Consider the following 40,391-nt stretch of genomic DNA (forward strand, 5'->3'; position numbering starts at 1 on the left):
CTGGCGCCGCAAGGTGTGAGAGTTCAAGTCTCTCCTTCCGCACCATATAAAAAGAGCAGGCCTTTAATTAAGCCTGCTCTTTTTTTATATCTATACTTTCCCATTATCTCGCTTTAATTCCTCCCTATGACGCGTTAACTCTTTGTATAATTCTTTTTTGTGCGACTGATCATACCCTTGGTGATATGTCTCGCATTTCATTCTTGATCTTTATTTCAAAAGTCATATTATCTTTCGAAACGAAAGTTTGGTGGTTACATGTCGAAACGTAATACTCAACAACGTCGCCATGCGATTGTTGCCATGCTGAGCGAACAAGGAAAAGTGAGTGTAGACGAGCTTTCATCTTTGTTTGAAACATCAGAGGTCACGATACGCAAAGACCTTGCTGAGCTTGAGAAAAATGGAATTTTGCTTCGTCGATATGGTGGTGCAGTCCCTATTCCTCATGAAATGGTTTCGGAAAATGCTGTAAAAGTTTCAGATCAAAAGTTAGCGATAGCAAAAATGGCGGCAAGTCGAATTCGCGACCATAATCGTATAGTGGTGGACAGTGGTTCGACAACCGCAGCGCTGATCCCTTTGTTAAATCAAAAACGTGGGCTCGTAGTGATGACTAATTCACTGAACGTTGCCCAAGCCATCAAAGAGCTGGAAAACGAGCCGACACTGTTAATGACAGGTGGCACGTGGGACCCGCACTCTGAAGCGTTTCAAGGGCAAGTCGCAGAGCAGGCATTGCGCGCTTATGATTTTGACCAGTTGTTTATTGGTGCTGATGGGATAGACGTCAATCGCGGTACAACGACTTTCAATGAAATAGTTGGTTTGAGCCGCGTCATGTCAGAGGTGTCTCGAGAGGTGGTGGTGTTGATTGAGTCCGATAAAATAGGGCGAAAGATACCAAACCTAGAACTCCCTTGGGATGTCATTACGACTGTTATCACTGACAACAATATAGATACCACCACCAAACAAGCCATTGAAAAGACGGGCACAGAGGTGATCTGCGCCCCTAATTAGACGGGGAAAGTTATGTGTGGAATTGTGGGCGCGGTAGCGCAAAGGGATGTGGCGGAAATACTGGTTGAAGGTTTACGCCGTTTGGAATATCGCGGCTATGACTCGGCCGGCTTGGCTGTCGTTGATGCAGAGCATCAACTTAATCGTCTGCGCCGTTTGGGTAAAGTTCAAATATTGGCTGATGCGCTTGATGCGCAGCCTGTTTTGGGTGGTACTGGTATTGCCCATACACGCTGGGCGACACATGGTGAGCCAAGTGAAGAAAACGCCCACCCGCACATGTCAGGTGAAAATATTGCTGTTGTTCACAATGGCATTATCGAAAACCATGAACCTCTTCGAGAGATCTTAACTCAACGTGGTTACGTGTTTACCTCACAAACAGATACCGAAGTGATCGCTCACCTTGTTCATTGGGAATTGGAGCAAGGCGGTTCGCTATTGGATGCGTTTCAACGCACGGTCGCGCAATTGCATGGTGCCTATGGCACTGTCGTGATGGATAGACGTGATCCAGAGCGCCTTATCGCTGCGCGCTCTGGTAGCCCATTGGTGATTGGGCTGGGTATCGGTGAAAACTTTTTGGCCTCTGATCAGTTGGCACTTTTGAATGTCACTCGTCGTTTTCTATTTTTAGAAGAAGGCGATATCGCTGAAATCACTCGTCGTGCTGTTGATATTTTTGATGTTGAAGGCAATGCGGTTGAACGTACCATTCACGAATCAACCGCAGAGCATGATGCTGCCGATAAAGGGAAGTATCGACACTACATGCAAAAAGAAACCTTTGAGCAGCCCTCGGCTATTATCAACACCTTAGAAGGGCGCATTGATGCAAATTCGGTGCTGGTGGAAAGCTTGGGTCATGGCGCGAAAGAGATCTTACAAAAAGCTGAGCATATCCAAATCATTGCATGTGGTACGTCTTACAATGCTGGAATGGTGGCGCGCTATTGGTTTGAATCCATTGCAGGTGTTAGCTGTGATGTTGAGATTGCCTCAGAGTTTCGCTATCGCAACTTCGTCACGCGTCCAAATAGCGTATTAATCACCCTTTCTCAATCCGGGGAGACAGCAGACACCTTGGCTGCGCTTCGATTGGCGAAAGAACGTGGGTTCATGGCCGCGATGACAGTGTGTAATGTGGCGGGTTCTTCATTGGTGCGAGAATCTGACATTGCCATCATGACTCGCGCGGGAACAGAAATTGGTGTCGCTTCGACAAAAGCCTTTACTACGCAGCTCACAGCGCTACTGATGATGGTAACCGCGCTCGGCAAGGAGAAAGGCACGGTTAGCGCAGAAAAAGAAGCAGAGATTGTTAAATCGCTACACCGACTTCCGGCTCAAATCGAACAGGCACTGACCTTTGACAAACAAATTGAAGCGCTTGCGGAAGATTTTGCTGATAAACACCACGCACTGTTTTTAGGCCGTGGCGAGTTTTATCCTATTGCGATGGAAGCCTCTTTGAAGTTAAAAGAGATTTCCTATATTCATGCGGAGGCCTATGCAGCCGGTGAACTCAAGCACGGACCTTTGGCACTGATTGATGCAGATATGCCCGTTATTGTGATAGCACCAAACAATGAACTGTTAGAAAAGCTCAAATCTAACATTGAAGAGGTGCGAGCCCGTGGCGGTCAATTGTATGTGTTTGCTGATGAATCTGCGGGATTTCAGGAAAGTGATGGCATGACAATCATTCCTATGCCGCATGTTGATGAGGTATGTGCGCCTATTTTCTATACGGTTCCTATGCAGTTGCTGTCGTATCACGTTGCATTGATCAAAGGTACGGACGTTGATCAGCCTCGTAACCTGGCAAAAGCGGTGACCGTTGAGTAAGCGCTGAAGAAATACTAAACAACAAAAACCTCAAAAGGAGCGCAAGCTCCTTCTTTGTCTCCAATATAAGACAAGAAATACATTCGTTGCTATTTGCAACTTGGAAATCGGTCACGATATTTGCATTTTGCAAATCATTTCGCATCTATAACAAGACACCTCGCCTAGAAAGATAAGCACATATATGCACTCCAAACTCAACTAATTGATTTTTATTCTAATTATCAATGTCTGAATAGTTGGCGCGTATTGTGCATATTGTCGATAAAGCAGCAAAAAAACAACCAGAGCTGTAAGTCGTAGGGAGTGAATGATGATCGATTCGAAATCACAAGTAGCAAAACGCATTAAAGAAGCCCGTGAGTGGAAAGGGATTACCCAGGTGAAAATGGCGAAATTGCTTGATGTAGCACGCCAAACCTATTTAGACATTGAGACGGGTAAAACCGAACCGCGTGTTCGCATGTTGTCTGAGATAGCCGAAATCACTGAACGTCCTTTAGTATGGTTCGTTTATGGTGATGCGGATGTTGAATTGCACGACGTGCAGTATAAGCAGGACGTTAATCGCCTTCTGGAGCACTTCTCAAAACTGCCCCACGAAGCAAGAACCGCCATTCTCAATCAGAGCGTTAACATGGCTTCATTCTTGGTTAATTACTCCAAATCTGCGCAAAGAGGTTAAGCACTTACTTACTTGGTAGGCTTTGCCAAGCCTTGCCTGCCAAAATAGGTATTGCACGAAAGCCTTGTCATCTGGCTTAGGCAACGGCGGCCCAGTTTCACAATTCAACGATGCTTTACATGTGAACGCGACTGCGCTGTGCATAATGCAGGATCTAGCAGTAGAGAGTGTGACAGATACAGGTGTAAATCACCTGATGCTGTGACAAAGAGTTGTGGGGCAAGATTGCGATGTTGATTGTCAAATCTCACGTTGCACTGCGCATCAGAGAAGCGCGAGAGTATCGAGAGATCACGCAAGTGGAAATGGCGCAGCATCTTGATGTGGCGCGGCAGACTTATTTAGATATTGAGTCAGGCAAGACTGAACCTAAGGTCTCTTCACTTGCTACGATTGCTGACGTAACAGGCCGTCCGTTAAATTGGTTTCTATACGGCGAAAGTACGCGAAGTGATATCGCGTTTACGCATAGAGATGATCTGAATAATTTACTTTTGTTATTCAATCAGCTCCCTCTTTCGGCGCGTAACCTCGTGATGGATCAGGCTTTGTTACTGGCAGAGTACATGGTGATCATGAAGTCATCGGATAACGATGAATAAAGAAATAAGAAACTAAAAGCCCAGCGAATGCTGGGCTTTTTCTTGTTTGTGAACCTCATTGTTCCTTTGGCTTAATTAGCTATCCTTAGACAAGAAGAAACGGTAAGAGGGGCTTTCTGTCTCGTCCTTCCAGGCATAACCCAATTCTTTGAGATGCGCAGTAAATGAAAGCAAGTCTTTATCTTCTAGCTCGAATCCACATAATACGCGTCCATAGTCAGCACCATGGTTGCGATAATTAAAAATGCTGATATTCCAATGCGTACCCAGCGTATTCAAAAAACGTAGCAGGGCGCCCGGATATTCTGGGAACTCAAAGCTATACAAGCGTTCATTCATCACCTTGGTTGGGCGTCCGCCAATCATATAGCGAATATGCACTTTCGCCATTTCATCGTCAGACAAATCCTGCACGGGATAGCCACCTTTTTGTAGGTCGGAGATGATGCTATCGAGTTCTTCCTGACCATTCGTTAAGCGCACACCGACAAAGATATTTGCCAATGCATCGTCGCTATAGCGGTAATTAAATTCAGTCACTGCACGACCCCCCAAGATTTTACAAAAATCGAGGAAAGCGCCTGTGCGTTCAGGAATCGTCACCGCCAGCAAGCCTTCACGCTTCTCACCTAGCTCGGCACGTTCGGACACATAACGTAATGTGTGGAAATTCAAGTTGGCGCCAGACAAGATAGACGCCATGTTTTTTCCTTTCAGCTGATGCTGCTCGGTATAGCGCTTAAGCCCAGCCAAAGACAATGCCCCTGAAGGCTCAGAGATGGCACGGGTATCTTCGAAAATGTCTTTCATTGCTGCGCAGATTTCATCGCTAGACACCGTGATGACATCATCGAGATGTTGCTGACAGACTCGGAACGTTTCATCACCAATGCGTTTCACTGCGACGCCATCGGCAAACGTGCCAACATTGTCGAGTGTCACTGGCTCACCCGCATCCATCGCGGCTTTCAGGCAGGCAGAGTCTTCTGCTTCTACGCCGATGACTTTGATATGTGGCATGAGCTGCTTAACGATCACCGCCACACCTGCTGCGATACCGCCCCCGCCGACAGGCAAGAAAATATAATCAAGATGCCCGTTTTGCTGAAGTAACTCCAAACCGATGGTACCTTGCCCTGCAATGATGGCGGGGTGGTCAAACGGCGCAACAAAGGTGTAGCCGTGCTCATTGGCAAGCTCTATGGCTTTTATTTTGGCTTCATCAAAGTTATTTCCGTGCAGCACAACGTTACCGCCAAAACTACGAACGCCAGCGACTTTGATGTCGGGGGTGGTGCGTGGCATGACGATGGTGGCGTTGATCCCTAGTTTGTGGCCTGACATGGCTACGCCTTGTGCATGATTACCGGCAGAGGCAGCAATCACCCCAGCTTTTTTCTGTGCATCAGACAGCTGCGCCATCATGTTGTAGGCACCGCGCAATTTAAACGAATGTACCGGTTGACGGTCTTCGCGCTTTAACTGGATGTGATTATCCAGACGCTTTGAAATGCGTGGCATGTTCTGAAGTGGGCTAACGATAGCCACTTCATAAATGGGCGCACGCAAAATATCGCGAAGATACTCAGCATTACTCAGTGGAACGGGTACATGGGATTGGCGGGCCTGCGTCATGATTAATCCTCCAGCTTGCTTTTGTCTCGTACAGCGCCTTTGTCGGCGCTGGTTGCCAAGCTGGCATACGCTTTTAGGGCAAGGGACACGACGCGCTCACGTGACACGGGCTTCCACCCGCGAGCATCTGCGTCAGTGCGGCGCGTGGCAAGTTCCGCATCATCGACTTCGAGAACGATGGAACGGTTAGGGATGTCGATAGCAACGATATCGCCTTGCTGGACCAAACCAATAACACCACCGCTTGCGGCTTCTGGGGATACGTGACCGATAGACAGACCACTGGTGCCACCAGAGAAGCGACCGTCAGTGACCAATGCACACGCTTTTCCTAGCCCCATCGATTTAAGGTAAGTGGTTGGATACAGCATTTCCTGCATACCTGGGCCGCCTTTCGGGCCTTCGTAGCGGATCACTACCACTTCGCCTGCTTTCACTGCGCCAGATAATATGCCGTTCACTGCATCTTCTTGTGCTTCAAACACATGTGCTGGGCCACGGAAAACAAGGTTTTCTTCATCAACACCCGCGGTTTTAACAATACAGCCATCCTGTGCAAGATTGCCGCTCAGTACTGCTAAACCACCTTCTTGGCTGAATGCATTTTCACGGGTACGAATACAACCATTTTCACGGTCATCGTCAAGCGTGTCCCAGCGACAGCTTTGTGAGAAGGCTTTGGTGGTGCGAATACCAGCCGGACCGGCACGGAAGAACGCTTTTACGTCTTCATCTTCGGTAACCATGATGTCGTACTGTGCAATGGTGTCAGCCATGGTTTGACCAAGTACGGTTGGCACATCAGTGTGGAGCAAATTCGCCCGCGCCAATTCGCCAAGGATAGCGATTACACCACCTGCACGGTGAACATCTTCCATGTGGTATTTCGGCGTTGAAGGCGCCACTTTGCAAAGATGTGGAACAAGGCGAGACATGCGATCGATGTCGTCCAAGTCAAAATCTATTTCACCCTCTTGAGCGGCTGCTATCAGGTGAAGCACTGTGTTACTTGAGCCGCCCATGGCGATATCAAGCGCCGTTGCGTTTTCAAATGCTGCTCGGCTAGCAATCGTGCGTGGCAAGGCTGATTCGTCATCTTGTTCGTAGTAACGCTTGGTTAGTTCAACAATGCGTTGGCCAGCCTTAAGGAACAATTGCTCACGGTCAGCGTGTGTTGCCAACATTGAACCATTGCCTGGCTGACTAAGACCTAACGCTTCAGTCAAACAGTTCATGGAGTTAGCAGTGAACATGCCTGAGCAAGAACCACAAGTTGGGCAGGCTGATCGTTCGATCTGCTCGCTTTGCTCATCAGACACTTTCGGATCAGCGCCTTGGATCATCGCATCAACCAGATCCAGCTTTAAGATCTGATCTGATAGCTTGGTTTTACCCGCTTCCATTGGGCCGCCTGAAACAAAGATCACAGGGATATTGATGCGCATCGCTGCCATCAGCATTCCTGGGGTGATTTTGTCACAGTTAGAGATACAGACCATGGCATCCGCGCAGTGCGCATTCACCATGTATTCGACTGAATCGGCAATCAACTCACGTGATGGTAAGCTGTACAGCATGCCGCCGTGGCCCATCGCGATACCATCATCAACGGCGATAGTATTGAATTCTTTAGCGATGCCGCCTGCTTCTTCAATCTCGCGTGCAACCAGTTGGCCCATGTCTTTTAAGTGAACGTGACCCGGTACGAATTGGGTGAATGAGTTCACCACAGCAATGATAGGTTTACCGAAATCTTCATCTTTTACGCCAGTTGCACGCCAAAGGGCGCGTGCTCCGGCCATGTTACGGCCGTGGGTAGTGGTGGCTGAACGATACTTAGGCATTTCCTTGTCCTCTTAAACTACTTATTTGGTTTGTGGGGTGACGGGATCGAGCCACCCCCACTTATCTTCTGTTTGGCCATTAAACAGACCAAAGAATGCGGATTGTACTTGTTCAGTGATTGGGCCGCGTGCACCTTCACCGACAGTGATCTGATCAACGCTGCGTACTGGTACAATTTCTGCGGCGGTGCCTGTCATGAATACTTCATCGGCAAGATAGAGAGCTTCACGGGCAATGTTCTCTTCGCGGACGTCATAGCCCATTTCTCGGGCCAAAATCATGATCGAATCACGAGTAATGCCTGGCAATATAGCGCTGGTGGCGGGCGGTGTTGAAATCACACCATTTCTGATCACAAACAGGTTTTCACCTGCACCTTCAGACAGGTAACCATCGACACTTAATGCAATGCCCTCTGCGTAACCATGACGGCGAGCTTCGCCGCCGACCAATAGGCTAGAGAGGTAGTTACCACCAGCTTTAGCCGCGGTTGGAATGGTGTTTGGCGCAGCACGGTTCCAACTTGAAATCATGGCATCGACACCGTTAGCCAGCGCTTCTTCACCAAGGTACGAACCCCAGCTAAACGCGGCAATGATGATATCCATTTCAGTTTCTGGCGGCGGACACACACCTAAACCCACGTTGCCGATAAAACCTAACGGGCGGATATACGCGGAGTTGAGTTTGTTGGCACGAAGCGTTTCGCGACACGCTTCCATCAGCTCATCAACACTATATGGGATAGGAAAGCGGTATATTTTTGCGCTGTCTTTAAGACGCTGCATGTGCTCGCGGTGGCGGAATACGATGGGACCATTCGGCGTATCGTAGCAACGAATGCCTTCAAATACGGAGGTGCCATAATGCATGGCGTGGGTCAGAACGTGAACCTTGGCATCTTGCCAAGGAATGAGCTCACCGTTTGACCAAATATAATCCGCTGTGTTTGCCATTATTTTAATCCTTTTAGATAACGCATTACTGTTGTTATTGTGGGAGCAGACGTACGTGCGAGACATCCCATAACTTGTCTAATTGGCTTTGAAGATTGGCGATAGGGCGATCGCTCGTGACTTGCAAGGTAATTTCAACCACATTGCAGTCGTCGGTATGATGCATGTCCAAACTGGTGAGGCGAAAACCTCGGTGACGCACAATGCGCAATAAGCGTTCAAGCAATTCGGGCTTGTCATCTGCGCCGATAAGCAGGGTGTGAGATTGACTCATGTTCTCTCCAACATATCCTGGTTGGCGGCGCCAGGCGGAACCAGCGGCCATACGTTCTCTTCCTCTGAGATAGCAACATGTAACAGATAGGCTGTGTCACTTGCTAGCATCGTCTGCAGTGCAGGGATGACTTCGTCTTTTCTGGTAATGGTTTTGCCTGGGATGTTAAAGGCGCTTGCGAGCCTGACAAAATCCGGGTTGTCAGACAGATTGGTCTCACTAAAGCGTTTGTCGAAAAACAGCTCTTGCCACTGACGAACCATCCCCAAACGCTGGTTATCCAGCAGGACCATTTTGACGGGTATATTACGCCGTTTTAGCGTGCCAAGCTCCTGAACGTTCATCATAAACGAACCATCTCCCGAAACTAACACAACCTCATCGTCTGGACGTGCCATTTTGGCGCCCATCGCCGCAGGTAAACCAAACCCCATCGTGCCTAGCCCAGCTGAGGTGAGTAAGTTCTCCGGACGTCGTGGCTGAACGTGCTGCGCTACCCACATTTGGTGTTGGCCAACATCCGTGGCAACCACGGTTGAGTCCGGCATCATGTCAGACAGTTGATTGAGCAGCAGTGGTGCATAAATCGCCTCACCTGGATGATCATAACGCCAACCGAAGTCGGTCATCATCGTGCTAATTGTCGTTTGCCATTCTGATATGTCTGCGGGTTCGCCAAGCTGCGGTAACACCGTGTTGAGTTCACCGCGAAGGGCGACGTTAGCACGGCGCAGTTTATTAAACTCTGCCGCATCGATATCAATATGCACCACGGTTGCATTTGGCGCGAAGGTATCGAGCTTGCCTGTCACTCGGTCGTCAAAACGCGCACCGATAACAATCAGTAAATCTGATTGCTGAACCGCAAGGTTGGCAGCTTTGGTGCCATGCATACCGAGCATACCTAAGTAGTACGGGTAATCTCGATGAACCGATCCCAGCCCCTTCAAGGTGCAAGTGGCTGGGATTTGGCTGTGATTAAGAAATTGGCGCAAGGTGTCCGTAGCATGCGCCAGTTGTACGCCACCGCCGACATACACGATAGGCTGTTTGCTGGCTGCTATCAGCGCATTGGCTTCTTGCAAAGACACGGCAGAGACGTCGGGTGCGAATGGCTTCTTGATTTGTGCCGTCGACATATTGTCAATTTGGCCGAGTTGCACATCTTTAGCGATATCCACCAGCACGGGACCTGGACGACCTTCTTTAGCAACAACAAAGGCTTCCGCCAACGTTTTCGCAAGATCATTGGGGTCGGTAACCAGAAAACTGTGTTTGGTGCAAGCAAGTGACAAACCGAGAACATCAACTTCTTGGAAGGCGTCGGTACCGATAAGAGGGCTAGCAACCTGACCTGTGATAGCAACAATCGGCACGGAGTCCATCATGGCATCGGCAAGGCCAGTGATCAGGTTCGTGGCGCCAGGGCCGGATGTCGCAAGACACACCCCCACACCTCCAGTTGAACGGGCATAACCGATCGCAGCCATGGCGGCACCTTGTTCATGACGACAAAGCACGTGATCAAGACCGCCGTCATAAAGGGCATCGTAGACGGGCATGATTGCTCCACCCGGATAGCCGAAGAGGGTGGTGACACCTTGCTGACGCAAAGCGCTTACGACTAACTGTGCACCTGTCATAGCAATCCCCTCTGACGCTGAGTTTGGGAGATGCAGGCTTGCGCTGCTTTTTGATATGGTTTCATGCCGCTATTTCCTTACGCGTTATTACAACCAGACTTCCAATGTTAAAAAAGCCCCCGAACCTTTCGATGCGGGGGCTGGTTGCGATGTTTGTGTGTTATTTTCTCGCCGTCGCAGCCCCTCGCGGTAGTACCACCACGATAATTGAAATAATAATGACTAGGGCGCGATTGAGTTGATTCATTTTGTGTTTTTTACCGTCATTTGTGTCGGTGATGTATGACTATGTCAACGTTTGTTTGCATACATGTTGTCTGCTCCTAGTGGTATCACAGACGTCCGTCGCATGACAAGTAAAAACTGACCAGTTTTTTCATTTCTCGCATCGTAATGCAGTAATACTATCTCTTTATGCACATAACCAATTGATAGTTAAATAGATAAATATTGAGCATTATGAATCTTGCCATTATTCAAAGCCGAGCCTGTGTGGGTGTCGGCGCACCACAAGTCACTGTTGAAGTGCATATTAGTAACGGTTTACCAGCCTTTAACCTCGTTGGTTTGGCTGAAACCACGGTGAAAGAAGCCCGCGACCGTGTTCGTAGCGCCATTGTTAATTCAGGTTTTGAATTTCCCGCGAGGCGTATCACGGTGAACCTTGCGCCAGCAGATTTACCCAAAGACGGTGGGCGATTCGACTTACCCATCGCGCTAGGGGTTTTGGCAGCTTCTGGGCAGATACCTATGACAACGCTCTCTAAGCACGAATTTGTGGGTGAATTGGCGCTTTCAGGGCAACTGCGTGCGGTAAAAGGCACTTTACCTGCCGCGGTTGTTTGTCGGGAAATGGGAAGAAGCTTAGTTGTACCGGATGATAACGGTGGGCAGGTTGCTTTGGTGGGGCGTGATATCCATTTATCTGCGCCCGATCTAAACACCGTGTGTCGTCATCTTAGCGGGCAAGGCCGCTTGATGCTCAAAGAGCCTGATGATATGGAAGTTGTGCCCCAGGATAATCATCGCTGTTTGCAGGACATTATTGGTCAGCAACAAGGAAAGCGCGCACTGGAGATCTCAGCGGCAGGTTCCCACAACCTTCTTACCTATAGGTACTAATAGACCTATAAATAAAAAATTAGCCTCTACTATGTTGGTAGTCATTGGGAAAATAGAGGTTGAGACTAGCCTAAGCGCTATTAACTAGCTGGAAGAGTTAATATGCCCATAGCTTTAAGTCTTTGATTTATCGAAAGTGATGTCAGGTTTTTTGGCTACATTGTCAATTATGAGTCAATAATGTATTGATTTTCGAGCATAGTTAACTTAAAGTTAAATCAGACCAATTAGGGTCACGCGTCGTCAGGTACGGCGGGACTTAAGCCACTTTATGTGGCTTTTTGTCTTTCTGGGGGGAAGCAATAGTACTTAACTCCCATGGACGATATGTCTTCGACAACACAATCTACGACCTTCTTGTTCTGCATTAACAGCTTATATGGGGGATATTCTGGATTGTACCCTGCCTTAATTAAGGGATAGAGAACGAGATCGGCTATCTGCATGAGCCTACTATCTTTAGTTTGAAATTTTACTTTTTTGCTTACAATGGCACTTATCTCATCACCTCCTATTGGTGAGTATGTCGAACTCCTACCTACATCAAACTCCATTCCTTGAGTTAGCAAGTTATCGTGATAGTTCTGAATCTTCCTATCTTCTTTTGGCCCTGTTTTTTCAACATAAACAATTAGCTTTCGCCCTCCAACGGAACGAACAAATTTAACTGCTCTCTCAATTAATATTTGATAGGCACTTCGACATAGACCCCATTTATCTTGATATACACCATCATAGCGAAGACGATAAGCCTGTCGATCAACTACACAGGCATGTGCAATGATTGGTAATTCACAAATGAATGAGTTTAGAGCATCAATAAATGCTGCTTCCCTGTTTTGGTCTTTAAGCACATCAAAGTGCTTTTTCTTGCATCTGATTTTTGTTGAATGTAAATGATGCTTAAAAGTTCCTTCAGGACATTCAAACCCTTGGCTAACCATCAGTGCTTTGTGGAGTTCTTTTACACGCTCCACCTCCTTCTCCTGAATCAAGAAACCACCCAACGCAAATGCATCAAGGCCATCTCTTCTTTGCGGTTCAATCCTATCTGGACAGGGAGACCCACTATCATCAATGAATAAAAAATAAGTCTCAGGTGCGGCTTTCATGGTTAGTCCTTGTTCTTTTTGTCTCAAATATATTACTAAACACTTCAGCTCTCGTAAACACACTACAAGTCACTTTGTGGGTATTTCTGTGTGTATGTGTAGTATAACTGATAGTTATGCACAGAAATTTCCATTTTCCCTGTGTTTGTTGTGATATGGTCGACTTTTTTTAGACTTCTGTGGATAAGATTATTTTTCCACTTCTGTTAATAGCGAATCTAGATCGATGTACTTGTGCTGGTTAGGTATACCCAAACGAGCACACCCAAAAACCACCAATGCCGTACCCGTAAGACTTGCTTTATAATTATGACCACATTATTATTTGCAGCATCTTAGACCTTTACGGGTACACATAATGGCTCACATTGCCTACCTACGTGTTTCTACAGCGGAACAGAACACAGACCGCCAGCTAGCAGATACGGGACTGTCTTTTGATAAGACGTTCATTGATAAATGCAGTGGTGGAACTGTTACAAGACCAGCCCTAGAAGACCTCAAAACATACATTAGAGAAGGCGATTGTGTTCATGTTCATAGCATTGACCGTTTAGCTCGTAATCTTGTTGATCTGAAAGAGTTGGTTAGCGGCTGGAACAATCAAGGTGTGAACGTCAGGTTTCACAAAGAGAGCCTTTCGTTTAATGCTGGTGGGTCAGACCCAATGTCTGAGCTAATGCTGAATATGCTTGGAGCAGTTGCTCAGTTTGAGTTGTCCATGATTCAAGAGAGACGACAGGAAGGCATTGTGAAAGCTAAAGCCGCTGGTAAATACAAAGGACGACCAACAAATCAGAACAACCACCAGCAAATCAAACAACTTAGAGCAGACGGAGTGTCATTAAGGAAGATTGCCTCTGAAGTGGGAGTGTCCCTCTCAACGGTGCAGCGTGCTCTTGCTGCTGAATAGGTAATGAATGAAACAGTACATTGAAGACAGCTATTTTAGCTATTTAGACCCTAGAGCGTTAACCCTTGACCCAGCAATGCAAGCTAGGGACACAACGCTCATTAGGGATAAGAGACTGAGAGCAGCCCAAGAGATTAAGCAAGCAGCTCAGGATGAAGCAATCCTAGAAGGCCTTCGTAATGGCGTAGGAATAAAACAGCCAATTACTGTATTTGAGGTAGATGATAAAAAGTATGTTGTTGATGGTTTCCATCGAACAGGTGCTTGCCTCGCTTACTTCAAAGAAGAACCTGAATCTGACCTAATGATTCGCTCTCGCATTATCCGCAATAGGACGTATCAAGAGGCTTTTGAAGCCGCACAACAAATGAATCAAGACCATGGTGTAGGTGTTACACCTGAAGAACAGGGACAATCAAAGTTTCGCGCCTTGGTAGTGGCTAACAGGTTTGAGTTATCTGTTTCTGAAATTGTAAAAGAGCTAGGCTGTAGTCGTGGTCAAGCAAACCATGTATCACGAGCACTTAAAGCTTGTAACAAGGCTATCAAAGGGAAAGTAGTAGCTGACTTCTCAAAGCTGACAGATTTCATAGAGCATCTTCAATTCGGTCTTGAATCAAACTACTACCTCCCTAGAAGCATTTGGGATACCCATGGTTTTCCTAAAGTGAGAAGGCTGTCAGATGCTGTTACTGGCAAGGATTTCACACCAAGGGATATGGATAACGAGGAATGGCAAAAACACCAAATTAACAGCGTTGAGGAGCGAATTAACAGGCTACTTAAAGATTACGATGAGGATTTCTTTAGGGAGGGCTTGAGAAAGGCTGTTATTGGTAGCGGTCTTGGTATTTCTGTTTCTAAGCGAAGTAAGTGGCTAGAGCAAGCTGGTTCAGTTGAGGCTGATGAAGTCCCTGAAGACTGGGATCGCACTAAGGTAGATATAATTGAAGATGATGAATTCTAAGCTGTAACGTTTGTGAACCTGTGGGTGTCCTACAAGAACCTCATGGGTTCACTGTTTGCTCAGGGTGTACACATGTGTACAGTGGGAGAACTCAAAGGTGTACACAACAGTGTAGCGATAAGAGGCTGAGAGTCCTTCTCTGTGAGACCTATTAGTCATTGATGTTGTCAGGATGATTATTAGACGCTAGTCACTAAAAAGTAGCGAGAAAATAAAATACGTTTTGTGTATAAGTCACCAGACGATGCAATCGAGATGTTTATCTAGAGGCCTACCTACTCCCCCCCATTCAAGGGGGTAACAACACCGCTGTTTCCTGTTTTAATGGTCTCTTGGAGGGGGGCAATACTAATATCAACGTCAATACCAGCATGCTCTACAGCTAGTCTTAAGCGATTGAGATACCTGACTTCAGTCCTAGTATCGAGTATTAGAACAATGCCAGCTCTTTTCCCTGTCTGTGCGCTGTAATAAACAGACTGCCCTAGTGCTTCAGCCCATTTCCTTCCGAAATCAAACTCTATTGCGTGTGTCTCAGTCAAACAGTCAATACGAGTTCGGTCAGGTAATACGTATTCGACTTTCCCCATACAGTAGCGATTTACATAATCAGCTTCTTTCCAGTCTGCATGCGAAATCGAAGGTATAGCTAACAATAAAAAACACACTACTTCAGGTCGAGTAATAAGCATGGCATCAGTTTGAAAGGATGATAGTCACAAATGGATACCACAATAGATTATTAAAAAATAAGGCTACCAAACTTTTTAGAGAGGCAGCCCTCGAAACTAGCCCCAGCGAGTATCAAAAGTCACTTTGAATCTGACACCAGAATCACTCTCCCATGTATCATCTGATGGTGTGTATCTCAGGTGAATGTTATCGCCGTTTTTGACTTTGATATCTATCCGCTCTTTGCATCGGTGCAACACGACGGTTTCAATGTGTCTCTTGAGGTACTGATGCAATCTCAAACGCTCAGAATCTTCATTGATTTTAGCTGTCACTTCCTCTAAATCTACGTAATCATCTTCAATCACTTTGAGGCTTTGGAGGTCGATTAGCTCCTGCTTGATAGCTTCTACACGCTGCTCGGCTTTCCTAATGGCTGTACTGATGTAAGTGCTAGACCCATTCTCTTCTAAGTCACTAATAAGGTTTGATACTTTCTTTTCGAGTCCTACTAGCTCACCCTCTAACTGCATTTCCTTTGCGTTGTCGTTTGGCTTGTTTGCAAAGGTGGTTAGTAGTTTTTGCAATGCGATAAGTACAACCCATTGAACCGAGTAGTAGCGGTGACCTACATATTTACACCCTGCGCCATGTCTGGCAGTGCCACATACAAGATAATAACCGCCTTTATCTGATGTCCCTTTGTTTACGAATTGGACTGTAGACCCACACTCACAACTAACAAAGCCAGAGAATATATTCTTGGTCTTACCGTTACGGATTGCCCCTGTGCCGCCTTTTCGTCTCGCTTGTGTTGCTGCTTGTGCTCTATGCCAGAGGTCTTTATCAATGATTTGTGGATAGTAGTCCTTCAATATATTGCCTGTAGGAACTCGCTCACCGAGCTTGTTCGTAATGTGAGGAATATACTCACCTAGAACAGAAGTACCGTTTAGTAGCTTTGTGACGTACGAGATATGCCATTGTTTAGCTCTACTGCCTATTGGCTTGATTCCCTCAGTGTTTAAACGTCTGATTAAAGCAACTCGACCATAGCCATCTGCCGATAACATAAACATGTATTTCACGATGGCTGCTTTCATAACGTTCACGGTGATTGCGGTCTTGTCTTCGTTATATTCAAGCCATGCTGGTAAATGAGCACCTAAAGGCTTCTCGTGGGCTATCGCTTGTTTAGCATGCCATGCGTCAGCGAGACGCTTGCTCTTTGATGCTGATTCCTCATGCGCTCTACTCATGATGACAAGTGAGATAATCAGCTTAGTCATATCCAGTTGACCTTTCTTGTAGACCTGATTATCCATGAGAGTAACAACGTTAATGCCTAGGTCTACGAGTTCCATTAGTAGGCGCATTGATTTCTCAACGGGTTGACGACTCATGCGGTCGAAACTTTCTAGCAGTAGCCAACTGCCCTCCGATATTGCTCCCTCTTTGACCGCATCAATGAAATGGGACAATGCACCCTGTTCACTGTTTCTACCTTTAAAGCCGCTAACGCCTAGGTCTTGGAATGACAGTGGTTGAAGCGCTAGACCATGTTCTTCTGCGTATCTATTAGCGGTCTCTGATTGCCGCTGTAGGCTGCGCCCTTCAATCTGCCCCTTGGTACTGAAACGAATGTAACTGTATGCTTTTTCCATCTACATCTAATGCCTAAAGTACTATGGGTCTATTGTATCCTTAATTGCTTTTTCTCGGACCGCCAGGGACAGGAAAAACCATGCTGGCATCGCGAATGGCCGATTTATTGCCACCCATGAGCGATACAGAAGCATTGGAAACAGCCGCCATCACCTCACTGACTGAGCGTCCATTACACGAAGGCAATTGGCGTCAACGTCCGTTTCGCGCTCCTCACCACTCTAGCTCCATGGCAGCGCTGGTTGGCGGCGGTACAGTACCTAAGCCGGGTGAGATATCCTTAGCGCACAACGGTATTCTATTTCTTGATGAGATGCCCGAGTTTGAGCGCAAAGTCTTAGATTCATTAAGAGAGCCGTTGGAATCTGGCGAAGTAATGATTTCACGCGCGAACAGTAAAACCCGCTTTCCTTCCCGCTTTCAGTTGATAGGAGCGTTAAACCCAAGCCCTACAGGGCATTACGAAGGCCAACTAGCGCGGTCGAATCCACAAGCCACATTGCGGTATCTTAATCGCTTGTCGGGTCCTTTTCTGGATCGCTTTGATCTATCCATCGAAATCCCAGCCCTTCCTCGTGGCACTCTGACGGAAGGCGGCGATCGCGGCGAGCCCACCAGCGTGGTGAAAGCGCGAATCGAAAAAGCGCGAGGGGTGATGCTCTCTCGGGCAGGAAAAGCAAACTGTTTGCTATCAAGCCGCGAGATTGAAACCTATTGCCCGCTATCAAAAGCGGATGCGGATTTTCTTGAAACCGCACTGCATCGACTAGGTTTGTCTATTCGTGCTTACCATCGCATTATCAAAGTGGCGCGCACCATTGCTGATCTGTCTGGTGAGCCGCATATTCAGCGTGGGCATCTCGCCGAGGCGCTGGGCTACCGCTCTATGGATCGTTTACTCAAGCAGTTGACCTCTTTGGCGAGTTAGCCCACCAGAAGTTGATGGGCCTCTGGGTAACTGAATGGTGTTTTTTATGGCTGCGGCGTATGATTACGCCTCAATAAAAAATTCAGTCTACCGTATTGGAATCATCACTTTGCTTTTGCTCCTCAACATGCTTTTTTTCAGCGTCAATACCGCAGTGAGTTCTTTGCTTCTTTGCGTATTAGCGTTAATCAAAATGGCTTTGCCCGTTCCTGTGCTGCAACATGTGCTCACTCGTTTTAGCAATAACATTATGTGGGTATGGGCAACCCTAAATCATAAAATGTTGAACCTGACATCCGGGGTGGAGTGGGACATTCAAGGTGGTGAATCACTGAGTAAAGATGATTGGTATTTGCTGATTTGTAACCACTTAAGTTGGACTGACATCATCGTTGTTTTTTCGGTATTTCGTAACCGTATCCCCATGGCGAAGTTCTTTCTTAAGCAGCAATTGTTGTATGTCCCTTTTCTTGGCATGGCCTGCTGGGCGGTAGATATGCCGTTCATGAAACGATATTCACGTCAGTATTTGCTCAAAAACCCACAAAAACGTGGCAGCGATTTGGCCTCAACACGTAAATCCTGTGAGCGCTTTCGCCAAACGCCGACCACCGTGGTGAACTTCGTTGAAGGTACCCGTTTCACCGAACGGAAGCAGCGCCTCAGCCAATCTCCTTTCAAACACCTTCTGTCGCCAAAGACTGGCGGGATTGCCTATACCCTTAGTGCAATGGGCGATCAATTTGATGCCATTATCAATGTAACGGTGGCCTATCCAGAAAACCGTGAATTGCCGTTCAAAGATTTACTGTCCGGAAAGATGAAGAGAGTCGTCGTGCGTATAGATAGTTTGCCTGTTGATGCCAAGATTAGGGGTGACTACTTTAACGACAAAGCCTTCAAGCACGAATTCCAACAATGGCTGCATCAGCGCTGGCTGGAAAAAGATGACGTGTTAGATGGGATTTACAATGATGAACATCATGCGCAAATTGATACGCGTGAACACCAAGAATCAAATGCGGCTTAAGCTGGGTTGTTCAACACGACATCCAAAACGAAAAAAGGGCCAATCGGCCCTTTTTTGATGTTGTCTGTTTTACTGCGTGAGTAGGAAGTTGACCAACTCAAAGTAATCCTCGGTCGATTTCACGGTTTTTGGCGTCACGTGATATTTACCGTTCACGATAACCGCGGGCACGCCACGCAAGCCTGATGCTTGGAACCCTTTATCAAAACGGTTTGCCATCGCGTTCGCTGCAAAGCTGTTGAAGGTACCATCATATTGCTCGGCATCGACGCCTTCATCGATGAACATTTGGCGCAATTCTTCGTCATTACGTGGTGGTTTTTGCAAAAGGTGTATACGGTTAAAAATCACCGGCATCATTTTGTCTTCCACACCGAGCATGATCGCTGTTGCTTGCGCTTTGCTTAGCGATTTGCCCATATTGCCACCCATAAATGAAACATGGTTTTTGTTGAAGGCAACATTCTCAGGGATCTGCTTTTTCAGTTCTTCCATCAAACCTTGGCTTTTGAAGCAATGCGGGCAGTAGAAAGAAAAGAATTCGGTCACGGTTGGTGACTCAGTCTTTGGTAAATTCAGTACCTGATAATCTTCACCCGCATTAAAGCGTGCTGCGTGTGCCGAAAAGGCCAACATTGTGACTGCCGCAAAGGCTAATAGTTTCTTCAACATAACGTTCTTTCTCCCTGAGTATAATTATTAGTCGTCCTACCAATGAGGCGTCAGTGACAGCACTGGCTCCTCAAGCGCTGCCAATTGTTCTTTAAAGGCGAGGACCTGATTTTCCCAGTATTTTGCCTCACCAAACCAAGGAAATGCACGAGGAAAAGCAGGATCTTGCCAACGTTTTGCCAGCCAAGCCATGTAATGCACCATTCTAAGACCGCGTAAAGGTTCAATAAGTTGCAATTGTTGGTGCGGAAAATCATGAAATTCTGAATAGGCCTCAGCAATGGTATCAAGCTGTGCAATGCGATCATTGCGGTCGCCGTTAAGTAGCATCCAGATATCTTGAACCGCCGGGCCGTTTCGCGCATCGTCGAGATCAACGAACATTGGACCATCTCGCCACAAAATATTACTCGGGTGACAGTCGCCGTGAAGACGAATGGATGGCCAGTTATTTTCCCACTGAGACTCCAATACGCCGATCAGTCTGTCTAGATCAGAAAAAAAGCTGTTTTCTAGGTGCATGGGAATGAAGCTGCTGTTTTCCAATTCGCGGCGCGGCTGGAAAACGTACTCTTCAAGGCCCAGAGTCGGGCGGTGCACGAATGGGTTGCTGGTGCCAACTTGGTGAATGCGGCCAAGGAAGCGACCGACCATTTCTAGTTGATCCCAGTTATCGACTTCAAAAGAACGTCCACCAACACTGGGGAACACCGCAAATCGATAGCCTTCATAGTTAAACAAGGTCGTGCCACCCAGGTTCATTGGCACAGCAACGGGAATGTCCGCATTTTGTAGATCGAGTGCAAATTGGTGTTCTTCGAGGATCTGTTCATCGCTCCAACGTTGTGGGCGATAAATCTTGGTCACTAAGCGGCGACGGTGTTCATCTTGAAATTGATAGACGCGGTTTTCATAGCTGTTGAGTGCCAGCAAACCGGATTCGGGGCGAATACCGACCGATTCTAGCGCATTAAGCAGCATATCTGGGGTCAGTTGTTGGTAGTTAAATTGCGCGTCGCTCATAGGATCACTTGGGTTAGGTGATGATATGTGATGGTATCAGAGAATCTGTGGCGGATGACGATTGTGGTAAAAAATGTGTGGCAGCAAAAAAGGGCGCTATTTAGCGCCCTTTGATGGATGGAAATATCAGAGTTTGCTGATAAATCGACTTTCTGTTTCTACTGACTTTTGGTCATCACCGGATTGTCGCTCAAGCACAAAGGTAATGTTAGCCACGGGCGTGCTGAGTTCGTAAGGGTCAATCGCAAGACTGACGGGTAGCGTAAACACTTCCCCCGCTTTCAGCGTGACTTTTTGTTTGCCATACCATTCGATGCCATCAATACCTGTCACTGACAATGAGTAGGTTTCAGGTTGCTGAGTCTTGTTGAGGATTTTCAATGTGTAGGTATTCTCAATCAAGCCATCACTGTTGGTTCTAAACAGTTCTGTGCGGTCTCGAATAACGTCAAGACGCATCGGCTGCACTTCTGCCAACAAATAGAAAAACAGAGCACACATGGCAATCATGACCACGCCATAACCAATAAGTTTAGGGCGTGCAATATCGATGTCATGACCCTCTAACTTATGCTCTGTGGTGTAGCTGATAAGGCCTTTTGCGTAATTCATCTTTTCCATGGTTTCATCACAAGCATCGATACATGCGCCACAGTTAATGCACTCATATTGCAAACCATCGCGGATATCGATACCCGTCGGGCAGACTTGCACACAAAGGTTACAATCGATGCAATCACCCAGCCCTAGCTCTTTGGGATCTTTTTTACGAGGGCGTGGGCCGCGTTGCTCTCCACGGCTGGAGTCATAGCCAACGATGAAAGTGTCTTTGTCGAACATGGCGGATTGAAAGCGAGCGTACGGGCACATGTGAATACACATGATGGAGCGCATCCAGCCTGCATTGCCGTAGGTACACACACTGAAAAACAGCACCCAGAAGGTTACCCAGAAAGTACTGCTGAAGGTGAAAAATTCAATAAACAACGTTTTGACGGGCACGAAGTAACCCACAAACGTGAGGCCTGTGAGTAGCGCCACTGCAAACCAGCAGATGTGTTTGATCGCTTTTCTTGCTATCAGCGCTTTGGTGGGAGGCAATGAATCTTGCTTGCGGCGTTTGTTGGCCGAGCCTTCCAGTTTTTCTTCAAACCAAATGTAGATAAAAGTCCACACGGTTTGAGGGCATAGATAGCCACACCATACTCGGCCTAAAAAGGTGGTAATAAAGAAGAGGCCAAAGGCGGCTATCATCAGTACAGACGCGAGCAGTGTCAGGTCTTGCGGCCAAAGCGTCGTGCCAAAGAAATTAAATTGCTGGTGGCCAATATCAATCAGAATGGCTTGCCGGTCTCCGTAGGGGATCCATGGTGTGAGTACAAACAACAACAGGAAGAACCACCCCATCTTCTGGCGTAGTTTTTGGTAGATCCCTTTTGCCTCTCGCACATAAATGCGATTGCTTGGATTGAAGCGATCTCCGCTTCCTTTGTGGGTCTTGGGGTTAAATTCTTTTGCGGTGACGTCTTTAACGTCGATTTTATCCTTGCTCATGACACCTGCATTCCTTGGGTCAAACGGGTTTCCCCGACGTATCTGCACGGGTACGTTGCCTGTGCATCATTCGATTAAGGCTTATCTCAATGATAGACCGCAAATTATACCGTAGCTGATGCAGGGATTTCTGTGCGTATGGTGGGAAATTAATCGGCAAGAATGCGGGGGTGGCGTGTAACAGCTGATTGTTTTGAAATAAAAAAGCGAAACCCAAAGGCTTCGCTTTTCTGTCCGGTATTCTGACTGGCTTTTAGCTAATGATGCCACGCGCTCGTAAGATGGCGGTTTTGAAGTCATTCTCGCAATCTTTAGCAAGGCCTGGGATCATTTCATCTTTGTTGCTGTTACGCATTTTCAGATGATAGATCAGCACGTCATCGGTCAGATCTTCCAGTTTTCCCACATACCCAGCTTCTTGTGCCAATCTGCCGATCATCTCAATCAGATTCAACTCAGGCTCTTTTTGCCATTCAGGGTGAAGCAATTCGATCAGTTCGTTTACGCGATGACATTTCATTGAAGACTCCAAAAAAAGTGAGCAATTAGCCTTAGTTTTTATGTGTCTTACAGTACCAGATTCATGTTGTGCAGACCACGTTGGCATGAATATGTGGTGTCCGATTAGGCCGCTTCACCCGTTGGAACTTCGCTATTGATGGGGATTGGACGGACTAACGTCAGATCTGGAGTAGTGTTGACCTCAGGCTTGGCTTTGAAGCGAGGCGCGAAAGAGGTTGAACGCATACGTGCAGGAGTACGGGTAACACGAATAGTAGCAGGGCGCATTTATTGGGGTTCTCATTCATTGCGCATCCATGACGAGTATCAAATACAAAGTGACGTCAGGGATTCCGTTGGCTGCTAGCCTTACTGCGTGTTCACTCTGGAGTGTAATTTTCGCGCGGAGTATAACGAAAAATAACTGATGAAAAAAGCAGCAATTGAAAAATAATTAAGGCGGCATCACGCCACCTTAATTATTTTTATGCCACGCTTTGGTGAGCCCTTTACGCAATGGGCATGACGCGGTTTCTTCCTAAGCTTTTTGCTTCATATAACAACGCATCGGCGCGACCAATTAAGCTTTTAATTTTTTCACCATTTTCGAATTGCGCGACACCGATGGACATGGAAATATTATCGAGTTTCTTACCGGTTTTTTTATCTTTGATAACGAGTCTGTCGATGCTGGCTCTGATGGTTTCAGCGACGCGACACGCACCATTGAGTTGACGATTGGGCACTAAAATAGCGAACTCTTCTCCTCCATAGCGAAAAGCTTGGATGCCTTCGCGACAGTAATCGGATAAGCGTTTGGCTGTGAGTTTCAATACCTGATCGCCCATCAGGTGCCCGTAGGTGTCGTTGAAACTTTTAAAATGGTCGAGATCGCAGATCAGCAATGAAAACCCTTTTGGTGGCGGTTTACTTGCAAGCGCATCCAGTTCAGCGTCAAAGGCTCGGCGATTGAACAGCCCAGTCAACGCATCGTTTAGCGCCTCTTCATTGGCTTGTGCCAGCGTTTCTTTCAGTCGTTCAATCTCTTTTTGCGCATCGGCAAGTTGGTTCTTGAAAAAGCTGGTGGATTGACGAATTTGGTTCGACCCTTTGACCGCACTGCGAACAACAGCAATCGTTTCATCCATTGACAATGTTTCTTCGCCAACACGTGCCAATTGAGAGAAGGTTTTGTCCAGCGTACTTTGGAATGTGTCTGTGTCTTTGAGGGTGTCTTGCATGGTGTTGCCCATTTCTAGCGCTAACGCTTGCAAGCTTTGTTGAAAGTCGTCGGCCTCTTTGACTTTCTTATCGGCGAAATGAGATTGATACAGTTGGTCACATTGTACTTCGCTCAGTGTTCCCGTCGCGTGAATTGACTCATTAATCTCTTTCGATAGATCGGTGTCAGCGTCGGCCACATAGGTGTACCACAACGCGTAGTTTGTGGGTGTCGCAGACACTTGATATTTCATCAGCAAAGGAACGACTTTCTTTAAATATCCTGTAGATAGCGCAAAATTATCTTTAGACATGGCTGGCTTATTCTCCGTTCTATCATGCGAGCGAAACGATGCCGCTAATTACCAGTTTTATAAGCTTAGTAGAATTTAGGGGGATGCTGTGACAGCAACACCATTAACGTATGTCTACACTGAGCAAAAATGGTTTTTGTGTGAGGGATCTAGCGATGAATAGGACAAGGAGGCGTCATCATGGGATGGTTTAAGAAAGCGTTGGCAAAAGTGGGCGTCGGCAGCGCCCAGATCGCATTGGTTTTGCCTAAAACATCGTTCGCTCAGGGCGAATCAACATCGGCCACAGTTTTAGTCACTGGGGGTAATACTCGCCAGCAGATTGATACTTTATCGTTTGAGCTTCGTTGTGATTATATGGGGTGGGAGCAGCTTCGCTCGAACGGAGAGCAAGGTCAAAAGCGCCAGAAACGGCGGATGACACATTCTTTGGTTAAATGGCGACTGCCGGATACCTTTGCGCTTGAAGCGGGAGAGCAGAGACAATTCGATACCCAGTTTCAAATCCCATTGGACACGCCTTTATCGATGGGGGATGGAAAGATATGGATGGTGGGCAATCTTGACATTCCCATGGCGAAAGATGCGTCCTGTGAGGTTTTTCTGACCGTCACACCCGATGCGCTGTTGAATGCGGTGTTTGACGGATTTGAACAAGCAGGTTTACGCATTGAAAAGGTCAGCAACCAAGATGTTGAACTGGCCTCTTTGCCTTTTGAGCAACGAATGACTTTGGTGCCAGTGTCTGGCCGATTGATGGAAAGCTTGCGACGCGTTGAGTTGGTGGCGTCTCGAGATACTGAGGGATTGCAGTTGGCGCTAATGTTATCGCGACAAGGTGAAGGAGTCGGTGATGCCTTAGGGCGTTTGGTGGGGGCGAATAAAGTGAAACGCGCGTTGACGATTCCTCATGATGCTTCACCCGTGCAAATCACTAAGCACATTGAGGCGTTTTTGGACAAAATCGAATAATATTTTAAGCTTACACGTGTACGCTTAAATGTGTCATACTCATTATCAGCCTCACTTAAGTCGTTTTATTTAGAAGGATGATTGTCCAATGACGACCTGTGTATCTGACACTCCCTCGTATTCGGTTAAAGAAGAAATTGCCAGTAGCATTAGCCATGGGCTAGGTGTCTTGTTCGGTGCTGTTGCACTCATATTACTGCTGGTCAAAGCGGTTGACGCGCACGCCGATGTGCTAAGTATTGTGAGTTATAGCGTCTATGGTGCCAGTATCATTATTTTGTACTTGGCCTCGACCTTGTATCACGCCATTCCTTTTGAAAAATTCAAACGCGCGCTTAAGACTTTCGACCACTGCGCTATCTATTTACTGATAGCCGGGACCTATACCCCGTTTCTGCTGATAAGTTTGCGCACGCCCCTAGCGATGGGTTTGATGGCGCTGATTTGGGGTATTGCATTGGTGGGCATCGTAATGAAAATTGCGTTTGTTTACCGCTTTGAATCCTTATCACTCTTTACTTACTTAGCCATGGGGTGGCTGTCGCTCGTGGTGGTTTATCAGTTGGCGGATGTGGTCCCGACAGCAGGATTGGTTTTGTTAGCATTGGGCGGCGTGGTGTATTCCCTCGGTGTGATTTTCTACGTCAAACCTTCCATTCCCTATAATCATGCTATCTGGCATTTATTTGTGTTGGGTGGGACAGTGCTTCATTTTCTCGCCATCTATTGGTATGTCACGCCCGTTTAAGCTTTTAGAAAGCCATTAACAATCAGAAAAGGCGAGAGAGTAGAATCTCTCGCTTTCTCATTTTTTATGGCATGGTTAATCGCGCCAAAAGGCCGGAAACAACAATACAAGTACTGTCAGAATTTCCAACCGCCCCATGAGCATGCCAATGCAAAGCGCCCATTTTGCAGTGTCAGACAGACTGGCAAAATTGCCGGTTGGGCCAATGATGTTACCCATGCCAGGACCAACATTGGCAACGGCAGTCATGGCGCCGCTAAGGCTAGTAATTCCATCCAAACCTGTCGCTGCCAGTACCATTGCAACCACTAAGATGGTGAACAGGTAGGTGATGGCGAATGCCACCACTGAACGCACGATATCTTCATTGACGGGCCTGCCGTTGTAACGCTGAATAAATACACCGGATGGGTGAACCAGTTGTTGAATGTGTTTTTTTAACAGTGCTAATGCCACCTGAAAACGGAAAATTTTCGCTCCGCCTGCCGTTGAACCAGAGCAACCGCCCACGATTAACATAAACGCAAAAATGACCGAAGCAAACGGGCCCCATGCCGTGAAGTCATCTAACCCAAATCCTGTTGTGGTGACGACCGAGACGATGTTGAACGTGGAGACGCGAATTGCATCGGCAATGGCGTAGCTTTTGTATGTCACTAGCCAGATGCTCACCATCGTAGAGGTGGCGAGCACGAGGTAGGTAAAGCCACGGATCTGAGCGTCATTGATGACCAAGGATGCATCACGTCGACGCAGAGATTGCATCATGAGCAAGAAAGGCAATCCGCCCGCAAACATGAACACCGTCCCTACCCATTGCGCGGAATGAGAGAAACGGTTCATTGACGCATCAGACGTAGAATAGCCGCCTGTAGATATCGTTGTCATGGCGTGGTTAAGCGCCTGAAAGGGAGTCATACCTGTTAGCCAGTAAGCGAGAAAGCAAAGTACCGATAAGAACAGGTACACTTTCATGATACTGGTCGCGACGTTTTTGGTGCGAGGGCTGGATTTTGCCGACCAGTCTGACGATTCAGTTTGAAACAATCGCATGCCACCCACATTCAAAAACGGCAAGATCGCCACGCCCATCACGATAAAGCCGACGCCGCCAAGCCATTGTAATATTGAGCGCCAGAGCAAAATGGCGGGCGCCATTTTGTCGAGATGGCTTAATACCGTTGAGCCTGTCGTTGTAATGCCTGACATGGTCTCGAAATACGCATCGGTAAAGCTGATGTGGTTGATAAACACAAACGGTAGTGCTGCAAAGGCACTGGCGATCAGCCACACCAATGTGGTGATGACAAACATGTCTCGGGCATTGAGTCGAAAATTATCTGTTTTGCCAAGCGTTAAGCAAAGGAAGGCGGCAACATGAGTGATGATGACCGCGAGGCCAAAATCAAGAAACCCTGGTGTGCCCGTAAAAAACGCGGTCAGGGTTGGGACGTACATGAAAAGGGCGATCTTTGATAAGACCAACCCGATAACAAACAGTACGGGTCTGAAATTAACCATGCATAGTTCGGCGTATTAGAGGAAGAATGGACTTGGCTGGAACAGCCTTTCCACATCCGGGATATACTTCTTATCCACCAAGAACATCACCACATGGTCGTCTTGCTGAATAACCGTTTTATCATGAGCGATCAGAACTTCGTCTTCTCGAACAATGGCGCCAATAGTGGTACCTGGTGGCAATTTAATGTCCCCAATGGCACGACCAACGACTTTTGATGTGTTGGAATCACCGTGTGCAATGGCTTCAATCGCTTCGGCTGCACCGCGACGAAGTGACGACACGTTGACGATGTCTGCTTTACGAACGTGAGTCAGTAAGGCCGATATGGTTGCTTGCTGCGGCGAAATCGCAATATCAATGGCTCCACCTTGCACGAGATCCACATAGGCGCTGCGCTGAATCAGTACCATGACTTTCTTGGCACCTAAACGTTTTGCCAGCATGGCTGACATGATATTGGCTTCATCTTCGTTGGTCACTGCGATAAACACATCAATCTGATCGATATGCTCTTCACTCAACAACTCTTGATCCGACGCATCACCACAAAAAACGATGGTGTTTTCGAGTATCTCGGACAACTGTTCAGCGCGTCGAGGGCTGCGCTCAATCAGCTTCACGCTGTAAGCACGTTCTAAGCTGCGCGCAAGTCCTGCGCCAATGTTGCCGCCCCCAACAATCATGATGCGCTTATAAGGCTTTTCAAGACGCTGGAGCTCACTCATCACGGAGCGAATGTGGTTACTGGCCGCGACAAAAAACACTTCATCATCCGCTTCAATGATGGTGGTGCCTTGCGGACGAATAGGACGGTCGCGGCGAAATATAGCGGCAACACGGGTATCAACGTGAGGCATGTGCTCACGCAAAGCGGACAGTGCATTCCCCACCAGCGGGCCACCGTAATAAGCTTTGACTGCGACAAGGCCGACTTTGTTATCGGCAAAGTTCACCACTTGCAACGCACCCGGGTATTCAATTAAGCGATGAATATACCTTGTTACCAACTCTTCTGGCGCAATCAGGTGATCGACCGGACAGGCATCGGTTTGGAATAGCTGCTCTTTAGCAGCGAGGTACTCAGGGCTTCGGATCCGCGCAACGCGATTGGGGGTGTTGTAGAGGGTAAAAGCGACTTGGCAAGCAATCATGTTGGTTTCGTCGGAGTTGGTTACCGCAACCAGCATGTCGGCATCCTGCGCGCCGGCTTCTAACAGTGTAGATGGATGGCTGGCATAACCTTGAACGACGCGTAAATCGTATTTGTCTTGTAGCTCTCTGAGGCGCTCAGGGTTTTTATCGACAATGGTAATGTCATTATTTTCGCCAACCAGATTTTCGGCCAATGTACCGCCGACTTGTCCAGCCCCCAAGATGATAATTTTCATAACGTCTGCCTGAACCTCAGTTCATGTTTTATTGGTTTTTACGGGTGGGCGTTGCCGCACCCGCATTGGCACCACTACGCTTTTGTTAGTTCCGCGTAATAGAATCCATCCATGTTTTCTTGTCCCGGCAAAATTTGGCGACCGGGTTTGTCAACAGTGCCTGTTTTTAGCGTTGCATCACGGGTGCGAGCAAGAAATGCTGTCACTTGTTCGCTGTTTTCTTGTGGTGTGATAGAGCAGGTTGCGTAGACCATGGTGCCACCTGACTTTAACTGCGCCCACATGGCGTCCATGATTTCGGATTGCAACGTGACAAGCTGTGCAATATCGTCAGCGCGTCGCAGCCATTTGATGTCTGGGTGGCGACGTATCACACCCGTCGCGGAACATGGCGCGTCAAGCAGGATACGATCAAACTGTTCACCCTGCCACCAGTCAGCAGGATAACGTGCATCCCCGCATATCACCTGTGCATTGAGTTGCAAACGTTGGAGGTTCTCTTTCACGCGCAGTAAGCGGGTGGCGTCGACATCCATCGCAACAACCTTCGCATCCGCTTGGTGTTCAAGAATATGGCAGGTTTTTCCACCCGGTGCGGCGCAACAATCCAAAATCAGCTCGCCAGATTGCGGCTTGAGATAATTGATTGAAAGCTGGGCGGCAGCATCTTGAACAGACACCCAACCATCAGCAAAGCCTGGCAGCGCTGTCACATCACACGGTGAGGCAAGCTTGAGTGCGTCTTCGGCTTCTGAGTGAATATCGGTGTCGATGCCTATGTCTGTCAGCAGTGCGCGGTAGCTATCTCGGGTGTGATGAGTACGGTTAACGCGAAGCCACATTGGGGCTTTCTCGTGATTAGCTTCAACAACCTGTTCCCATTGATCTGGATAGGCGTTTTGCAACAGCTTCAACAACCAACCGGGGTGGCCATATTTACCGGCGTCGTGCGTGACAGCGGCGGTATCCAATGCTTCTTGGTTGCGTTGGTAGCTGCGCAATACGGCGTTAACCAGGCCGCGAAGCTGAGGCTTTTTAAGTACTTTGGTGGCATCGACTGTCTCGGCAACAGCAGCATGTGGCGGTATACGCATGAAGCTTATTTGGTAAAGCCCCACCAAGATCAGGTGGTGGAACACACGTTGTTTTCCCTTCAACGGTTTGTCCATCAGACTTTGGGTGATGGATTCAAGGCGCGGAAGCCAGCGCAGTACGCCGTAGCAGATTTCTTGCAACAGTGCGCCATCTCGCGGTGCCACTTTTTGCTGAGCAGGTGGCAGAACCGCAGACAGCGATTGTCCTTGATCGACCACCTGATAGATAACCTGTGCAGCGACAGCTCTTACATTCATTAAGGTACCTTTGTCAGGAAGTCACGCGCTGTGATAAGACAGCGCGTGATGAAAAGTGTTACTAACCACTAAAAAAGGCCAGCAAGCTGGCCTCCGGCATTACAGGATATTGCCAGGTTCAAACCAGTCGCGGCGAGAGTTCAACATGTCTGCTGCACTCATGGCTTTCTTGCCCGGAGGCTGGATTGACGTTAGACATAGCACACCGTTACCCGTGGCAACGCGAATGCCTTTTTTGTCTGCCGACAAGATGGTACCAGGGACACTTGTGCTTTCGTCCGTCTCGACGTCGGCATCCCATACTTTGATGTTGTGCTCGCCCTGATCGTTGACGGTCAGGGTGAAATAGCTCACAGGCCATGGATTGAAAGCGCGAATGCAGCGTTCAATCTCAACGGCACTCATGCTCCAGTCGATCTGTGCTTCTTCTTTGCTCAGCTTCTTGGCGTAGTTTGCCAGTTCGTCATTTTGCTTTTCAGCGACAGCTTTATCCGCTGCAATATCATCCAAGCAATGAACCAATGCGTCAGGTCCAAGTTCCGCCAATCTTTGATAAAGCGTGGCACTGGTTTCTTTTGGATCAATGCTCAGGGTTGCGATTTTTAGCATATCGCCAGTATCTAAGCCTTCATCCATTTGCATGATGGTGACACCGGTTTCGGTATCGCCTGCCCAGATAGCGCGCTGAATAGGCGCAGCACCACGCCAGCGTGGCAAGATAGAACCATGCACGTTGATGCAACCAAGGCGTGGCGTATCGAGTACCACTTTTGGCAATAGCAGGCCATAAGCAACCACCACCATGATATCGGCATCAATCGCGGCTAATTCTTGCTGCGCGTCTTCGGCTTTTAAGCTTGCTGGCTGATAAACCGGGATGTTGTGTTCTTGTGCGAGGACTTTTACGGGACTAGCCGTCAGTTTTTTTCCTCGACCAGCAGGACGATCTGGCTGGGTATACACCGCAACCACATCATGGTGCGAAGACAACAACGCCGCCAGATGAAGGGCGGCGAAATCCGGCGTGCCGGCAAATGCAATACGTAGTGATTTGCTCAAGGAAACCTCAGTTGGTTTTTTCGTTAGCGCGTTTGATCTTTTCGAGCTTTTGTTTGATGCGCTGTTGCTTTAACGGCGACAGGTAATCAACAAACAGTTTGCCTTCAAGGTGGTCTAATTCGTGTTGTACACAAATAGCCAGCAGATCGTCGGCATCGAATTGATAAGGGTTACCATCGCGGTCGAGCGCTTTCACGGTCACTTCAGATGCACGTGCCACTAACGCTCGTGCGCCAGGAACAGACAGACAGCCTTCTTCAATACCATCTTCACCGCGCTTTTCGATGATCTCAGGGTTGATCAGTACCATCGGCTCGTCGCGCGAATCAGAGATATCAATCACGACAATGCGTTGGTGAACATCAACCTGCGTTGCCGCCAAGCCAATACCTTCTTCGTCGTACATGGTATCTAGCATGTCATCGATGAATTTTTGAATTTCTGGTGTGACGCTTTCTACCGGTTTAGCCACCGTGCGTAGGCGATCGTCCGGGAGGGTTAAAACCTGCAATACACTCATAAACGTCTCTTAAAATTGTTGAACTGTGCCGTATCCGGCTTTGGTAATTGGGCTAATTCTAGACATTTTGCGATTCAAATGACAGCATCCAAATGAAAGTATGCTTTTGGAGACATAGGATGTTTAAAAAGCTCGCCACGCTTTGTTTGGCTTATCTGTTGTCAGCAGCTGCAGCTGCCGCTGTTATTGAGGTATCAAAGGATGCACCGGACAATTATACTGTGCGCAAAGGCGATACCCTTTGGGACATTGCTGGCCTTTATTTGGAAAACCCTTGGCAGTGGCCTCATTTGTGGCAACAAAACCCAGCAATTGAGAACCCCCACCTTATCTATCCAGGTGATGCACTGAGATTGTCATGGGATGAAGGACGACCCGCATTGTCTCTTGCAACGGGTGAACGGCTCACCAAGCAATTGCCGATTAGCTCTGCGTCACAGTCTGTGCTTAAACAGTTTCTGACGTTTGATACGCTGATTGGCGAGGCTGAGTTTGGTCTGGCACCTCGAGTCTTGGGGAGTCAGGATGGTTGGAGTTACATTTCTACGCGAACCCCTTTCTTTATTGATGCATCCGTTGAGTCTGAAAACTGGTTCATTTACCGACCAGTGACAACATTTGAGCGTACTGAAAATGATCAAATGTTGAAGATGATAAGCCTTAAGAAGGTTGCTGAAGCCAAGTTAGTCAGAGTACATGACGATATTTCTGAACTTAAGCTGGTGAAGCAATCTCAAGAAGTCAGACCTAACGACATTCTTTTACCGGCACTGGGTGTAAAAACGGGCAGTGTTTTTCATCCCCAAACGGCACCGAGTGGATTGGAAGGTAATTTGATCGGTCATCTTTATGGCAGTAAGTATGTAGGCCTTCGTCAAATCGTTGTGGTTGATCGGGGTGCAGAGGATGGCGTTAAAGCGGGACATGCGTTATCTGTTCAGCAACCTGGTGCTGTGCTGAAAGGGGTAAAAGGCGACATGCGTTATGAAAGCGGCATTGATAGTGCCGCTGCCCCCGTGTTGACACAACTGCCGGATCAGCGTGCGGGGATGTTGCTGGTCATAAAAAGCTATCCACACTTTAGCTTGGCAATGGTCGTTGATGCTACTCAGCCACTTTCTGCACCTATGCTTGTGACGTCAGCGGAAGGCTAAAATGGATGCATCGCTTGAGTCTTGGTTGCGGCTTGCTGCTGTGCCAAGACTTGGCGGCAATGCCGTCAGTAAAATCATTTGTAAGTACCCGCCAGAAAAACTTGTTGAACTTGAAGATATACACTTAGCGGCACTGGGCTTTAAACCCGCGCAAATTAAAGCGCTTCGTTACCCTGATATGTCAGTCATCGACAAATGCATGACATGGTGTTCTCTGCCGAATAGAGACATTATCAGCCTCACTGATCCGCGTTATCCTTATCTTCTCAAGCAAATCTCCGGTGCACCGCCTCTTTTGTTTGTGGAGGGGAATCCTGACGTTTTATCTTTACCCCAGATAGCTATCGTTGGAAGCCGAGATGCTAGCGCTGAAGGGCTATCGCTTGCGCATGCGTTTGCTCAGTCGCTGGCCGAGCATGATGTGGTGGTAACCAGTGGTTTGGCGCTCGGGATTGATGGTAGAGCGCATCGCGGTGCGCTTGATGCAGGAGGGCGAACCATCGCGGTATTAGGCTCTGGGCTTGAAAAGGTGTACCCTTCCCCCCATCGTGATCTTGCTAAAGATGTCACGTCAAACGGTGCCTTGGTGTCAGAGTTGTGGCCATGGTCACCGCCAAAACCTGCATTTTTTCCGAGAAGAAATCGGATTATCAGCGGTCTTTCTACAGGTGTACTTGTTGTTGAAGCTGCACTGAAAAGTGGCTCATTGATCACCGCACGCCTTGCGCTTGAGCAAGGGCGCGACGTTTTTGCGCTACCAGGTTCAATACACAATCCTCATGCTAAAGGCAGTAACGGGCTTATTAAGCAGGGCGCATTTTTAGTGGAATCTGTTGATGAGATTTTAGAACAGGTGGGTGCGCTAGCGGGTTGTGCAATTAACCATCAATTAGACGTGGCACAGGCTCAAGTTTTACAAGAAGAATTGCCATTTCCTGAACTGTTGGCTAACGTAGGAAATGAAGCAAGGTGTGTCGATGTGCTTGCAGAAATCTGCGATCAACCCGTTCACGAAATCATGATGAAGTTGTTAGAACTAGAGCTACTGGGGCTTGTATCCGCAGTACCCGGTGGCTATGTCAGAGCGAGGAGGGGATAGCCATGATGGACATCTTAATGTACCTGTTTGAAACTTACATCCATAGTGATGTCGAGTTGCTGGTAGATCAGGACGAATTGGCTGATGAACTCTCCAGAGCAGGGTTTCATCAGGACGATATATATAAAGCGCTGAACTGGCTGGAGAAGCTGGCGCTATTGCAAGACGCCGACAAGACCCCTTATTTAACGGGGAGTGCGTTGACCTCGGTTCGTATCTTTACGCCAAAAGAAATGGATCGTCTGGATACTGAAAGCCGCGGATTCTTGATATTTCTGGAACAAATTAGCGTGCTGAGTCCAGAAACCCGTGAGATGGTCATTGATCGTGTGATGGAATTGGAAACGCAGGAATTCGCATTAGATGACTTGAAATGGGTGATCTTGATGGTGCTGTTCAACGTGCCAGGTAATGAGCGCGCGTATGATCAGATGGAAGACCTGCTGTATAGCACAGCAGAAGACGAGTACCTTCACTAAGGCTACTCTCCTATAAGTTTTTGAGGCTAATCTGTTTTGGCTGGAAAAATTGATGAATCGCTTTTCAGTGCGCATGAACATGCACTGGAGCAAGAAGAACGCTGCCCACAATGTGGCAGCGTTCTTGTTATTAGGCACAGTAAACGTGGACCGTTTAAAGCATGCTCTGCGCACCCTGACTGTGACTTTACTGAATCACTAAACCACAATGATGGCCATGTGGTGAAGGCGCTCGGGTTGCCGTGCCCTGAATGTAGCAGTGAACTCGTGTTGCGTCAGGGTCGTTTTGGCATGTTCATCGGCTGCTCATCGTATCCGGTGTGTCAGCATATTGAGAAGCGTGATCAGGCACCTGAAGGTGGTGATGGGATAGATGTCGCGTGCCCAGAGTGTAAGACGGGTGCTTTGCATGAGAAGAAGTCGCGCTTTGGAAAAGTCTTTTATGCCTGTGATGGCTACCCAAAGTGCAAGTTCGCTGTCAACCTTAAGCCCATTAAAGGCGTATGCGAGATTTGCGGTTACCCGTTGTTGCTCGAGAAGACATTGGCGGCGGGAGCGTTTAAGGTTTGTGCCAGCAAGAAATGCCAGCAAAAGCAGGGTTAGCTTTTGTGCTAGCTTTCAGTGAAATAAAAGCCGCATTTGCGGCTTTTATTTTATTTGCTTAGCGAAGATGCGGCATCTTTTAATGCTGGGAATTCATTTTCTGCCAGCAGTGATGTGAGATCTTTCAATATAATACTCAGCTCGGCGGTTGTGTCTGCACAGACATTGATGTGACCGATTTTACGTCCCGGACGTGGCGCTTTGTCGTACCAATGCACATGTGCAATACGCATAACTTCGTCAGGTACTGTCACTTCACCAACGATGTTGATCATGGCTGTGGGGCGAATGCGGGCAGCACTGCCGAGTGGCAAATTGCAAACTGCGCGCAGATGATTTTCAAACTGGCAAACTTCCGCGCCTTGTTGTGTCCAATGGCCTGAGTTGTGCACTCGGGGCGCAATTTCGTTTACCATCAATGTGCCGTTAACATCAAAGAACTCTATTGCTAACACGCCGACATAATCGAGAGCGTCTGCCACGGCTTTAAACATGGCTTCGGCTTGAGTTTGCAACGCCTCGTTTTCACCCGCTGCAACGGAAACACTCAAAATACCATCGGTATGGATATTTTCTGTCAGCGGATACACTTCAAGCTCACCGTTCGCGTTGCGAGCGCCAATCAATGACACTTCACGATCAAACGGTACGAACTCTTCAGCAATGACACACTGACGATCACCTTGATGGGATGCTTGCAAAAATGCAGCGATATCTCGCCAATTAGGCTCTATATCATCAAGGGATTTTAAGCGCCATTGCCCTTTACCATCGTAGCCATCAAGGGCGCTTTTCACGATCATTGGTACACCGATGGTGCTCAGCGCTGTATCAAAATCTTCACGGTTTTGGATGGTGTGATAACGTGCATTGTTGACGCCTGCTTTGTCGAGCAAAGCTTTTTCCTTGCGGCGATCACCACCGGTCAGAATCGCTTCTTCTCCAGGAGAGAACTTTCCGCTGGCCTGACAGATGCTAAGAATATCAGGCGCGATATGCTCGAACTCGGCAGTGATAATATCAGCGCCTGCAATCCCGTTTTCTAATCCATGACCCAGCACTTCGAGTGTGACAGGGTGAACCAGATTGCCACTTCGTACATCATACGCGCTAACTTTTAGATTTAGCGGGGCTCCTGCTAACGCCATCATTCGTGCCAGTTGCCCAGCACCTAGAACCAGCACATTCATGATTAACCTACCGACGGGTCAGGGTGAGCCAGAACCGTTTCTGTTTGGGTTTGGCGGAAGTTATCGATTTTGCTCATTAGGGCGTCATCGCTGGTTGCGAGAATTTGTGCGGCTAGAAGGCCTGCATTGGCTGCACCTGCATCACCAATTGCAAGGGTGCCAACCGCAACACCTTTTGGCATTTGTACGATAGAAAGCAGTGAATCCATGCCTTTCAATGCTTTTGACTGAACAGGTACACCCAAAACAGGAAGACTGGTAAATGCAGCGGTCATACCAGGGAGGTGCGCTGCGCCGCCAGCACCGGCAATGATAACTTTTATGCCACGAGAAGCAGCATTGTTGGCATACTCTGCAAGCAGTTGAGGGGTTCGGTGGGCTGAAACCACCTTGGTTTCATACGCAACGCCAAAGTGATCCAGCATGTCTGCTGCGTTTTTCATGGTTGGCCAATCGGATTTTGAACCCATGATGATGCCGACTTTCATATCTGCTCCTGTAACTACCGTGTACTGCGAAGTGGAATTGCGCGTCATTATATCGGTAAAAATCCGCAAGGAAAACGTTTGCGTCCGTGCATTTCGCTACAAGCTTACTTGTTTAGGGTGGAATAAAAATTAACGAGTGTGTTTCGATGTGTGACAAAAATGTTGAGAATGACATTGGTAATTAGTCATAGTATGGCGAATTTCGAAATGCCTGATTAGGAGAGAAACCTTGGCGAATGTTGAACAGTGTGTCGCTGCATTGGCGCGCGGTGAGGTGATAGCGTACCCGACAGAAGGTGTATTTGGCGTTGGTTGCGACCCTGATAATGTACAAGCGGTACAAGCGTTGCTGTCGGTCAAAGAGCGAATTAAAGCTAAGGGCTTAATCTTAATCGCTGCGAACTTGGCGCAGTTAGACGGTTATATTGACCTCGATGCTTTGAGTGATAGTGTCAAAGCGGATGTGCTGGCCACTTGGCCTGGCCCTGTGACCTGGGTGATGCCTGCGGGCAAAAACATCACGGATTGGGTGACGGGCCAGTTTGACACTGTTGCCGTGCGTGTGTCTGATCACCCTGATGTTCAGGCATTGTGCGTTGCTTATGGAAAACCAATCACATCGACCAGTGCCAACTTGAGCGGTAAAGAGCCTTGTCGAACCGTTGAAGAGGTCGTTAACCAGCTTGGCGATCGCGTACCGTGTGTGTTGAATGGAATAATTGGTGGACGTGATAAGCCAACCGAGATCCGCGATGCGCGTTCTGGTAAGGTGCTACGTCAAGGCTGAATAAGTTAGTAATAAAGAAGGAATTAACGTGCCAAACCTCCCTCAGCAAGTAGATAAAGAAGCTGTAAAGCGCTTTTTACTGTCGCTTCAGGATTCTATCTGTGCTGCATTAGAGCAAGAAGATGGTGTTGCCATATTTCAGGAAGATGCATGGCAAAGAGAAGCTGGGGGCGGAGGTAAAAGTCGCGTATTGCGCGAGGGCGCTGTTTTTGAACAGGCGGGCGTGAATTTTTCGCATGTGTTCGGTGACAAGATGCCAGGATCCGCAACCGCACATCGTCCAGAACTTGCTGGTCGAAGCTTCGAAGCGATGGGGGTGTCTTTAGTTGTTCATCCAAACAACCCTCATGTACCGACGTCTCATGCTAACGTTCGTTTCTTTATCGCAGAAAAAGAAGGTGAAGACCCAGTATGGTGGTTTGGTGGTGGCTTTGACTTGACCCCATTCTATCCAGTTGAAGAGGATTGTGTTCACTGGCACCAAACCGCCAAAGCAATTTGTGCGCCATTTGGCGATGATGTTTACCAAGAACACAAGGCGTGGTGTGATCGCTACTTCTTCTTACCGCATCGCAACGAAACGCGTGGTGTAGGCGGCCTCTTTTTTGATGATTTAAATAGCTGGGGTTTTGATGCCTCGCTTAATTATATAGAAGCGGTGGGTCAAGGCTTCCTTGATGCCTATTTGCCTATTGTCCAAAAACGTAAAGACACAGAATACGGAGAGCGAGAGCGACAGTTTCAGCTTTATCGTCGTGGTCGCTATGTTGAATTTAATCTTGTGTATGACCGTGGCACATTATTCGGTCTACAAAGTGGCGGACGCACTGAATCCATCTTAATGTCGATGCCACCTCTCGTCAGATGGCAATACGGTTTTGAGCCAGAAGTGGGCTCTGCAGAAGAAAAGCTCTATACCGAATATTTAACACCAAGGGACTGGTAAGCACGAATGGATAAGTACGTCGTTGTTGGTAATCCGATATCACACAGTAAATCCCCTTTTATACACACATTGTTTGCGCGCCAGACAGCTCAGCAGATGACGTACGAAATGTTTGAAGCACCTATTGGCGAATTTAACCAAGCTATAACGGCTTTTTTTGCCTCGGGCGGAAAGGGCTGTAATGTCACTGTGCCATTCAAAGAAGATGCTTTTGCTTTTGCAACCATGCTGACTGAGCGCGCTAAGCTAGCAGGCGCGGTAAATACCCTGAAAAAGCTCGACGACGGTGGCATCCTTGGTGACAACACTGATGGTGAAGGTTTGGTGCAAGATTTATTGAGTCATCATGTCCAGCTTGAAGGCGCCAACATCTTATTGTTGGGAGCCGGCGGTGCGGCAAGAGGGGTGATATTACCTTTGCTTAAGCATGATCCTGCCTCGTTGGTTGTCGCGAATCGCACAGCCAGTAAAGCATTAACCTTGTCTGAATTATTTTCAGAACATGGGAATGTCTCAGCCAAGGCATTCGATGAGCTAGAAGGCTCAGCATTTGATGTCATCATCAATTCAACGTCCGCGAGCCTATCGGGTGACCATCCCAATATCCCTTCTTCTGTTATTGTTGAAAATACCATTGTCTATGACATGGTGTATGGTGCAGGCTTAACGAGCAGTAACCAATGGGCTAAGGCGCAAGGTGCCTCTCGCGTTATTGATGGTTTGGGTATGTTGGTGGGACAAGCTGCCGAAAGTTTCACTATATGGCGTGGTCTTAGACCCGGAACGACTCAGGTATTAAGGGAGCTTCGCCGTAACTTGGCGGATTAGTGATGAATCAAAGTATTATTTTCGCCGATGATCAGCGCATAAGTGCTGACAGGCAGGCGGTGCATTTCGATGCTCAACAGTCTGGAGTTATGATCCCTTGTTTCGTTGCTATTGCGGATCTGCAAAAGCATCATCAGGGTGAGTTAACATCAGAAAAAGCGATACTGGATGTTTTTAGTCAGTATCGCTTCGATTATGAAGACCTAGCGCAAGAGGCAATTGAAGCTGAAGACATCAATGAGCGCGGGGAGGTTTGGGTCAGTTAGCTTTCAGCTAAATACTCGTTCTTCGTTGCTACATAGTTGTCAGAGGATTTTTGCAAGAACGCTCGTTCTGCTTCTCTCAATGGGCGAGCTTGTTTCACTGGGCTACCGACATAAAGATATCCTGATTCGAGACGCTTCCCTGGTGGCACCAGACTGCCTGCTCCAATCATCACATTATCTTCGATGATGACGCCATCCAATACGATAGCACCCATTCCGACCAGTACATTATTCCCAATCGTGCAGCCATGCAGCATCACTTTATGACCAACAGTAACGTCATTACCAATAATGAGGGGATAGCCTTCAGGGTTATCATTGTTCTTGTGGGTCACGTGTAATACCGAACCATCCTGAATATTGGTACGATCACCGAGACGAATGTGGTTAACGTCACCACGAGCTGCGACAAAAGGCCAGATACTTACATCATTACCTAAAGCAATGTCGCCAACTAAGACGGATGTTGGATCGATATAAACTCGAGCGCCAACCTGAGGGAAGATACCTTTATAGCTGCGAAGTACAGAAGTCATCATGATTTCCTGACGGGATATATGAATCTCAGATTATCTCGATGGCCAGAAGAGTGCAATTCTTCAGCGGTTTAATGTGATTTAGTGGTCTTTAGAGCGAAAATCGACCGAACGGGTCGTTTTGGATGAAAACCTGCAATAAAGCCCTTGCCAAGATCTCAAACCTCCCTATAATGCGACCTCACTGACACGGAGAGAGACTTCCAAACTAGGAAATACTCACCCAATCAGTACGGCGAAAACGGC

38 protein-coding genes and 2 pseudogenes are annotated in these 40,391 nt (G+C 47.7%); 19 read left to right on the forward strand and 21 right to left on the reverse strand.

The genetic code is table 11. The annotated features are described in order from the left end of the window. Nucleotides 1-258 precede the first annotated feature (258 nt). The 4 genes from A1OO_RS06770 to A1OO_RS06785 all read left to right on the forward strand — a co-directional run bounded on the left by A1OO_RS06770 (nt 259) and on the right by A1OO_RS06785 (nt 4,158). The gene (locus A1OO_RS06770) at nt 259-1,023 is read left to right on the forward strand and encodes a DeoR/GlpR family DNA-binding transcription regulator (RefSeq protein WP_016960919.1); all 765 of its coding nucleotides are present in this window, start codon (nt 259-261) and stop codon (nt 1,021-1,023) included. A 12-nt stretch (nt 1,024-1,035) separates the two neighbouring features. After that, on the forward strand, nt 1,036-2,871 hold the full coding sequence (gene glmS / locus A1OO_RS06775; protein WP_016960920.1) for a glutamine--fructose-6-phosphate transaminase (isomerizing): 1,836 nt from the start codon (nt 1,036-1,038) through the stop codon (nt 2,869-2,871). A 313-nt stretch (nt 2,872-3,184) separates the two neighbouring features. Beyond that, nucleotides 3,185-3,556 (forward strand): helix-turn-helix transcriptional regulator, encoded by a 372-nt coding sequence (locus A1OO_RS06780; protein WP_016960921.1) that lies wholly within the window; start codon nt 3,185-3,187, stop codon nt 3,554-3,556. A 230-nt stretch (nt 3,557-3,786) separates the two neighbouring features. Further along, a complete protein-coding gene (locus A1OO_RS06785; protein WP_016960922.1) occupies nt 3,787-4,158 on the forward strand; it encodes a helix-turn-helix domain-containing protein in 372 nt (123 codons plus the stop codon). 75 nt (nt 4,159-4,233) lie between these two features. Here A1OO_RS06785 and ilvA read toward each other — a convergent pair whose 3' ends face one another. The 5 genes from ilvA to ilvG are packed head-to-tail and all read right to left on the reverse strand — an operon-like array spanning nt 4,234 to nt 10,511. Beyond that, entirely contained in the window at nt 4,234-5,793 is a 1,560-nt protein-coding gene (ilvA, locus tag A1OO_RS06790; RefSeq protein ID WP_017005294.1) for a threonine ammonia-lyase, biosynthetic, read from the reverse strand. A 2-nt stretch (nt 5,794-5,795) separates the two neighbouring features. Continuing rightward, nucleotides 5,796-7,637 (reverse strand): dihydroxy-acid dehydratase, encoded by a 1,842-nt coding sequence (ilvD, locus tag A1OO_RS06795; RefSeq protein WP_017005295.1) that lies wholly within the window; start codon nt 7,635-7,637, stop codon nt 5,796-5,798. Between the two features lie 21 nt (nt 7,638-7,658). Then, nucleotides 7,659-8,594, reverse strand: coding sequence for a branched-chain amino acid transaminase (locus A1OO_RS06800; protein ID WP_016960925.1), 936 nt, complete (start codon nt 8,592-8,594; stop codon nt 7,659-7,661). 34 nt (nt 8,595-8,628) lie between these two features. Then, complete coding sequence (ilvM, locus tag A1OO_RS06805) at nt 8,629-8,868, reverse strand: acetolactate synthase 2 small subunit (RefSeq protein ID WP_017005296.1); 240 nt, start codon at nt 8,866-8,868, stop codon at nt 8,629-8,631. Continuing rightward, nucleotides 8,865-10,511: an acetolactate synthase 2 catalytic subunit gene (ilvG, locus tag A1OO_RS06810; RefSeq protein ID WP_017005297.1), complete on the reverse strand. Its 1,647-nt coding sequence runs from the start codon at nt 10,509-10,511 to the stop codon at nt 8,865-8,867. Before ilvG ends, ilvM begins: the two co-directional genes overlap by 4 nt. A 459-nt stretch (nt 10,512-10,970) precedes the next feature. Between ilvG and A1OO_RS06815 the strand changes: the two are divergent. Next, nucleotides 10,971-11,618 (forward strand): annotated as a pseudogene (locus A1OO_RS06815) (magnesium chelatase domain-containing protein); the annotation flags it as partial. Between the two features lie 284 nt (nt 11,619-11,902). Here A1OO_RS06815 and A1OO_RS06820 read toward each other — a convergent pair. After that, on the reverse strand, nt 11,903-12,745 hold the full coding sequence (locus A1OO_RS06820) for a DUF3800 domain-containing protein (protein WP_017005299.1): 843 nt from the start codon (nt 12,743-12,745) through the stop codon (nt 11,903-11,905). 358 nt (nt 12,746-13,103) lie between these two features. Here A1OO_RS06820 and A1OO_RS06825 point away from each other — a divergent pair, with 358 nt between their 5' ends. Both A1OO_RS06825 and A1OO_RS06830 read left to right on the forward strand, forming a co-directional pair. Further along, nucleotides 13,104-13,658, forward strand: coding sequence for a recombinase family protein (locus tag A1OO_RS06825; RefSeq protein ID WP_017005300.1), 555 nt, complete (start codon nt 13,104-13,106; stop codon nt 13,656-13,658). 7 nt (nt 13,659-13,665) lie between these two features. Further along, a complete protein-coding gene (locus A1OO_RS06830) occupies nt 13,666-14,625 on the forward strand; it encodes a ParB N-terminal domain-containing protein (RefSeq protein WP_017005301.1) in 960 nt (319 codons plus the stop codon). Between the two features lie 788 nt (nt 14,626-15,413). Here A1OO_RS06830 and A1OO_RS06840 read toward each other — a convergent pair. Continuing rightward, nucleotides 15,414-16,961: a recombinase family protein gene (locus A1OO_RS06840; protein WP_017005303.1), complete on the reverse strand. Its 1,548-nt coding sequence runs from the start codon at nt 16,959-16,961 to the stop codon at nt 15,414-15,416. A gap of 44 nt (nt 16,962-17,005) precedes the next feature. Here A1OO_RS06840 and A1OO_RS06845 point away from each other — a divergent pair. Further along, nucleotides 17,006-17,890 (forward strand): annotated as a pseudogene (locus A1OO_RS06845) (YifB family Mg chelatase-like AAA ATPase); the annotation flags it as partial. Nucleotides 17,891-17,936: 46 nt separating this feature from the next. After that, nucleotides 17,937-18,920 carry an acyltransferase gene (locus tag A1OO_RS06850; protein ID WP_017005305.1) on the forward strand — a complete coding sequence of 328 codons (984 nt, stop codon included), beginning with the start codon at nt 17,937-17,939 and terminating at the stop codon, nt 18,918-18,920. A gap of 69 nt (nt 18,921-18,989) precedes the next feature. Here the strand turns inward: A1OO_RS06850 and A1OO_RS06855 are convergent, their stop codons facing one another. From A1OO_RS06855 to A1OO_RS06875, 6 genes are all read right to left on the reverse strand, one after another. After that, entirely contained in the window at nt 18,990-19,592 is a 603-nt protein-coding gene (locus A1OO_RS06855; protein WP_016960930.1) for a thiol:disulfide interchange protein DsbA/DsbL, read from the reverse strand. A 36-nt stretch (nt 19,593-19,628) separates the two neighbouring features. After that, nucleotides 19,629-20,615, reverse strand: coding sequence for a serine/threonine protein kinase (locus A1OO_RS06860; protein WP_017005306.1), 987 nt, complete (start codon nt 20,613-20,615; stop codon nt 19,629-19,631). A 126-nt stretch (nt 20,616-20,741) separates the two neighbouring features. Next, nucleotides 20,742-22,169 carry a cytochrome c oxidase accessory protein CcoG gene (gene ccoG, locus A1OO_RS06865; RefSeq protein WP_017005307.1) on the reverse strand — a complete coding sequence of 476 codons (1,428 nt, stop codon included), beginning with the start codon at nt 22,167-22,169 and terminating at the stop codon, nt 20,742-20,744. Between the two features lie 253 nt (nt 22,170-22,422). Then, nucleotides 22,423-22,689 (reverse strand): YihD family protein, encoded by a 267-nt coding sequence (locus A1OO_RS06870; protein WP_016960933.1) that lies wholly within the window; start codon nt 22,687-22,689, stop codon nt 22,423-22,425. 104 nt (nt 22,690-22,793) lie between these two features. Then, nucleotides 22,794-22,958 (reverse strand): hypothetical protein, encoded by a 165-nt coding sequence (locus tag A1OO_RS23555; protein WP_017005308.1) that lies wholly within the window; start codon nt 22,956-22,958, stop codon nt 22,794-22,796. A 221-nt stretch (nt 22,959-23,179) separates the two neighbouring features. After that, a complete protein-coding gene (locus tag A1OO_RS06875; protein ID WP_017005309.1) occupies nt 23,180-24,205 on the reverse strand; it encodes a GGDEF domain-containing protein in 1,026 nt (341 codons plus the stop codon). Between the two features lie 180 nt (nt 24,206-24,385). Here A1OO_RS06875 and A1OO_RS06880 point away from each other — a divergent pair, with 180 nt between their 5' ends. Next, nucleotides 24,386-25,177, forward strand: coding sequence for a sporulation protein (locus tag A1OO_RS06880; RefSeq protein ID WP_017005310.1), 792 nt, complete (start codon nt 24,386-24,388; stop codon nt 25,175-25,177). An 88-nt stretch (nt 25,178-25,265) separates the two neighbouring features. Continuing rightward, the gene (gene trhA / locus A1OO_RS06885) at nt 25,266-25,925 is read left to right on the forward strand and encodes a PAQR family membrane homeostasis protein TrhA (protein ID WP_016960937.1); all 660 of its coding nucleotides are present in this window, start codon (nt 25,266-25,268) and stop codon (nt 25,923-25,925) included. A 75-nt stretch (nt 25,926-26,000) separates the two neighbouring features. Here trhA and A1OO_RS06890 read toward each other — a convergent pair whose 3' ends face one another. The 5 genes from A1OO_RS06890 to def form a co-directional block, all read right to left on the reverse strand. Then, complete coding sequence (locus tag A1OO_RS06890; RefSeq protein ID WP_026024109.1) at nt 26,001-27,446, reverse strand: TrkH family potassium uptake protein; 1,446 nt, start codon at nt 27,444-27,446, stop codon at nt 26,001-26,003. A gap of 15 nt (nt 27,447-27,461) precedes the next feature. Then, nucleotides 27,462-28,838, reverse strand: a complete 1,377-nt coding sequence (gene trkA, locus A1OO_RS06895) for a Trk system potassium transporter TrkA (RefSeq protein ID WP_016960939.1) — start codon at nt 28,836-28,838, stop codon at nt 27,462-27,464. Between the two features lie 74 nt (nt 28,839-28,912). Then, on the reverse strand, nt 28,913-30,190 hold the full coding sequence (rsmB, locus tag A1OO_RS06900; protein WP_016960940.1) for a 16S rRNA (cytosine(967)-C(5))-methyltransferase RsmB: 1,278 nt from the start codon (nt 30,188-30,190) through the stop codon (nt 28,913-28,915). 99 nt (nt 30,191-30,289) lie between these two features. Next, entirely contained in the window at nt 30,290-31,249 is a 960-nt protein-coding gene (gene fmt / locus A1OO_RS06905) for a methionyl-tRNA formyltransferase (RefSeq protein ID WP_016960941.1), read from the reverse strand. Between the two features lie 7 nt (nt 31,250-31,256). Continuing rightward, nucleotides 31,257-31,769, reverse strand: a complete 513-nt coding sequence (gene def / locus A1OO_RS06910; protein ID WP_017005312.1) for a peptide deformylase — start codon at nt 31,767-31,769, stop codon at nt 31,257-31,259. A 119-nt stretch (nt 31,770-31,888) separates the two neighbouring features. Between def and A1OO_RS06915 the strand changes: the two genes are divergently transcribed. Genes A1OO_RS06915 through A1OO_RS06930 form a run of 4 tightly spaced genes read left to right on the forward strand, consistent with a single transcriptional unit; the run spans nt 31,889 to nt 35,104 of the window. Further along, the gene (locus A1OO_RS06915) at nt 31,889-32,923 is read left to right on the forward strand and encodes a LysM peptidoglycan-binding domain-containing protein (RefSeq protein ID WP_016960943.1); all 1,035 of its coding nucleotides are present in this window, start codon (nt 31,889-31,891) and stop codon (nt 32,921-32,923) included. Nucleotide 32,924: 1 nt separating this feature from the next. Continuing rightward, nucleotides 32,925-34,022 carry a DNA-processing protein DprA gene (gene dprA / locus A1OO_RS06920; protein WP_016960944.1) on the forward strand — a complete coding sequence of 366 codons (1,098 nt, stop codon included), beginning with the start codon at nt 32,925-32,927 and terminating at the stop codon, nt 34,020-34,022. A 2-nt stretch (nt 34,023-34,024) separates the two neighbouring features. Beyond that, nucleotides 34,025-34,501, forward strand: coding sequence for a DUF494 family protein (locus A1OO_RS06925; RefSeq protein WP_016960946.1), 477 nt, complete (start codon nt 34,025-34,027; stop codon nt 34,499-34,501). Nucleotides 34,502-34,537: 36 nt separating this feature from the next. Next, nucleotides 34,538-35,104, forward strand: a complete 567-nt coding sequence (locus A1OO_RS06930) for a DNA topoisomerase family protein (RefSeq protein WP_017005313.1) — start codon at nt 34,538-34,540, stop codon at nt 35,102-35,104. 50 nt (nt 35,105-35,154) lie between these two features. Here A1OO_RS06930 and A1OO_RS06935 read toward each other — a convergent pair whose 3' ends face one another. Together A1OO_RS06935 and purE are read right to left on the reverse strand one after the other, a co-directional pair. Next, complete coding sequence (locus A1OO_RS06935) at nt 35,155-36,294, reverse strand: 5-(carboxyamino)imidazole ribonucleotide synthase (RefSeq protein WP_017005314.1); 1,140 nt, start codon at nt 36,292-36,294, stop codon at nt 35,155-35,157. A gap of 2 nt (nt 36,295-36,296) precedes the next feature. Then, entirely contained in the window at nt 36,297-36,782 is a 486-nt protein-coding gene (gene purE, locus A1OO_RS06940) for a 5-(carboxyamino)imidazole ribonucleotide mutase (protein WP_016960949.1), read from the reverse strand. A gap of 229 nt (nt 36,783-37,011) precedes the next feature. On the opposite strand from purE, the gene A1OO_RS06945 reads away from it, so the two are divergent. The 4 genes from A1OO_RS06945 to A1OO_RS06960 are packed head-to-tail and all read left to right on the forward strand — an operon-like array spanning nt 37,012 to nt 39,609. Next, nucleotides 37,012-37,569 carry an L-threonylcarbamoyladenylate synthase gene (locus A1OO_RS06945; protein ID WP_016960950.1) on the forward strand — a complete coding sequence of 186 codons (558 nt, stop codon included), beginning with the start codon at nt 37,012-37,014 and terminating at the stop codon, nt 37,567-37,569. 28 nt (nt 37,570-37,597) lie between these two features. After that, a complete protein-coding gene (hemF, locus tag A1OO_RS06950; RefSeq protein WP_017005315.1) occupies nt 37,598-38,515 on the forward strand; it encodes an oxygen-dependent coproporphyrinogen oxidase in 918 nt (305 codons plus the stop codon). 6 nt (nt 38,516-38,521) lie between these two features. Continuing rightward, nucleotides 38,522-39,343: a shikimate dehydrogenase gene (aroE, locus tag A1OO_RS06955; protein ID WP_016960952.1), complete on the forward strand. Its 822-nt coding sequence runs from the start codon at nt 38,522-38,524 to the stop codon at nt 39,341-39,343. Nucleotides 39,344-39,345: 2 nt separating this feature from the next. Further along, a complete protein-coding gene (locus A1OO_RS06960; protein ID WP_017005316.1) occupies nt 39,346-39,609 on the forward strand; it encodes a DUF1488 domain-containing protein in 264 nt (87 codons plus the stop codon). Here the strand turns inward: A1OO_RS06960 and A1OO_RS06965 are convergent. Further along, entirely contained in the window at nt 39,606-40,145 is a 540-nt protein-coding gene (locus A1OO_RS06965) for a gamma carbonic anhydrase family protein (protein WP_017005317.1), read from the reverse strand. The genes A1OO_RS06960 and A1OO_RS06965 overlap by 4 nt on opposite strands. Between the last annotated feature and the right edge of the window lie 246 nt (nt 40,146-40,391).

It is taken from the genome of Enterovibrio norvegicus FF-33 (assembly GCF_000286835.2).
GTDB lineage: Bacteria > Pseudomonadota > Gammaproteobacteria > Enterobacterales > Vibrionaceae > Enterovibrio > Enterovibrio norvegicus_A.

Bases quoted from the DNA above. Each gene is read 5' to 3' on its own strand.
- A1OO_RS06935 (WP_017005314.1), bottom strand. From the start codon at position 36,294: ATGAATGTGCTGGTTCTAGGTGCTGGGCAACTGGCACGAATGATGGCG.
- rsmB (WP_016960940.1), bottom strand. From the start codon at position 30,190: ATGAATGTAAGAGCTGTCGCTGCACAGGTTATCTATCAGGTGGTCGAT.
- A1OO_RS06890 (WP_026024109.1), bottom strand. From the start codon at position 27,446: ATGGTTAATTTCAGACCCGTACTGTTTGTTATCGGGTTGGTCTTATCA.
- A1OO_RS06820 (WP_017005299.1), bottom strand. From the start codon at position 12,745: ATGAAAGCCGCACCTGAGACTTATTTTTTATTCATTGATGATAGTGGG.
- A1OO_RS06855 (WP_016960930.1), bottom strand. From the start codon at position 19,592: ATGTTGAAGAAACTATTAGCCTTTGCGGCAGTCACAATGTTGGCCTTT.
- A1OO_RS06850 (WP_017005305.1), top strand. From the start codon at position 17,937: ATGGCTGCGGCGTATGATTACGCCTCAATAAAAAATTCAGTCTACCGT.
- aroE (WP_016960952.1), top strand. From the start codon at position 38,522: ATGGATAAGTACGTCGTTGTTGGTAATCCGATATCACACAGTAAATCC.
- A1OO_RS06915 (WP_016960943.1), top strand. From the start codon at position 31,889: ATGTTTAAAAAGCTCGCCACGCTTTGTTTGGCTTATCTGTTGTCAGCA.
- dprA (WP_016960944.1), top strand. From the start codon at position 32,925: ATGGATGCATCGCTTGAGTCTTGGTTGCGGCTTGCTGCTGTGCCAAGA.
- ilvA (WP_017005294.1), bottom strand. From the start codon at position 5,793: ATGACGCAGGCCCGCCAATCCCATGTACCCGTTCCACTGAGTAATGCT.
- A1OO_RS06875 (WP_017005309.1), bottom strand. From the start codon at position 24,205: ATGTCTAAAGATAATTTTGCGCTATCTACAGGATATTTAAAGAAAGTC.
- A1OO_RS06860 (WP_017005306.1), bottom strand. From the start codon at position 20,615: ATGAGCGACGCGCAATTTAACTACCAACAACTGACCCCAGATATGCTG.
- def (WP_017005312.1), bottom strand. From the start codon at position 31,769: ATGAGTGTATTGCAGGTTTTAACCCTCCCGGACGATCGCCTACGCACG.
- A1OO_RS06780 (WP_016960921.1), top strand. From the start codon at position 3,185: ATGATCGATTCGAAATCACAAGTAGCAAAACGCATTAAAGAAGCCCGT.
- A1OO_RS06870 (WP_016960933.1), bottom strand. From the start codon at position 22,689: ATGAAATGTCATCGCGTAAACGAACTGATCGAATTGCTTCACCCTGAA.
- ilvM (WP_017005296.1), bottom strand. From the start codon at position 8,868: ATGAGTCAATCTCACACCCTGCTTATCGGCGCAGATGACAAGCCCGAA.
- A1OO_RS06800 (WP_016960925.1), bottom strand. From the start codon at position 8,594: ATGGCAAACACAGCGGATTATATTTGGTCAAACGGTGAGCTCATTCCT.
- trhA (WP_016960937.1), top strand. From the start codon at position 25,266: ATGACGACCTGTGTATCTGACACTCCCTCGTATTCGGTTAAAGAAGAA.
- A1OO_RS06960 (WP_017005316.1), top strand. From the start codon at position 39,346: ATGAATCAAAGTATTATTTTCGCCGATGATCAGCGCATAAGTGCTGAC.
- glmS (WP_016960920.1), top strand. From the start codon at position 1,036: ATGTGTGGAATTGTGGGCGCGGTAGCGCAAAGGGATGTGGCGGAAATA.
- purE (WP_016960949.1), bottom strand. From the start codon at position 36,782: ATGAAAGTCGGCATCATCATGGGTTCAAAATCCGATTGGCCAACCATG.
- trkA (WP_016960939.1), bottom strand. From the start codon at position 28,838: ATGAAAATTATCATCTTGGGGGCTGGACAAGTCGGCGGTACATTGGCC.
- A1OO_RS06825 (WP_017005300.1), top strand. From the start codon at position 13,104: ATGGCTCACATTGCCTACCTACGTGTTTCTACAGCGGAACAGAACACA.
- ccoG (WP_017005307.1), bottom strand. From the start codon at position 22,169: ATGAGCAAGGATAAAATCGACGTTAAAGACGTCACCGCAAAAGAATTT.
- A1OO_RS06925 (WP_016960946.1), top strand. From the start codon at position 34,025: ATGATGGACATCTTAATGTACCTGTTTGAAACTTACATCCATAGTGAT.
- ilvD (WP_017005295.1), bottom strand. From the start codon at position 7,637: ATGCCTAAGTATCGTTCAGCCACCACTACCCACGGCCGTAACATGGCC.
- A1OO_RS06785 (WP_016960922.1), top strand. From the start codon at position 3,787: ATGTTGATTGTCAAATCTCACGTTGCACTGCGCATCAGAGAAGCGCGA.
- ilvG (WP_017005297.1), bottom strand. From the start codon at position 10,511: ATGACAGGTGCACAGTTAGTCGTAAGCGCTTTGCGTCAGCAAGGTGTC.
- A1OO_RS06830 (WP_017005301.1), top strand. From the start codon at position 13,666: ATGAAACAGTACATTGAAGACAGCTATTTTAGCTATTTAGACCCTAGA.
- A1OO_RS23555 (WP_017005308.1), bottom strand. From the start codon at position 22,958: ATGCGCCCTGCTACTATTCGTGTTACCCGTACTCCTGCACGTATGCGT.
- A1OO_RS06965 (WP_017005317.1), bottom strand. From the start codon at position 40,145: ATGACTTCTGTACTTCGCAGCTATAAAGGTATCTTCCCTCAGGTTGGC.
- A1OO_RS06880 (WP_017005310.1), top strand. From the start codon at position 24,386: ATGGGATGGTTTAAGAAAGCGTTGGCAAAAGTGGGCGTCGGCAGCGCC.
- A1OO_RS06840 (WP_017005303.1), bottom strand. From the start codon at position 16,961: ATGGAAAAAGCATACAGTTACATTCGTTTCAGTACCAAGGGGCAGATT.
- A1OO_RS06770 (WP_016960919.1), top strand. From the start codon at position 259: ATGTCGAAACGTAATACTCAACAACGTCGCCATGCGATTGTTGCCATG.